This window comes from Acaryochloris marina MBIC11017 (assembly GCF_000018105.1).
GTDB classification, from domain to species: domain Bacteria; phylum Cyanobacteriota; class Cyanobacteriia; order Thermosynechococcales; family Thermosynechococcaceae; genus Acaryochloris; species Acaryochloris marina.
Genome location: NC_009925.1, coordinates 4613022 through 4670442 on the forward strand (window position 1 = coordinate 4613022; position 57421 = coordinate 4670442).

A 57421-nucleotide genomic window follows, 5' to 3' on the forward strand; every position below is an offset into this window, starting at 1 on the left:
GCTGCAGTGGGCAGAACATATTGAGCAAACCAAAACACCACTAAATCAAAGGTTTTACGGGGTCCTAAACGATTGCGAATAATTAAAGGCCAATAATCTAAATATCGTTGATACCCCCCTTCGGCCCAACGATTCCGTTGATGCCAAAGCGCTATAGCCCGTGTCACTCCTTCTTCCCGTACCGCAGGTACAGGCAATATGCCAATGTCCCAATGATTTAGATGTAAGCGGAAGGTCAAATCCAAATCATCAGTGATGGTCGCTTCATTCCAGCCCCCACAACTTGCCAACGCCTGGCGACGCACAAATTGGCCATTACCACGCAGCTCGCCAACCCCCCCCACTGCAATCCGCTGCTGTTGAAGATACAGGTCTAAACCCATTTCAGCAGACTGACCTCGAGTCCAAAAATTGGTATCAGCGTTCGCAATCTGTTTACGAACCTGGACGGCACCCATTTGCGGATCATCAAACAGGGGTAACACTCGACAGAGTAAATCGGCAGAGACCTGAGCATCAGCATCAAAAACCCCAATGATGTCGCCTTGAGTCATTGGCAAAACCTGATTTAAGGCCCCGGATTTGCCACCACCGTCTTCTTCCGATCGGCGCAGCACATGGAGTTGCGCATACTCTTCAGACAATTGAGCCAGTACGTCGGGGGTCTTATCCGTACTATTGTCATCTACAATCCAAACTTCATATCGTTCGGCAGGATAGTCTAGCTTGCAGAGGGTTTTAACCAAAGATCCTAGAACTGCTTCTTCATTTTTTGCCGATACTAAGAGGGATACAAAGGGATATTCAGTTTCAGGTTTATCTAGGTTTAATGGCTCTTCAGTGGGCAGTGCCGACGCCCGAATCATTCGCAACCAGTGCATACTAATAACGGTTGTCAGACCACAAACGGCCCAAAACCCAACCGAAAACAGATGCAACGCAATCGTACAGCTCCAAATTAAGGCCAGCATCAAAGCCGCTTTGCGTCGCCGACCTTCACCTTCGGGATAATCAATTTCTACCTCAGAAAGCTGTGGGAGTTCCGGGTCTTCTGGCCATGGAGATTTCACGTTAGACATGCTGCAAGAATCGTTTTCTGGCCAGGAATTCTCCGACATAACTGACTTGGTTCAAGACCCAATATTTATCAACACCTTGGAAAAAGCTGGGAATGAGATAGCACCAAACGGTACAACCTTCGCATACCTTAAGCTGCCCTTGGGATTGGCGGTATTCTTCAACGATTTCAGATTGTCGATATAGTTCGTACAATTTGCCTTCTATGGGTACGCCAGTTTGAGCGAAGTGATAGCAAGGAAGCAGCAACTCGTCATTCGGGGAAATGGCGATCACGGCATCGACCGCTTTACATCTTGGGTTTTGGGTATCATTCCCTCCAGCCCTGATGAACTCTAAAGCTGCTTTGTTGTACCCCAGATTTCGGTACTTTCTGCCACTAGACTCAATGGCCTCGACAATAGCAGGGGTTGGATTTTTCCGATTGTTATAGTTTGCGTAGGCGGTAAATGCTGGATTCAGCCATACTCTGACTCCTAGGCGTGCTCCTAATTCAGCTACCTCATGAATCCGCTCGTAGTTCTGTGCTGTCACCGTATGGTTCAGAACTGGATATTCTCCTAGGTCTAGGGCTAACTTGACCGACTCGACCAAATTATCAAAAATTTTGACTCCCCTTGATTGATCGTGGGTTTCTGCATCCGGACCATCCAGTGAGAAATTGAGGAAGTCGACTAGCCCTCTGACTTCATGGGCCTTTTTTAAATAGAGAATCGTATTGGTGGTCATGCTGGTGTAGAACCCAAGCTGCTTCGCAGTTTGGTAGATTCGGCCAACATCTGTTCTTAAAAGCGGCTCTCCTCCTGTAAAATCAACATATTTGACTCCCAGGCGCTTTAAATCTTCTAGATTATGCTCAATCGTATCGAAATCTGCTTCCTTACCTGGATCTAACGCCCAAATATCACAGAAATGACATCGAGCATTGCAACGGTAGGTCAGATAATAATTTGCAACTAGGGGAGCCATAATCTTCTGTTCCAGCTAAGCAACTTTACCGGCAGAGGTCCATTGGTTCTACCCACCACGTATACCATAAACTGTATATATATCTTTATATATTTGGTGTGCTTGACATTCTGACTGCTCAATAAAGGGGAAGCATTTTGAGAGAAAAGCAGAAAAATTCAGGTCAAACAGTAAAATTCGTCACGGACTTGCCCATACTTCATACATGAGGTTTATTGATTGATCGGTCAATGAGGACGTTGTTAGATGACCCAAGTTTTAGATGCTATTCAACCTGCTACCCCACGAGACGTTAATGTCTACCTGCCTTACTACCAAGGCGGCAAGAGAGATTTACTGCCCTTAGCGATAACGCTGTATCAAAATAGTAATTTGGAGGGGCAACGGGGTATTGAAGGGGGAAGCAACATCCCATTTGTAGCAACTTGGAACGTTTCTAAGTTACCTGCAGACCTCACCCGTTGCCGTATCCAGTTCGATAATGATGGAGATCTCAATTACGAACTCACGATCACCAATTTTGAATTTATTGGTTTTTTAATCGAAGTAATTACCAACTACCGACGCACAAAAGTTGCTGATTTTCCCAAGACTTTCTATCGTAAGCTGTTAAAACTAGATGATTAACACTTAATCCATGAGGAGTTCTCGGAGTGCAAAAGGCATCAAAGCACCTGCTGATTGGTTCCATTGAAGCCTTCAGTGGTAAGTCAGCTGCCATTTTGGGCCTTGCTCAATCTCTGATCAGTAAGGGATACCGATTAGCCTACGCCAAACCCATCGGGACCTATGCTGAAGGATTGGCTAATGACGGGCTAGATATTGATGTTAAGTTCATTGCTGAAACCCTTGGACTCACGTCAGAGCAGATTTACCCGACCCTGTTATCTATCAATCCTCATCACATTCAGCAACAACTTGAAGATAGGGATGCGACGAACTACGTAGAACAGCTACATCAGTTGGAAAAGAGAGATGATGTTGACCTCGTCCTCTTAGAAGGTCCTGGTTCCTTGTCGGAAGGGTATCTATTTGACGTATCTCTACCCCAAATGGCTCAGGCACTGGATGCAGAGGTTGTGTTAGTGAGCCGCTTTCACAATCTAGCCATGATAGATGCATTGCTTAATGCGAAAGCAATCCTTGGTAATCGTTTGGTGGGCGTTATTTTCAATGATGTCAACGTTGAACAGCAACAACTATTGCAATCAACAGTGCAATCCTTTCTAGAAACGAAAGAAATACCTGTTGTGGGGATACTACCCAGTAACGCCTTACTACGCAGTGTTAGCGTATCGGAATTGGTCCAACAGCTCCAGGCTGAGGTGTTGTGCGGCCATGAATTTCTCAACCTCATGGTGGAAGAGCTGACCATCGGAGCGATGAACGTTAATTCTGCCTTAAAGTATTTCCGCAAAGGGCGAAATATGGCTGTGGTGACAGGAGGCGACCGCACTGATCTACAACTTGCGGCTTTGGAGTCTTCTACCCATTGCTTGATTTTGACGGGGCATTTCCCTCCCAACGAACTTGTACTGAACCGGGCTAAAGATCTGGAGATTCCAGTCTTGCTAGTTGATTCGGACACCTTGACTACCGTTGACATCATAGAGAAAGCGTTTCAGCGTGCCCAAGTCCATGAACGCATTAAAGTTGAATGCATTCAGGACATGATTAGTCAGTACTGCGATATTGATCGACTCTTGAGCGCCCTGGGTTTACCCTCTCCTGTCGCTCTTTAAAATAATTGATTGTTAATCGCTCCATTCACTTGTCACCAAGTGTTCCGTTTGATTGTGAAAAAACAGAAACACCCTCATTTGATTGGTTCTAAATGGACCGCTCAGTCTTCAACCTTTGGTTGGCGACATTTTCGGGTTGTTAACCGCAAAAATGAAGGTTCCCTGGTTTTTGCTGAGTTAGTTGCGGCTTGTGATGAAACAGTGCGATTTTGGGTGAATGCCAAAGCTCTGAAAAATCGAGGGTTATGGAAGCCGGGTTGGCAATCTTTACTGGAACAGGCGCAATCGATTGAGTAAGTCAGGTATAACTAATGCCATGCCTTACATGTCTTTCCATTGGAACCGACGCATCAATACGACGGTTCTTAAGCATGGGGTGCGATACTATGCACTGGGGCTCAAACTCCTGATGAATCCATGCCTGTGTATTAACCATGTTCGTTAATTTGTTGCCATTGTACTGGGCCGTTTTTACCTCTCCTGGACCAGAAATCTTCAGGGTTGGTTCTGTCGTTATTCGATGGTACGGCGTCCTGATTGCAGCTGCGATCGTTTTGGGGCTACAGCTCTCTCGGCACTTAGCTACCTACCGTCGCATTAAGCCTGATGACATCAGTGATTTGGCCATTTGGTTGGTCATAGGAGCCATCCCCTGTGCTCGCCTTTACTATGTTCTGTTCCAGTGGGAGTATTACAGCCAACATTTAGACCAGGTTGCTACCATTTGGCGCGGGGGAATTGCCATTCATGGCGCTATCCTTGGCGGCATGTTGGCGGCCTTGATTTTTAGTCGTCTGAAAAAGGTGTCTTTTTGGCAGTTAGCAGATCTGGTTGCTCCATCATTGATCTTGGGGCAAGCCATCGGCCGCTGGGGCAATTTCTTTAATTCAGAAGCTTTTGGCGATCCGACCGATCTGCCTTGGAAGCTATTCATTCCGCCTGCGCGTCGTCCACTTGCCTATCGGAATTCAGCCTACTTTCACCCTACTTTTCTCTATGAATCAGTATGGAATCTGATGGTACTGGGAATCTTGCTGGCATTGTTTTTTAAGTTCCCAAAGGCTAAAAAAGGCACGATCTTTCTGGTCTATGCGGTGACCTATAGCTTGGGTCGGCTATGGATTGAGGGATTGCGGACGGATAGTTTAATGCTAGGGCCTTTGCGGATTGCTCAAGTCGTAAGCTTGATTGGCATTGGTATTGGCATGCTTGGGTTGACCTGGCTGTATTTGCTGAAGCGGAGCCTGCCTGATACAAAGCAGGCATCTTAATGCGATACTGCGGCTCTGTTTTTTTATTGATATTTAAGTTGAATTGAACTCCTATGACTCCCCCTTCTCCTGAGCTACTCGAACAGACAACTTTCAGCAAATCCCTATTGCCAGCGGTTTATATCGTAGGAGCGGGGCCAGGAGATCCTGATTTACTCACCGTTAAAGCTCAGCGTATTATCCAACAGGCAGATGTCGTCGTTTATGCCAATTCTCTGGTGCCGAAGGAAATGTTGAGTCTCTGCCATAATGGGGCAGAATTGATTCCGACTGCGACCAAGACCCTTGAAGATATCGTACCGATGATGATTGATAGGGTGCGATCGCATCTTTCAGTCGTGCGGCTACACTCTGGTGACCCCTGCCTGTATGGGGCTGTACATGAACAAATCCAGGCTTTGGCAGAAGCCGAAATCCCCTTCGAAATTATTCCTGGTATTAGTGCATTTCAGCTGGCTGCAGCTAAATTGCAGGTGGAACTAACGGTACCCGAACTAGTACAGACGATTATTTTGACGCGAATTAGCGGCCGAACACAGGTTCCAGAAGCAGAGGAACTCGCTAGCTTAGCAGCCCACAAGGCCAGCTTGTGTTTGTATCTCAGTGCGCGCCATGTCGATCAGGCCCAACAAAAATTACTCGCTCATTATGAGCCAGATACTCCTGTGGCCATCGGCTTTCGTTTAGGATGGCCGGATGAGCAAATGTGGGTTGTGCCGTTATCTGAGATGGCAAAGGCGACCGAAGACCATGAGTTAATTCGGACAACCCTCTACTTAATCAGTCCAGCTTTGAAGTCAACGCATTCTCAAGCGAGATCGCGTCTATATCACCCTGAACATCGACATTTATTTCGGCCAGGGAAACATTGAAATTCATGAGTTAACAGACCTTAGCAGTAACTAATATCTGGAACACTAGGAAACGCTTGCTAGATCGGTGTGCAGAGAGCATAACAGTATTATTTTGCTTGAAAATCCTGAGTTCGGGATAAGCTAAAACCCTTATTCTTGCGTAGGCTGAAACCTTCATTCGTCGCTAGAAGGGGGTTAAATAATGGGCTTAACCCGAACTGGGTTTGAAAACTTCAGGTGCTGGTTCCCAAAGATTGTATAAACTACACCAGTCAACAATTACAGCAGATTCAAAGAAGTTTCTTCACAAAAACTGAAGATTTGTGTTGACATCTCTTTACATAGCTGTTACATTAATTTACATAAGGTTACAACACACATGAGTTCCACGGAGTCTACACACATGAATACTTCCAACAATTTCTTCGGATTTAATCCCTTTGCTGAAGCTTGGAGTGGCCGCCTGGCTATGGTTGGTTTTTATGCTGCCATCATCATTGAGCTCGTTACAGGAAAAGGCGTTTTGCACTTCTGGGGCTTAATGTAAGCTGCCATTTTGTTATCGACCTTTTTTGAGATTACCAGCTGATTATTTAGGAGATTAAATCACAATGAATACACAACCTTCTTCTGGCTTCAGCGCCTTTTCTGAAACTTGGAATGGCCGCCTAGCTATGATTGGCTTTACTTTAGCCATCATCACTGAAGCCCTTACAGGGAAAGGAATTTTGGGCCAGCTAGTCGCTTGGTTCAGCTTCTAAAAAATTTCTGATCATCCACTAAAGTTTTCCTCTCCTCTCGCTTTAGTTGGGTCAGCAGTAAAAGATTTAGGTTACCGCTACCTTGATCTTGTAACGAAGAATTCTATCCGTAACTCGGTTATGAGTTCTCTAAATCGTATTTAATTATCACTCTCATCCAGACCCAGCCATTGCGCTGGGTTTTTTACTATCCACTTGAGCCCATGCCTTTCAGTATGGGCTTGCTTCACCCAGGTTGAGGGACCTGTTGAAAAAAATTAAATCAACGCTTGACAAAACGTTACAAGGACAGTTACATTTATTTACATAAGGTTATTTCGATTACGGAGTCAAACGACATGAGTACACAAAATCCAATTTGGGGCTTCACCGATTTTGCAGAGACTTTTGGTGGTCGTCTAGCAATGATGGGATTCTTCCTGGCCCTTGTAACTGAAGTCATGACTGGTCAAGGAATTGTCGGTCAAGTTGCCGCTTTACTACATTTCTAAATTAAAGCTGGGGTAGCTTGCGAAACATATAGCTACCCTCAATATTCTCTTCTTCCTTGTCTTTTAGCCCCAGCTTCTCGCTGGGGTCTTTTATATCCACTAATTCCAAGTTTCCGTAGACATGAAAAATTCATCTGTGAGCAAAGATTCTATTACGACCTATCTGCGAGAGATCGGCCGCTTCCCTCTGTTGAATCATGAAGAGGAAATTATCTTTGGTAAGCAGGTGCAACGGTTTGTAGCTTTGCAAGATCTCAAGCAAGATCTGCAAGAGCACCTAGATCGGGAACCGACCCAGGCCGAATGGGCAGATAAAGCTGAGATATCGGTCTCACAACTACAGAAAGAGCTGAAGTTAGGCCATAAAGCCAATCGCAAAATGGTGGAATCCAATTTGCGTCTAGTGGTCTCGATTGCCAAGAAGTACAACAAAGCGAAAGTTGAATTTTTGGATTTGATTCAAGAAGGCACGATTGGCTTGCAACGGGGTGTCGAAAAGTTTGACCCGATGAAAGGCTATCGCTTTTCTACCTATGCCTACTGGTGGATTCGTCAAGCCATGACCCGTGCGATCGCAGAACAAGAACGAACCATTCGCTTACCGATTCACATCAATGAAAAACTTAGTAAGCTGCGCAAGGTCAGACGCCAGCTGTCGCAAAAGCTCCATCGCGACCCCACTGTGCAAGAGCTAGCGGTAGAGATGGACCTTGCTCCTAAAAAGATTGAAGACTATCTCAACTACGCTCGTCGCTCGATCTCGTTAGATATTCAGATTGGTGATCAGCAAAATACAGAGCTATGGGAGTTACTCGAAGATCCCAATGAATCGCCCGACACCTATGTCACGGCCTCTTCTCTGCGATCTGATTTAGCCAAGCTGCTTCAAGATCTCAGCCCGCAACAGCGAGAAGTGATTACTTTACGATACGGCCTGATTGATCAAAATCCCTTGACCTTAGCGAAGGTGGGTGAGCGTCTGAACGTTAGCCGGGAGTGGGTCCGCCGGGTAGAGCGGGAAGCCTTTAAGATTTTGCGATCGCAAAAAGTGATGCTGCAAGAATATATGGCGATTTAGCTACGAGAATGCGGCCCGCCTCCCACCATTAGTTACTTTCAATTGTGTAGGGGTTGATTCCCTGCTGCTTGCAGCGAAGAAATGGGATACGGTTTGGTAGCAAATCGTATTTCATACCCCGTCTGCTTGCAGTGGGGTATTTGATTCATGCCGGGGGCTAGGTTACTCCAGCTCATCTTTATTCAGTTCACAATACTGTTACATTAACTGTGTTCTATGTAAAAGCTTTACAAAAGTAGACTATAAAAATACTTAAATCACCACATCAGTACATCTTATTAAACTATTTATGATGCTGATTATCAGGAAAATATAGATAAAAGTGGCTATTTATTTGCTTAAAAGCTCAAATAAAGTTCTTTTTGATGACTTGAATTCATCTTAATTAAATTTGAACTATTTTTTAGCTAAATAAGCTTTGACTCAGAGACCCTACAGAAAGTCAAGTTAAATCTTGACATTTTGTAACACTTTGATTAATATAGTTAACATAGCGTTACATTTACGGAGTCTGTTATGTTTGCACCTATCGTTGTTCTTACTCGCACTGCTGTTGGTACCCCCCGATTCACCAAACTCAGAGGCAAAGCGATCGCTCTGCATTCAAAAGCCATTACCAACTTCTGCAATCAAGTCGGTATTGAACGGACTCAGCGCCAAAATTGGATTCGTCTTGCCCGCGATAACGGCAAGCGCTTAGGTCTCCTTGCCTAAGCTGACTCAATCCCTCCCCACCCGAAACATTGATATATTGCTTGTCCTAGTTGAATCTTTTCCAAAATCGATAGGATGAAGACAATTGCTTTCAAGCCTTAGAGATTTAATCTCCGCCTTACTCCCCTGACGACTCTCAACCATGAACTATTCTGCTCAAACCAAGCTAATTCGTTACTTGCGGGAAGAGCTGCTGATCCCGTCTGATGCGATCGCACTTGCGATCCGCCAGCAACATAATCTTTCGAGTCAACTTCCCATTATTCTTTGGCAGTTCGGCTTTATCACCATTCAGCAGCTAGACCAAGTGTTTGAATGGCTAGAACAGACTAGAGTCTTTGAATGGGGTGGGAGCTTCTCCGGCCACCTGAACCAGCAATGTATCAAGCATTAGGGAACGAACCATGCCGATCAAAGATAAGCCTCAACGTCCCCGTCCAAACGTCGTTACAAGTCTACTGCTATTTTTACCAGCCATCTTGTTAATTGCGAATTTGGCTCTCCCCTTTGTCATGGGACCTAGAGTGCCCCGGGTACCTTACAGCTTCTTTATTGAACAAGTTCGTGACGAGCAGGTTGCCCGAGTTTCCGTGGGCCAAAAATTGATTCGCTACCAGCTTAAAGATGACACGGCTGAAGAGTCAAAAATCTTAGAAACTACCCCAATATTCGACCTAGAGCTGCCCAAGCTTCTGGAATCCAAAGGCGTCGAATTCGCTGCCACCCCACCCCCCAGCAACCGCTGGTTCACCACCTTACTGAGTTGGGTTATTCCCCCCGTCATCTTCGTCGCCATCTTCCAATTCTTTAGTCGAGGTGGCATCGGTGGTGGTGGTCCCCAAGGAGCCCTCTCCGTCACCAAAAACAAAGCCAAAGTCTACGTCGAAGGCGATGACAACAAAGTCACCTTTGATGACGTCGCAGGCGTTGAAGAATCCAAAACCGAACTTGAAGAAATCGTCGAATTCCTCAAATCTCCCCAACGCTTCACCGAAATTGGAGCCAAGATTCCCAAAGGTGTCCTTCTTGTAGGCCCTCCCGGAACTGGTAAAACCTTAATGGCCAAAGCCGTTGCTGGCGAAGCAGGCGTTCCCTTCTTCAGTATCTCTGGTTCAGAATTTGTGGAACTGTTTGTCGGTACCGGTGCTGCTCGAGTCCGTGACCTGTTCGAACAAGCTAAAAAGAAAGCTCCTTGCATCATCTTTATTGACGAACTTGATGCCATCGGTAAATCTCGAGCAGGTGGAAATGGCTTCGTTGGTGGTAATGACGAACGCGAGCAAACCCTCAATCAGCTGCTCACCGAAATGGATGGCTTTGGAGCCGGAGATGCCACCGTTATCGTCCTAGCTGCTACCAACCGTCCTGAAACCTTAGACCCCGCCCTTCTGCGTCCCGGTCGCTTTGACCGCCAAGTCCTCGTCGACCGTCCCGACCTCAGCGGTCGTCTGGCCATCCTGGAAATCTACGCCAAGAAAGTCAAACTGGGTGACAACGTCGACCTTAAAGCCATGGCTACCCGTACCCCAGGCTTTGCTGGAGCAGACCTCGCTAACTTAGTGAATGAAGCCGCCCTACTTGCTGCTCGTCGAGACAGCAAGGTCGTTGAGACTCAAGACTTTGCCGAAGCCATTGAGCGCGTCGTTGCTGGACTAGAGAAAAAGAGCCGTGTCCTCAACGACAAAGAGAAGAAGATTGTCGCTTATCACGAAGTTGGTCATGCCCTCGTTGGCGCCAAGATGTCTGGAACTGACCAAGTCGAGAAGATATCTATCGTTCCCCGCGGCATGGCAGCCCTAGGCTACACCCTCCAGGTGCCGACAGAAGATCGGTTCTTATTGAATGAGTCAGAACTCAAAGGTCAAATTGCCACACTCTTAGGTGGACGAGCTGCAGAAGAAGTCATCTTTGGCAGCATCACTACCGGAGCCTCCAATGACTTACAGCGAGCCACGGACTTAGCCGAGCAAATGGTCACCTCCTATGGCATGAGTGAAGTGTTAGGGCCCCTGGCTTATGACAAAGGTCAGCAGAATAACTTCCTCGGTGGCGGTATGAATGCGAGACGAATGGTGAGTGATGAAACGGCTAAGGCCATTGATAAGGAAGTCAAGGGCATTGTCGAAACCGCTCATCAGGAAGCTCTGAGTATTCTCAAGGAGAATAAGGAACTGTTGGAGACCATCTCTGAGCAGCTACTGGAGTCAGAGGTGATTGAAGGCGAAGGTCTGCGACAGATGCTGGCTAAGGTTCATCCTGAATCCCATGTCCAGGCTACTGAAGAGCCCGTCACGCTCTAGCCCTGGTTGAAATCCCTAAGCAAAAGCCCTCCACTGAAAATGTGGAGGGCTTTTGCTTTAGATGGATTATTAGCGGTTGACCAGTTCACGGAACCATTCATCCTCACGGAAATCAACGAATTGAGGATCACTACGGGCTTGTTCTCGGAAGCTGGGATTCAGTTTAATAGCCCGCTCGAGATTTTCTAAGCTTAAGGCTGTCTCCCCTTGGAGGACATAGCAGACTGCCTTGCCATAGTAGGCATTGGGGTAATCTGCATTTATTTCTAAGGCTTTATTCAAGCTGATCAGGGCTTCGCGATCCCGTTCTAGCTTGATCAGAGCATAGCCTCGATGACTCCAGGCTTTGTAGGCCTCGGGCTTATGAGTCACGGTATGTTCAAAGGACTCAAACGCATCTTCGTGGCGTTCGAGGACTTGTAAGGCTAACCCCCGGTTTAGCCAGGCTGCAGCATCCTCAGCCTCATGTTGAACCACATGATCAAATGAGGCAAAGGCGTCTTCATGGCGTTGGAGGGTGCCCATCACGAATCCACGATTCATCCAGGCATTGCGATGGTTCGGTTCAATCTCAATCACACGGTCATAGGCAGCAAGGGCTTCATCCCAGCGCTGAAGGCGCTCCAGCAGAGTGCCACAGTCCATCCAGTTTTGTGTCTCTTCTGGCTGCAGTTTTGTTGCTTCTTTGAAAGCCCCGAGCGCACCTTCATATCGCTGTAAATCTTTCAGAACTTGGCCTCGGCGCTGCCACAGCTGGGGGTCTTCAGGGGTTAGCTCAATCGCCTTATCTAGGGAGCCAACAGCCTCTTCAAACAGCTTTAGCCCTCTCTGTGCTTCGGCCCGCTGACACCATAGTTGAGGGTCATCGGCTTTTAACTCCAGGGCTTGATTATAGGCAGAGAGGGCCTGACGGAAATTGCTGTCTGCGAGGTGCTCATCTCCTTGACGGATATAGTCCGCAACATCCAGGAACAAATCAGGATGATTAGCCTGTAATCGCTCTAAAGGTCCCAATGCCGTCTGCAATTTCTGATCGATTTCTGCTACGGCATCTCCGGCGATCTGGGCTGGGGATAGGGCTGCGAGCTGTTGGAGAATCTGATCTTTGCGAGCTTGGGCATTTGTTGTAATGGCCGCCAGATCTTGTTCTGTTTTCGCTTCTATGGCCTGTAGGGACTGCTGGGTTTGATCTTGGGACCCTTGTAAATTCGTTTTTAGATCCGCTAACTGATTGGACACCTGTAAGGTCAGGGCTTCGAGATCTTGGACTGCTTGTTCTTGGGTGGTTTGAACCTCTGTCTTTAGATCTGCCAGCAGAGTCGAGGCATTGTCAGTCAGAGCCTGAACATCGGCTAGGGCATTGGTCTTTTCAGTCTCCAACTGAGTTCTGTAGTTGAACAGCTGAGTCGAGAATTCAGACTCTTGTACCTGAAGCCGTTGCAAGGTCTCACTGGCCTGGGTTTGAAAGGTCTCTTGGGCTTCAGTGAGCTGACGCGTAATCTCAGTGCCGACCTGTTTGAGGCGTACCAGGAAGGACTCTTTCTTTTCGTTCGCCTTCACCTGCAGCTGGCCTTCAATCTCCTCTAACTGGGGGGTGAAATCACTTTCTAGCTGTTTGAGGTTTTGTAAAATCAGTTCCCACTGTTTACGAGCTTCTTGCTGGAGGTCAGACAGTTGGGTGACATATTCGGCTTTAGAAGTGGCAAGATAGCCAATTAAGGTTTCTTTCTCCGTTTGGGCAACGGCTTGTAGAGCCGACATTTGCGGCCCAAAATCATTGCTCATCTTTTCAACCCGCGTCAGGATCTTGTCTCGTTCCTGCTCGCTTTTATCCAGAAGTTGGGACAATTGGGTTTTGAAATCCGTCTCAGACTGCTTCAGGCGGTTTAGAAATTCTGTTTTTTGCGATTGAGCATCCACCTCAACTGTAAACAGCTGGGGTTCAATCTCTTCGCCGAGGCGTTTGAGATGGGCCAGAATCGTTTCTTGTTCGGTTCTCAGTTCCGTATCTAAAGTGGCAAATTTAGTGGTTGAATCAGATTCAAAAGTTGCGATCGCAGCTTCCGTATCCGTCAAGGACCCTTCGATTTTATTGAGGATCTGCTGTTGCTTGGTGGAAAATTCCGCCAGCATATCTGACAACCGCTGGCGCTTACTGGTTAAGTCTTGATGAAACTGCTCCGACTCTTGATGTAAATCGGCATCCAGATCTTCTGCCTTTTGCAGAATCACTTCTACGGCATCCGCCGCATCCGCCAGATGTCCTTTTAAATCTCGCATCTCCCGCAGGTGCTTTTGCACCACCTCCGCGACTTCATGAACGACGGCGCGGCGAAGCAAAATCAAGCTGGCAATGGCCGTGGCTAGGATCAATCCCAGCACCACCAAAAACCAGTTAAATAAGGTGGTGGTTTGATTGACGGCTTGAGTCGCCTCCGCCTGGGCTTGTTTTTGGCCTTCCCGTTCTTTACGCAGCTCTTGCAGGAGCCGCTCAATCTCTTGCGGATCTGTACTAGGGGCAGTGGGTGATGAAGAAGTCTGGGCCAGGGCAGGACTCAAGAGCAACGTCGAGAGAACAACGCTAAACCAAATCGATGTGCTGAGAGTTTTGGATTTCATCAGATCTTCCTCACCTGGGTGGGGTTTGCGATCACCTTCATATATAAGGTAATCAAAATTGAGACGGGTGCTTGCTGTGTACCTAACATAGTAAGGGCCTAAGGAGCAAGTTCCTCTGCCCCTTCGATTCCCGTAAGCGCATGAATATCTTGAGAGTTAGCGGTGCATCATGGATCATGGGAGTGAACTCAATCTAGTCTTGGCAACCTGTCATTTTATTCTTTAACTCGGATAAAATTTGCCATAAAATAACACAGTGGCTAGACTTGGGCTTTACCGTTCATATCAGACTCAACGTCAACCTCAACTAGACTTCGAGTGTATCGTCTTTCTCAATAGCAGCCCGCACTGCTCAATTTAATGGATAGCGCCAGCAAATCTGTACTGCTCCTACAGCCCCTAAAGTTCCAGGCTCAGGTATGGACAACCGCCCTACAATCCCAACAAATCGAAGTCATTGAAGAGCCTGTCGGCATCAGTTTCTCGCAACTCGCAGGTCAGCGCGATGCCATTGAACGGGCCAATATTGGACTGCTGCTAGTGGATCTAGGGGCTCAACACCTGAACGCCTTTGATATCTGTCGGTGGTATCACGACAATTACCCCGACCTCAAGCTGATTCTGACCGCAGGATTACGAAAAAAGGTTCTATCCACGGAGCGACGCTTAGCCCTGGAACAAGGTGCGGAAGACTTATTCCCTGGATTTCAACAAGATAATATTTTACCTGCGGCTATTGGTCGGGTGAGGCGGATCCTGGAGATCTTGAGATATCACCCCTTAGAAGAACAAAATCTGATCGATGATCTGATGGCCTTCTATCGCCACGGTGCCGTTCCCGCCCACAAATTACCGACCCCCACGGAAATGGCGTTTTCGACCTCTCGCCAGAGCTGCCCCATCGACTTCGAAGAAAACCCGCAAACTACTATCATCCTGCCAGAGCGGGCCTATTCGGTGCAGCGGTTGTCGAGTCCAGACGAGTCCTCCACGCCCGTTTCACCCCCATCCGCCCCCAAACCCAAGCTCAGCAAGTTCTATCTCAAAGCGTCTTTAGTTGCCTTGCTCCTGCTGATTGCAGGCTTCTGGGGATGGTTGCGGTCGCCTCATCAATTCCAGATCAGCCCCATTCAGGGGGCTGCTAATTTGGCACTCACCCCTACGTTTTCAGAAGTCCCTGATGTTCCAGAAGGGCTGTATAACTATGGCGGTAGCGCCACTTGGGCGTTGATCCGTCCTCGGGTCGAAGATGCGATCGCAGAGGTTTATCCCAACCTGCAGTTGCGCTATGTAGAAACCGTCCAGGGCACACCCGGCTCGGGTCAAGGCATCAAAATGCTCCTAGACGGCAAAATTGACTTTACCCAATCCACCCGCCCCCTCAAGGATGAAGAATATGAGATCGCAACCCAAAGAGGGTTCAAAGTCACCCAGCATGCCATTGGCCTGGATGGTATCGCGGTCGTCGTTCATCCTTCCCTGAACGTACCAGGCCTAACCGTTGCCCAACTGCGACAAATCTATTTAGGCAATATCAATAACTGGAATCAGCTAGGGGGACCGGATCGAGATATTATTCCTTTTTCGCGCCAATCTGGGGATTCTGGCACCGCAGATTATTTCCAAGAATATGTGCTCCAAAATGAACCCTTTAGTTCAACCGTTGTTCCCATCTACTCCACCACAGATGCCCTGCGCCAACTCAATGGCGCTACTGGGGGAATTTATTATGCCTCTGCTGCAGAAGTGCTCTACCAATGTATTGGCAAACCCATTCCCTTAGGACTCAGTCAAGATAAACTCATCCCTCCTCAACAAGGCAAGCCCACCCAGAATTGTCCCCCTACCCGGAATCAGCCGAATTTGGAGGCATTCCGCGATGGCAGCTACCCTATCACCCGATCGCTTTACGTCATTGTCAAAGAAAATAAAGATCGGGAGCAGTTGATTGGGGAAGCCTATACGGACATGATGTTGAGCGAGCAGGGCCAGCAACTCATTGAAAAAGCAGGTTTTGTCAGAATCGAATAACCTGCCGGGCCTTGAGCAACCGCAACGTTTAGATATCATCAACATCCCGGTGGACCGTCTCTGGTGAAAAGGCGGGTAAGCAAACTGCAATATACTCTGCACCATCCGGCGTGCCATACCGAATCCATTCCCCCGGTTCTGTAACGATAGCTTGCCCTGCCTGCACGTCCAAAACACCCCCCTCATACTCAACTCGCAATAGTCCTTGCAGGACAACGGTCATTTCTTGGAATTCGGGCTTTTGTCCAGGTTCTTGCCAGCCTGCAGGCGATACCATGCGGGCAACGCTGATATGGTCATGCTTGGAATTGACCCGTCCAAAAAATTCTTCAATCCGTTTGGGTTTATTCCCTGCAGCAGTGATAATCGTCGGCTGGGCAATCAAAGTGGGCATAACAGTCTCCTTTAGAGCTTGAGGGAAAAATGATAGCTGTTGATTTGCAGGCCCTCCCGCTGGTAAAACCGATGGGCGTCCACACGCTGCAAACCAGAATCTAAATGCAACTGAGCACAATCCTGCTGACGAGCATACTGAACAAGCCAGTCTAATAGTTGGTGTCCGTAATGTTGCGATCGCATCTGGGCATCGGTGATCAAATCATCAACATACAAAAATCGTCCCCAAGATAGGCTTTCGCTAATTCGAAATCCAGCAACAGAACAGACACACTCTGAATTGGATGCATAGGCCAATTGGTACCTGGACTGCATCTGGCTTTGGACTTGAGTAACAAAGTCGTGGAGTGTTAGGTGCGCTCTTAACTGCACCATCACTGGGTAACAGGCTCGAATCTGATCATCCGTTGTTGCAATCTGAATAGCCACGGTTAATTTTTGACACTATCTACAGCATTCAGCAGGGTATCTATTTTCAAGATAGAACCAAACATTAGGTTCACAACCGGAGAAATTCGCCCATAGCTCAAGCGGCACTAAACAACTTTTGCATAGACCACTTGATCGACAAACTGCCCCTCTTTGTACACCCCTTTACGGAAATATCCTTCTTGTTCAAACCCATTCTTTGCCAACGCTCGGATAGAACCGAGGTTGGTGCTAAACACCTTGGCATAGATTCTGACTAAGTTGAGTTCTCCTAAGCCATAGTCACTAATCCCTGCAATCGCTGCTGTGGCGATACCTTGCCCCCAAAAAGGCTGACTAACCCAGTAACTTAATACTCCGGAATAGCGACGAATATCATCATGGATTTGCAGACTTATGGAACCGATGGCTTCTTGGTCAGTGGCAATTGCCAAATACAGTCCATCAGCTCTGTGAAGAGCTTGAATAATCCATCGTTCTGCATCCTGGTGCGTACAGGGACAAGGGAACTCATCCCGCATGTTCCGCCAGATCTCTAGATTTTCAGCATATTTCTGAAATGATTCTGTATCTTGGATGGCCCACGGTCGTAATCTGAGTCCAGGTATTGGCAGGGGTAGAGACAAAGTGTTCATGACCAAGATGGGATCAAGAATTTAAGGGGTTGGACTAATCAAGGTCATCAGTGTCGCCGTTGACTCTGTTCTGGCACGGTTTTGTGTGCCAGCTTTAACCACCAAACAATCATTTTGGACCAGGTTAAAACTGCCATTCTGCGTGTCAATGGCAACAGAGTCAGAGAGGACGACAAACATTTCATCTGTATCTGTGTGGGTGTGCCAATTTGCGATCGCACCTCGCATCACTCGAATTTCGACCTGATTGCCATTAAAGTTATCGACCCATTCGCTGGCCCAAGTGGACGTACCACCGGAAAGTTTTTGGACAATCTCTAATAAATTAGCCAATATTTCACCCTCTCGTTGGCTTGGCATCATCTATGGCCACGATAACAATGATTTTTCCTTCATTGGCAACTTAAAAAATGATTGAGCACTCCTACCCCTAATGTAGAGGTTGGGCCAATTTTGAATCGATGCTGATGGGAATGTTCGATAATTGAAGAGCGCTTGCCCATCAGCGGTCAACCCAGCCCATCCAGGTTTAGTTATACCTAAGAAATTATGAGTATTCGAGTAAGCAAGCCCTGATGTCTTTAATCGATCCAACACAAACCTCCATTTCAGATCTGCGCCGTGATTATCGACAGCAGGCCCTTTTAGAAACAGAGGTCAATGCCAATCCCATCCTTCAATTTCAGTCTTGGTTTGAGCAAGCGGTCCAAGCAGAATTACCCGAACCAAATGCCATGACCTTAGCGACTGTCTCTGCAGACAGTCAGCCCTCTGCCCGCATGGTGTTATTGAAAGGGTTCGATCAGCAGGGATTCATTTTTTATACCAATTATCTCAGTCGAAAAGGGCAAGATTTAGCCCAAAGACCTTGGGCTGCCTTAGTATTTTGGTGGGCAGAATTGGAACGTCAGGTCCGAATTGAAGGGAAAGTGGTGAAGGTCAGTGACTCAGAAACGAAGGCCTATTTTGAGAGTCGGCCTCGGGGCAGTCAACTTGGGGCATGGGCATCAGACCAAAGCCAAGTGATTGGTGATCGCGATATTCTAGACCAGCGCCTGCAAGCACTGGAACAAAAATATCAGAATCAACCGATTCCCCGGCCTCCCCATTGGGGGGGCTATCGGGTCACCCCTCATCTGATCGAATTTTGGCAAGGGCGTACTAGCCGTCTCCATGACCGTCTCTGTTATCGATATTCGGATCAGGAGTGGATCCTTGAGCGATTATCTCCCTAAAGTTGAATAGCCTATGACACTCATCCAAGTTTGGGGATGCTTACTCATTTTCGTTCTATGTCCCTTATTGGGGGGCATACCGGCATCAGAATGGTTGATTCAACGCCTGCCTGCGCGTTCAAGAATATCCTGGCGCTATGGAGCGACGTTCTTAGAGGTGGGGATAGAGGCCAGTAAAGGGATCGCCAGTGTTTGCTTAGCTCGATATTACTTTCCTCGCGATCCGACCTGGTGGCTCATTGCCCTTATTGCCTTGGTCTTTGGGCAGTTTTGGCTTCGGAAATCAAAACAACTACTAGGTATCGTTGCTGGGGGCATGGTGTATAGCTGGCAGATTGCATTTTTGCTGCTGCTCATCGGAGGCATCAGTATTACCCTGCTGCGAGAACGTCGCATTGGGCGATTGGGACTGTTGGTCTTATTCCCTCTACTGGTCGGTCTATACACCCAACAAAGCTCGCAGATTATGGCAGCTATGGGCCTGAGTTTTGTAATAGCTTGGGTCGATGAGCAAGTGCCCCAGCCACCGGCTTCCATGGGGAGCAGCCCTAGTGAGTTAATGACCCTAGACCCAGCTAATGACGCCCATTTATTTGGTTTCTTTCAACGCGATCGCAACATTCGTACCCTAGACCATTCCCTCAAAGTTGACCAAGTTGGGCCGTTGGCAGTAGCCCTCAGCCAGCTCAAAGCCGATGGCTATAATATTCCCCCAGGTTGGGTGCTCCCCCCAGGCGACGATGCGGCTCCCCTTATTCAACTTCTCAACCCTAGTGCGGGCCAACCCCTCATGATTCGGTCTAGTGTCATTGGGGCTGATCCAGTTGGCCCTCCCCCCGAACCCGTTTTTCAAATCACCTCTCGTCGAGCTTTAGCTCAGGTCATTCGAGCTTGCCGCTCAGCCTATAGCGCGACGCATTCCTCGCCTCATTCTCAAGATCAGGGGGTTGCCGTTATGGTTCAAGTCCAAGTTAAGGGTCAATATAGTGGCTTAGTCAGGAGTCGAGACCTCCCTAATAGCGATCCTGACACCATGATCATTATCGGGGGTCCAGGTCCAACGCCGACTGAAGCCCTGATGCATCCTCAAATGCAACAGATTCGAGTGTCTGATTTAAAAGAAGCTCATTCCCAGGCTCTGCAACCACCTCAATCGCTTCCCTCAGAGTTAGTACAAAAGATAACTACGATGGCCCGATTCTTGGAGGCTCATTATCATGGCATTCCCCAACAAATTGAGTGGAGTGATGATGGAGATACCCTTTGGATATTAGCCGTGAGCGCCATCCAAGAATAATCTTGCCTACAATACAAAAGGTATAAATCCTGGCCCGCGTCGCAAGCACCCTATTGAACCTTATGAACGAACATCAATCTGTTGAGCACCCTACTCGCGGGTTACTAGCCTTGCTCGTCGTCTGCATTGTGACTTCGATTTTGCACTATGCCGATAATGTTCTGTTCTTTGATCAATACCCTGAACCGACCTGGTTTAATCCTTCCCTAGTAGATTTTCTCTGGTTTGTGATGACCCCTATTGGTATCGCAGGCTATATCTGCTGGAAGCAAGAGCGTCGATCCCTGGCATTAGGATTGCTATATCTCTATGTTGCCATGGGTCAGTTAACCCTAGGGCACTATGTCTATGCCCCCATCTGGGATCTAACCTGGAAAATGAATAGTCTAATTCTCTTGGAATCTTTGACCGCACTGATCTTTGGAGCCTATGTCGGCTGGTTACAAGTCCGCACAGCACCTACATTACCCCCCACCCATTCAAAATAAAGCTCGCACCCACCAAGATTTAGTCAACGGAGGCCAGGTATCTATGCAGTATCGTCGATTTGGCAGGACAGAACTGCAAATACCTGTCTTTTCCTGTGGCGGAATGCGATATCAGCATTCTTGGAAGGATGAACCTGGCTGGAAAGTTCCCAAAGCAAGCCAAGACAACCTGGACGCCACGATTCGTCGATCGATTGAGCTAGGGATTAACCATATTGAAACAGCCAGAGGTTATGGCACTTCAGAACTGCAGCTGGGAAGAATCCTGCCTACTTTTCCTCGCCATCAGTTAATCATTCAAACCAAGGTCGCTCCCAAAGAAAATGCCAAGGAATTTCGCAAGACGTTTGAGCAATCGTTGCGCAATCTAAACCTCGATTATGTCGACTTACTGGGGATTCATGGCATTAATACCCCCGAACTACTGGAATTTACCCTTCGCCCGGGTGGATGTCTCGATATAGCTCGCCAACTTCAGGAACAAGGCAAAGTCAAGTTTGTGGGTTTCTCTACCCACGGTCCAACTGATTTGATTGTGGAAACCATTCAGACGGATCAGTTCGATTACGTCAATTTGCATTGGTATTACATCAACCAGTTCAATTGGCCCGCTATTGAAGCCGCAACCCACCATGATGTCGGGGTCTTTATTATCAGTCCGTCGGATAAGGGGGGCATGTTGTATAAACCTTCACCAAAGTTAGTGGAGCTATGCCAACCCCTCAGCCCCATGGTTTTTAACGATTTATTCTGCCTAAGTCACCCTCTAGTCCATACCCTCAGTTTGGGGGCCGCTCGACCCAGTGATTTTGATGAGCACCTGAAAACATTAGAGTTACTTGATCAAGCAGAGACTTTACTACCGTCGATTTTAGAGCGACTGCAAGCAGCAGCGATCGCAACCTTAGGCGAAGATTGGGTCAACACTTGGCATCAAGGCTTGCCAACCCATGAGCAAACTCCCGGCAATATCAATATCCCTATCATTCTGTGGTTACGCAATTTAGCCCTAGCCTATGACATGCAGGAATATGCCAAGATGCGCTACAACCTGCTAGGACAAGCCAGTCACTGGTTCCCCGGCCAAAAAGCCACCCATCTGTCTGATTTTGATTTGAGTGAGTGCTTACAGACTAGCCCTCATGCTGACAAGATACCTGCCCTCCTGTCACAAACACACTCACAGTTAGGTGGGCAGTCTATACAAAGATTATCTCAAAGCTAATTGAATGATGGTTTTCAGCTTCTTGTGACACAAGGGGAATGGCTTATTTCAAACCATTGCTTCTGCCTAAAGGTAGTAAAACGATGACGCCTGTCTTGCGCTAGTCACCCTTCTTGGTCCAATAGAGTGAAAGATAGAACGTTGAGAGGAAGAAGTAAATTTTTAATCAAAATTGTTGTAAACTTAAACTTTCTTTGTAAAGAAGTTTTGTTTTTGTCTGCTAGAACATCAAAAAAATGACTTCTAATCATCTCATACTCGTTACTTAAAAATGAAAACCCTTAACTTTTTCTCTAGGTGAGTGAATAATTTGTGAAAAACCACTAGGGGTAAAAAAATCCAGACTACAGTTTCCTTGTGAATTAAATTATTTATTGTTCAGAGCAAATCAGATGTTTGAAGTTGTACTTCATTAGATGTATGACTCAGCTGTTCTGTTCCACGGGATAATTTGAAACGCAAAAGACGAACGACATGTTGTGTTGTAACGTTAGTTATTAAATTCAAGCTGCCGAATCTAAGTGGTTTAGGCAAGTTAATCTAACAGCAAAAAACGTAAGAAAAGCACCGACAGGGGGATGTTCTTAGTGAACAGTTGGTGCTTTAAGGCATTGGATAAATTTCAGTGCAGTTTTTGTTGATTTTAATGCTAACTCTATTGCAAAATCTGTTTGTTTGGACTTATCTCTTGGGCGAGCTTTCATCACCAAAGCCCATTGCTACTAAACACTTTCAGCGGTAACTACTCATGAAATTCCAAAAAATCGCACCACTTGCGGTCCTAATCTCCCTTGGCGCTGCTGCATTACCTGCGGCAGCAGGTGAGTCCTATGTTGAAAATAGCTATAGACTCAAAAGTACTTTTAACGGCCATTCCACAACGAATGTGAATGTCCATGAAACTTATAACGCCAATACTTGGGCTGATTCTTCCGCTGTTAAGACTGAGTGGGGATCCACAACTGTCACTGAAGCCAAGGATGGGCGCACGTTCCACGAAACAGAATCCTTTGATATTGTCACAGAAAGTTCTGCCCGAGAAGATGGCCGGTTGTCCAGAACAGTTGATGTGAGTACTACAGAAAGCTATGATTTTTCTGGCTTTGATAAGGATCACAGAGTCACCAGTGGTTTCTCGTTCTAACTGAATTTAGTTAGTTCCTTGGGGCAACACATCGTTGCCCCTCTGTTATTCAGGAGAAAACACTCATGCACACTCGTCTAATACTTTGTGCATCAGTTGTGAGTTTGTGCGCAATTTCTTCCCAGTCTGCGCTTGCCCAAACCACCACAAACAATATCGATGCACCTAATAATGCAACTTCAACAGCTAATCCGGCGGTAGATTTGAACCAGCAAGGTTCATTAGTCAATACTCAAGTCAATACCCATCCATTAGGACGCAGCATTGTCGGTCGAGGGGTCGCAGATTGCACGAGTAATGGCATTGCTGTTTCTGCTTTTGGAAACGGGATTGGGCCTTTTGACACAGGTACGCTGGGCGGTTCGTTTACCTATACCCATTCTTTTGGGATGGCAACCTGTAACGAATATGCTCAAACTCAACTTTCCAAATCAAAACTGGAAAACTGCTTGTTGCTCATTAGCAACTATTCCAAGATGGTCAAAGCTGGCGTCAAAGTCAGTTACCAAGCATTAAAAGCTATTGGTGGTGTTGATTGTCCACCTGTAGTTGTTCAAAGTGCAGTGGCCCCAGCAAATGGTCCCCTAGGTCGTAATGCTGTTCCTCCGCATCAAAACCAATCCCAACCTGTTGTGAGTCAACAGAACCAGTTACAGCGCCAGCAGCAACAGATTACGCCGAATCGCCATCAGGTTCAGCAGCGGCAAAATATACCTCAACATCAACAAAAACCTCATCACTCAATTCCATCAACTCCAGTGGCTTCTTCGCAACCAGCACCTGCATATTAAAGATAGCAGCGGTGATTATTTTGCAATTGTCAATACTCTCATTGATGATGTAGCAAGCTAGCGATTGTTGCTGAATTTTGTATGTAAAAAATGTGAGCCCATTGACTGTTTGGCGTCAAGTCACAAAAGCAATATGAACAACAAATTTTATGTTTTGTTGTTATGGAGTTTGAGCTGATGTTTAAGAACTATCTAAGCAATTATCTGTGTGACTTAGAGAGATTTTGTTGGACGAATTGATAATTTTGAAATCGTGAAGTACTTATTGACCACTGGATTTCTGGTTTTCGCTGGAGTTGTGGCTAAGCCAGCTGTGGCCCAGAATGCTACAGCAACCACTGTGACAACGTTTGTGGTGTCACCCACTGGACATACCGTTATTGAACGCAATATTCATGACTCCGTCCAATCTCATCAAAATTCTGTCTCTCTAACCACGGATAGCCAGAGCGGTTCTTCCCAAACCTCGAATACGGAAGGGGGGAGGACGACACAAACGACTTATAACTATGGCAGTACTGCAACGAGTATTGCTGTAGAGAATATTGACATAACGCGAGAAGTAGAAGTTGAATTTCGTGAAGAATATGACTTTAACGAAGTCTTGATTATCAATAATTCCACGACAGGCTACAGCTTTTAACCTTATTTTTTTCAAATCAGTGCAAGTTCCAGCATCACTCTTAAGACGAATAGCCTCTGGTCCGAGGCAGGGAATAGTGATGCTTCTGATCGCTGCACAGATGGTGGTCATCCCGCTGCAAAGCATCGCGCAAACAACAAATTCGATTGATGCTGGCAATACAGCTGAGACAGATACTAGTCCAGAGCTAGAGCTGATTCAAGGGGGTGTCTTAACCAATTCACGACCGAGGCAGCGCCCCCTCGGTAAAGCAATTGTTGGCAAAAGTCTAAGTGACTGTACGACGAGTGGTTTAGCAGTGTCAGTCTTTGGAACTGGGATTGGCCCTTTTGATGATGGCTCAATCGGCGGCTCTTTTACTTATACTCAATCAGCAGGCATGGAAGCTTGTAAACGGCATGCACGTTCCCAGTTAACCCGCATCAAACTAGAAACATGTTTGCTGTTGATTAGTAACTATTCAAAAATGAAGAAGGCAGGCATTAAGGTGAGTTACCAAGCCTTACAAAAAGCGTCGGGCGTGGAGTGTCCTAACTTGACTCTAGAGCAGATTGCACCAGGTGCAGTCATTAACAATTAGCAGAATCCACGCCTTTCAGCTTATTCAGCAGAGACTTTAACCGATAGGATTTTGTCCCCCTGACGAATGGCATTCACTACATCCATATCTTGGGTTTGCCCGAAAGTCGTATGCACGCCATCCAAATGAGGTTGAGGGGCATGGCAAATAAAGAATTGGCTGCCGCCTGTATCCCGACCTGCATGGGCCATGGATAGAGTTCCAGCTTGGTGTTTGTTGTTATTAATTTCGCACTTAATGGTGTAGCCAGGGCCACCCGTTCCTGTTCCTTTTGGGCAACCCCCTTGGATCATAAAATTAGGAATGACACGATGAAAAGATAAGCCGTCATAAAACCCTTTATTGGCTAAGTCAACGAAATTTTTGACGGTGTTAGGGGCGTCCTGATCAAATAAATCAAGATTAATCGTACCTTTGTCTGTTTCCATTATGGCTTTGGTCATGGTAATCCTAACTTTTTGATATTGTCTGCAACTTTGGCATCCTATCTTGGGACCAAGGGGATTGCAATTCAATTTTTACGTTAATCCCTTTTTCATTACTCATGCACACCCATCCACTCTGGCGGACAAAACTTCGACAGTTTCGGGGCTTCCTCAAACGACGGCGTCGCTGCTTGGGTATTGTTCTATTGCTGAATGGTGGCTTGTGGGGAATACCTGCCCTCTATATGGTGATTCGAACACCACCCACACCAAAGGTCAGTCTACCGAACATAAATCAATTGCGACAGTCAAAATACGACCTTTACGTCGTCAATTGGGGGTTTCATACTGCTATTCTCATTGAGCAACCTCAGGGATGGAAGCTCGGCCCTCCCAACGCTCCGACTTCCCGTTATGTTGAGTATGGTTGGGGAGATAAGCAGTTTTTTATGATGTCTGATACCTCGCTCTTGACGACGCTTGCTGCTGGTATTTTTCCAACGGATTCTGTCATGTATCTGAGAGGTCGAGATACGCTACTTGAGGCCCAAAACTATGCACGGCAACTGTATTACCGACAAATCTCTGCCCAACAACTTTATGATTTGATTACGACGCTAGAGCAAAGCTTCCGACGTCAAGCGGGGGAACGGAGTATGCCCTATCCGCCAGTTTCTAATTTTAAGGGGCAGTTTTATCCAGGTCGTGAGTATTATGTGATTTGGTCTGATTGTAATGCCTGGACCATTCGCCATCTTCAAGAGATTGAGGTTGCCCACTCCTTGGTACCCGTGATCTTTGCAGAGCAAGTAGGCCCGAGTTTACAAGGCTTTCAACTGATTCGAGGGACGCATTAATTCAGCCCCTGTCCCTACCCCCCAATTATATAAGGAGCTGCCCTTTGAAATTGTTCAGGCAGGACACCCATGGCCCACAATAATATTCAAAATTACATTCTTAAAATATGGATCAACAGTTAAAAGCTGTTAGTAAGTTTCTCAGCTATATTCTTCGACATCGACCTGAGGCGATTAGTTTAGAACTGAATGCAGGTGGCTGGGCAGCTATTTCTGAATTAATTCAATGCGCTAGCAAGCATGACCATTTCTTATCTGAAGAAATTATCAAAGAAGTAGTTGTTTCTAATGACAAGAAGCGGTTTAAATTAAGTGAAGATGGCCAATATATTCGAGCTAACCAAGGACATTCCATTCGGGTTGACTTGGATTTATTGCCTTTGACACCTCCTGATGTTTTATTCCATGGAACAGCCACACGGTTTTTAGCGTCTATCATGGCGAAGGGCCTACTCCCTTCAGGACGTCAACATGTCCATCTTTCAGCGTCATACGAAACTGCGATCGCAGTGGGCAGACGGCATGGCAAACCCACGGTATTGGAAATTAATGCCCAAAAAATGCAAGGTGACGGCTATCTGTTTTATCGTTCTGAAAATGGTGTTTGGCTCACCGATCATGTGCCTGCTCAGTATTTCGTAGAAGTAGAATAAAATTAGCTCAATCTATAACCCCTAGGCTCTATTGCGACAGACAAATAAAAACCATACAATAGAGATGTTTGATAATAAAAAGTGAAAGGGAATAATTGGCTTAATACTGACACCGATTACCCTTTCAAATCTACATTTTATTCAATATTCAGGCTGTCCCCCTAACCTCATCATTAATTGCTATGAATTTCAAGACTCTATTGATATCGTTTAGCCTAGTCTTGATGAGCGGTTTCAGTGTCTCTGCTTACAGGAGCAACGTCCATTCAGAGATTGAAACTCCCCCACAGCAAACGAATCCTGACTGTAAGTATCCTCCCTGCGACTAATTAGGGGCACTGACAAATTATCCGGCCTTTAGTTAATCATTCTGTTCAATTCAATTAGCCACCCATAGTATTCCTCTCCTTTTTGGCTGCGGGGAAGATCAACTTGTGTGCAGATGAGAGTGACAAGTTCTTGCACTCGGGGGCGATCTGTTACGGAAATAATGGACCAATCAGGGTCTTGGGCGAACGCTTCGGTCAAAGACACAGACATATGTTTAGACTCAGACACTGAATGGTAATCGGATTCATGCCCCAAGAATGCCGATGAAAAAACGCTCAGTGGTTAGAGGAAATCTAACTACTGAGCAATATTTACACGGGTTTATTGGGGTACTAGGATACTTTCAAGAGATAAGGCTTAATCATCATCATCTCTGCCACGATTCAGCCAGCGATCAAGCTTGTCTTGGAAATCACCTCGTCGATCTCCTTTGCGCCAATTTTCATTTTCGTAGTCCCGGTCGCGACGACGAGAGCGCCAATAATCTTCCTCTCTACGACGACGACGATTTTCCCAACGGCGACGTCTCTCTAATCGACGGCGGCGTTCCTTCCAGCGACGTTCTCGCTCTTTTTCCCATTTACGACGATCTTCCCATCGTTGCCGACGCCAACGATAATCGCGATCGGACTCATATCTATCACGGCAATAGAGACGACCATATCGACGCCAACAGTAGCGCTTTTGACGTCGAAATCGATCTCTGCGTGCAATGAGTGAAGAGGCTTGCTCTTCTTGGACTTGTTGTGTGTTCTCTTGGCTTAGGATTACTGCTTGGACGGGGGAAATAAATGCCGTCGCACCCATTAGGGCGGCAGCCAACATCACGGCGGATTTAGCCATTGCTTTATTACTCAGCTTTATCGGTTACTCTCAAGTGTTAGATTAGTCTCAAAGCCTAGGCATGTCAGTCTAATGGCAGCCAAAATCGAAGCATAAATAAATAGAAACTCGTTAACCTGGAAGTGGAAAAAAGTAGAAACAAGTGGAATTCAAGACCTTCCAAGCAATTGATAAAAACCAGAGATGAAAACCCTTCCCAAAGGATTCTCTACTGTGACTTGAGTGGGTCATTAAATTAGATGAAACCTCACCAATGGGATGATTTTTTGAAGCATATTGCTCAAGAAGTAAACTTAACGGGCAAAGTCAAAAGTATTTTTCTGACTCGTTTCGCTTATGAGCATTGGCGCAAACCTGATAAAGAGGTTTGGCCCCTGGCGCAAGCAGCCAGTCATGAATCCTATAAAAAGCAAATGACGACGGTTTATTCTGCTTTTGCTAGTCACACAGATCATGGCTGTGCTGAACTCGATTTACTGAGTAAAGGGCCGGGAAAATTCAATATTTTGCGGGACTGGTTACAGGATATACAGTATCCCAAATGGCTGCAAATGCGAGCAGCGGTCTTGCCTCAAGATTTACCCATCTTGAATTATCGAACCCCCTTATCCGCAAACTCTCCGTTTTATATTGATAGACCTCCCACGGAAGCTGACTGTACTCAAGCCATTCAGCAATCTGGAGCCCTAGTTCGGATTAAGGCCCCTGCCCAAATGGGTAAAACTTCGTTGCTGCGCCAGCTTTTATTCCAGGCCCAGACTTTAGAATATCAGCCCATTTATCTGAATTTTCGCGAAGCTGAGACGTCTATTTTTACGACTTTAGATAAATTCCTACAATGGTTTTGTGCCAATATTTGTCGTGAATTAGGATTGCCCCCCAAACTTGATCAGTATTGGGCTGAAGACATATATGGCAGCTTAATGAGCTGCAAAACGTACTTTCAAACCTATTTGTTACCCAACGTTGATCTTGCCTTAGTCTTAGCCTTAGATAACGTCGATCGACTGTTTGAGTATCCTCATATTGCCCAAGACTTTTTACCCATGTTGCGTTCTTGGAATGAAGAGGCAAATACTCAGACCATCTGGCAGAAAATTCGCTTGGTGATTGCTCATTCCACTGAAATTTACATTGAGCTAGATGCGCATCAATCCCCCTTTAATGTGGGGTGGCCTATTAAACTCCTGGGTTTTACCCCTGAACAAATGCAGGATTTAGCCCGTCTGTATCATTTGGATAGCAAATTAGACGTTCAGTCTCCTGACATCTTTCAAGCCTTGAAGGCCCTAATCGGTGGTCACCCATACCTAGTCCATCTCACCTTTGATGCCCTACGCCGCCAGCAGCTTCAGCTTGATCACCTGTTACAACAAGCGCCTACCCAAAGTAGTATTTACAGCACCCATCTACGGGGACTGTGGAATACCTTACAGGGACAACCTCAGTTGGCCACCGCCATGTATCGAGTAGTGACCGAATCTCCTCAAGTCCGGTTGGAACCGATTCAGGCCTATCAACTTGAGAGTATGGGGTTAGTCAGTCTCTCGGGAGATTATGTCCAGCCCAGTTGTGACCTCTATCGTCAGTACTTTGCCAATATGCCGTTGAATAATCATGAATTCGACAGCCTATAAAGTGGGCGGTAGTTTAGGCTACGACCACCCTTCTTACGTCACCCGCCAAGCCGATCATGACCTGTTAGCAGCCCTCAATCAGGGAGATTTCTGCTATGTCTTCAACAGTCGCCAAATGGGAAAGTCAAGCCTGAAAGTCCGGGCGATGCATCATCTAGCAGATCAGCATCACTCCTGTGTCTCTATGGATATGACCTTGCCAGGCAGCCAAGTGCAGGAACAACAGTGGTATGCCAGTCTGATGGTTCAACTCTGGCAGGGATTAGCTCTGACGGACCAGCTTAACCTTAAGCAATGGCTACAAGCCCAAGATTATTTATCCCCTGTACAGCAACTGAAGCACTTTATCGATGAAGTGTTATATCAGCATGTTCCTGATCGTAAAATTTTTATCTTTATTGACGAAATCGATAAAATTCTCAGTCTTCCGTTTTCCGTCGATGATTTTTTTGCCTTAATCCGCTGGTTTTACAATCAACGGGCAGAGAATGCCAGTTATAACCGATTAACCTTTGCCCTATTTGGGGTTGCGACCCCTTCCGATCTGATTCAGGATAAAACCCAGACCCTGTTTAATATTGGCCATGCCATTGAACTGGCTGGCTTCACCCCTGAAGAAGCGAGACCGCTCCAGGGAGGATTGCAGCCTTATGTGTCCAATACCGAAGCGGCCTTACAAGCCATAGTGGCCTGGACAGGAGGACAACCTTTTTTATCGCAAAAGCTATGTCAATTGGTGATCCAGCAGCAGACTAATATCCCTGCGGGGCAAGAAGAAGCTAGCATTGCAGCATTGGTGCGATCGCACATCATCGATCATTGGTCTACCCAAGACGAGCCCGTCCATTTACGCACGATTCGAGATCGACTCCAGCATCATCCGGCCCGCACGGGACAGCTCCTAGGGCTGTATCGTCAGATCCTAGACCAAGACTCCGTAATTGCTGATGGCAGTACAGCCCACAGTGAACTCCAGCTATCAGGGTTAGTGGTCAATCGTCAGGGGCAACTCACCGTCTATAATCGCATCTATCGTCATATCTTTACCCCCGCCTGGATAGAACAGGAACTGGCCGCCCTTCGCCCTTATGCTGAAATGATGCAGGCCTGGGAACGATCAGACCGCCAAGATACCTCACGCCTTCTACGGGGTCAGGCCTTACAAGATGCCTTGGACTGGTCCCAAGAGCAGCAGCTCAGCAACCAGGATTACCAATTCCTAGCAGCGAGTCAGGCGCTAGATAAGCAAATCGCCATTGATAATGAGCGGAAAGCGAGAGACCTAGAGCGTCTGAGTACCCAACTTGATGCCGAAAAACAAGCCAAACAGACTCTAGCTGCTGCCTATGCGGATGCCAAACGGAAACTAAGACTAGGGACTGGCATTCTGACTTTGTCCTTAATCGGAGCCATTTCGACGTCTATTTGGGTCAACCATGCCTTGCAGCAGCAGCAAATCGCCCAAACCCAGTCCATTGAATGGGCTGGTAAAAGTGCACTCCAGCAATTTGACTTTGACCAGGTTTCGGCCCTGCTCACAGCCCTGGAAGCAGGGCAAAATCTCCGGCCTCTGGTGAGTCAACATCAGTCTTTACAGAACTATCCCACCACCACGCCCCTCATCGCCTTACAGGAGATTTTGCAGCATATTTGGGAGCGGAATCGGTTAGAAGGTCATGCTGCTACGGTCAATAGCATCAGCTTTAGTCCCGATGGCCAGTCAATGGCCACCGCCTCCCGGGATGGTACGGCCCGACTATGGAACCTACAGGGCCAAACCCAAACAATTCTCACGGGGCACCAAGGTGATGTCTACAATATTGCCTTTAGTCCTGATGGCCAGCGCCTTGCCACCGCCTCTCAGGATCGAACCATTCGTCTGTGGACTCGGTCGGGGCAAACGGTACGGATCTTGCAGGGACATCAAGGCGATATCTATGACTTGAGCTGGAGCGGAGACGGTAATTATATCGCCTCAGCCTCGAAGGATGGCACCGCTATTGTCTTCGATCGCCAAGGGAATCAACGGGTGCGATTTCAACAGCACCAAGACTCGATCTATGCCATTAGTATTAGTCCCGACAGCCAGAAGATTGCTACCACCTCTCGAGATGGGACCCTTCGTATCTGGACCCCTACGGGTAAGCAGCTCTTGGTGCTAAAAGGGCATCAAGGTGCAATCTATGATGTCAGCTTTAGCCCCGATGGTCAGCAACTTGTCACGGCGGGGGCAGATCAAACGGTACGATTGTGGAGCATCCAAGGCAACCCTATAAAAATCTTTAGAGGCCACCAGGGAGCGGTCTATGACGTCAGCTTTAGTGCAACGGGGCAGTGGCTAGCCTCTGCCTCCGGTGATAAAACCATTCGATTATGGGATCAATCGGGGCAGGCGTTACAGGTTTTAAGGGGGCACCAAGGCGCGGTCTATAGCGCTCAGTTTAGTCCCCAAGGGAACCTTCTCGCGACCACCTCCAATGACGAAGATAGTGCTCATATCTGGCAGGTTCGGTCTGCTTGGCTGGCCCAACAACAGCGGCAACTTCAGGGTAGAATCTCCAGTTTGAGTTTCAGTATAGACAGCCCGGATCTGATCACCGCTTGGGAAAAAGGTTCTTTGTCCATCGGGAACCCTACTCAATCCACCTTCAAACGCCTAAACAGTCAAGTCAAGGCCGTTACGAGTCTAAGCTTCCAGGCACACCAACAGCTCCTGGTCGCAGCCACCAAGCAAGGTACCGTTCACCTCTACAAAAAAGACCAGAGCCTCCAAACCTTCCCAGCCCACAAAGATACCATCTACAATATCCAACTCAACCCTCAGAAGAATCTGATTGCAACCGCCTCCAGGGATGAAACCGTCAAACTATGGAATTACAAGGGAGAGCAGCAAGCCTTACTAAAAGGCCATACTGGGGCGGTTTATACCGTTCGCTTTAGTCCCGACGGGCAGCTTCTCATGACCACATCTGAGGATGGTACGGCTCGCTTATGGACCCTAACCGGGAATTTGATAGCTCAACTGCCGGATCACCAAGGGGCGGTGTATGACGGTCGCTTTAGTCCTGATGGCCAGACCCTCGCGACTGCATCAGAAGATGGCCAAATTCGTCTGTGGACGCGTCAGGGTCAACAGATTTCTGCTTTTCGCAATTACCCCAGTTCCGTGTATCGCTTACGGTTTAGTCCCAATGGCCAACGCATCGCCACTGGCTCAACGGATGGCAATATCCAACTCTGGGACTTACAAGGCAACCTCCAAATGGAATTTGATGGTCACGCTACAGTCATCCAAGATCTTAGCTTTGACCTCCAGGGCCAGCAATTAACGTCCGTTGCCAATGACGGATCCATTCAGACTTGGCAGCTGTCTGAGACCCCTCAAGCCCATTTAGATGCTTTACTTCAGCGAGGTTGCGATTGGCTAGCTGACTATTTAGACCGTCATCCTCAGGAACAGTTATCTGTCTGCCAAGAGCCATAGCCTCTAAGCCATAGGCTATTATGGTGCGGTTTTCTTAGGCGCTTTCTTGAAAAACATGGTGGGGGGTAAATCTTCTTCAGCTGGGGGCATCGTATTATTCATGCCAGATTGAGCAACATGTTCCTTGGTCAGAGTGGCGTGAGGATTGAAAGTATGGGGAAGGGTACTGCGAATATCGATGCCTTCGACACTCACCTGGTTTAGCCCCGATGAAGACAAGGTTAGCAAACGATAGGACGCTTTAACATTCCCTAGCATGACAGCATCCCCCTCGATCAAAGTATGAGAGGTCGTCCGTTCACCATTAACGACGACACCATTGGTGCTCAGCTTACCCGTTGCATCTCCATCGACAATTCGGTAGCTATAACCAGAACTATTAGTCCCGGGGATACGCAATAGCATGGCATGAAAACGGGATACTGCTTTGGACGCAGGCAACACAATGGAATTTTTTTTATCTCGCCCTAGAGAATAGGTGGGGGACTCTAACAATACACAGCGAATCCCCTCTTCTTCTTCAATCATCAACACATGACAATCTTGGGTAACCACTGTCGGCAGTGCTGGAGCTTGTACATTCATAATGTCTGTTTTAGAAGAAGAACGGCGAATGGACGGCCATTATTGGCTTTAGTCTTAAGGTAAAAGCGCAATGCAGTCTGGTGCCACCGTAAAAACTCGTAAGTTTGGGTCCTTACTACCTAAAAGGAGAAAATCCTCTGTAGATATCAATACTCTACGCAGGGCGAAATCGTCACCACCTGCGTTCTACACCAGTTTAGAGCCCGAGTATAAAACTATCCCGTCGATGGAAATCAGCCTCAGATCCTGGATGACATAACGCCCAGTAAGTCAGGGACTGCTCATGCGATTGAATCACGGCACAAATCCCCACGCCTAAGGTCGGAGAAGCCACCATTATCTGGTTGAGATCAAAGGTTAAAGATAATGTGAGGGCGGTCTGCTGGTGATGGACATGGAACGGCAGTTCTGTGATCCCCTCAACCTCCTGTAAGCCTTGGCGGTAAGCCTCCAGGTGAAAGACATTCCAATGTCCCGCAGGGGAGAGATTAAACTCCCAATAATGAGGTTGGTGAGGCTGCCCTAGAAAAAATTCCAGACAGGTCGCCTCCCACAAATCAAATTGGCGAGTCGGTAATGACGGCGAGGGAATCATCACCTGATCTAAATGGCCAGAGACTGTGTATGCGATCGCAAGTTGATTCCCCTCTCGCTCTAAGGTACCGGTAATCGTGATATCGGGGTGGGGGTCGCCAAAGGGCTGCAGGGAAAAGGCAGTCATCGCAAAGATTGGATCAGGGCTTGAATCGCTTCGGATTGGGTTTCGATACTCTCTGTCAGCTTGAACTGGACTAAAGCTCGGTTGAGATTATGGTCTGGATGGTTGACTTTGAAATAGACATTGCCCGCCAGGTAGTCCGTAAAAAAGCGTAGCCCCAGTTCAAAGGCAATCAGACGAATCGCATCATAGAGGTAGTCATAATCATCTTCTGTGAGGAAGGACTGGGCCACCGCCAAATACCCTTGTAAAATCCGCTGGCACATTTTGAGGTCAAAGTGAACCATTTCCCACTGTTCCGTTTCTTCCCCCAAGGGGTTACAGCCTGACCGTAGACAGTCGCCAATATCGTAGTGAATGAGTCCAGGCTTGACCGTATCAAGATCGATGACACTCACTGCTTGCTGAGTATCTGTATCCATCAAGATGTTGTTAATCTTAGGATCGCCATGCATCAGGCGAAGACGAAGTTTGCCCTCCGCTTTCGCCGTTTCAAGGATATTGGTATCTTGTTTGCGATCGCACACAAATTGCAGGCAATACTCCACTTCAGGCGTCAACTCAACCCGGGTATCCTGCACCTGCTCAAACTGCTGTAAATATTGAGGGGTAATATGAAATCCCTCTAGGGTATCCGCCAGCTGCTCCGCTGGTAGATCGCTAATTAGATGGTGAAACATCCCCAAGGCATAGCCCACCTCTTCCGCCTGATCAGGAGTCGTGATTTCCTGAAGGGCGTGGGCCGTTTCCACAAAGCTCATGGCCCGCCAAAAGTCCCCATTCGGACTGACCCAATGATCTTGACGGTCGGAGGTCAGCAGGACTTGGGGCACTTCCCAACGGCGTTGGCATCCATCGGTTTGCAATCGCTGGCAGACATGCTCCGAATAGGTGCGAATATTCCGCATCACCAATTGAGGTTGCTGAAATACCTGGGTATTAATGCGCTGCAGAATGAACCGTTGGTCCGTTACCGTATCTAAGGTGACCAGAAACGTACTGTTGATATTGCCTTGACCAAATTCTTGGACATCAACAATGGTCCCGGCAGATTTGAATTGTTCGGCGACGAGCCAAGGGGACGAACCAGGGGGGAGAGGATCACTCATGGGGCTAAACAATCAAAGGAACTGAGATAAAACACCATAAATCAGTCGAAACACGAGGCTCAGGGTCATCAACACTAAACCAGACACCACCCCCAGCAACAGAATAGATTGAATCGGATTACCCCCCTGCAGCGCCGGCACAAAGAAGATAATCACCAAGGTCAGTCCGGCAATGATCACCAGATCAACCCGTTCAATCCATTGCTGCAATTGACAGTAGACCAAAACCGCCACTAGACCTAACCAAAAGCCACCGCTGATCAGAGTCGTGCCCAAAAAACTCGTCAGCGCTACCGCCAACAAGCCGCCTTCAAACCCCGTAAAAGCTGCTCCTCCTAACATTCGAACAATGGAAAAGGACGGCGGTGGCGATTTGACGCGAACAGGGGCCGGAGCGGCAGGATTGGCGGCCTGCGGGGGCGGCTTTTGCGGGGCAGGTGCTGAGGGGGCAGGTGCAGGAGCTGGTGGGGCCGGAGCTGGCGGAGATTGGGGGACAGGCTGACTATAGTTGAGGGGTTGGCCTAGATTAGAGTGGGGCTGACCCAAAGCAGCCAGAACTTCAGCGGCAGACTGAAAGCGTTTTTGGGGTGACGTTTCTAAGATTTGATCCAAAATCAGCGCTAGACGATCGCTGATCTGAACATAGGGTCGCCATTTCCACTGATTGTGAGACGTATCGAATAAGTCGTTGGGGGCTTTCCCCGTTAGCAAGACAATACAGGTGACGGCCAAGGCATATAAATCAGAGGAAGGGAACACCTGATTCCCGTGGGTTTGCTCTGGTGGCGCATAAAAGGGGGTGTAGATGCTGGTGGCCTTACTAGGAGTCGGCGCGGCCACATTCGCCACTTGCTTCACGGCCCCGAAATCCAGGAGATACAGCAAGCCATTGCCCGTTTGGGTCATATTGGTGTGGGTATGGCGCATGATATTCGACGGCTTGATATCCCGATGAATTGAGCCATTCTCATGGACAAACTGCAGCACAGGTAAAAGCTCTTGCAGCAGTTCGAGGATTTCTTTTTCCTGGAACTGAGTTTTGTCCTCTAACTCTTCCTCCAATGTTTTGCCGTTGATAAATTCTTGGACTAGATAGAAAAAATCTTCAGCAGGTTGTGAGCCTCGACCAGAGACCGGTAATTCAAAGAAGGCAAATAGATCTGGAATTTGCGGATGACGACCCAACTTTTCTAAAACTTCGGCTTCCCGCTGAAATAAACTTTGGGCCATTTGCATCTGGCTTGGCCCTAATCCTGTGGGTTGAAACTGCTTCACCACACATTCTCGTAAGCCCGGCGTGTAGCGATCGCAAGCTAGATACGCAGCGCCAAATCCGCCTTTGGCCAGCAGTCGCGATGGTAAATACCGGCCGATCAGGATCAACGGCATACCACAGCTTAAGCAAAACTTTTGCTGTACGGTTTTGAGGGTTTGGGGATCATCCAGGTCAGCGAAATAGTTATTCGGACGCTGACAATTTGGGCGGGTACAGTAAATCTCCATTGAAGAGTTGCAGCTACTCGCAAAAACTAGTTAGTGGCAGAGGTAACGAGTTCAGCATCGTCAGATGAGTTGGCAATCCTTTTTAGATCTGAGGATAAGGTACTAAACTTGGGCAAAATCTCTGAGATAAAAATCTCCGCCGCTTTGGACCGATATCGATTGGGATTGATAATCAGAGATAATATCCTCTTTATAGCAACGTTCTCAATTTTTACCCGCTTTAGACTACCCAGCTCCAGTTCTTTTTCAATGGCAGAGGTAGAGACAAAAGCAGCGCCTAGCCCTGACTGGACGGCATTCTTAATGGCTTCAATGGAATTCAGTTCCATTTCAATTTTTAACAAACGAGGATCAATATTGCCCCGGGTCAGAATTTGATCAATCACCTTACGAATCGTGGACTGGGCATCTAGGGTGATAAAGCTAAGCTTGTACAGATCTTCTCGTTGAATCACTGCAGACTCAGCAAGAGGATGGGACTCTGGCAAAATCAAGGCCAGCTCATCTTCAGCATAGGCCGTCATCGTCAAAGATTCTTGCAGCTCCAACGGAACTTCGCCGCCAATAATCGCTAAATCGACTTGCCCGTTGACAATACTCCAGCAAGTGCGGCGAGTGGAATGAACATGGAGCTGAACGGCTACATCTGGATAAGCTTGGCGGAATAATCCGATAAGACGGGGCATTAGGTAGGTTCCCGTCGTCTGACTCGCTCCAATCACGAGGGTGCCCCCCTGCAGGTTCTGCAAATCTTCGATGGCCCGGCAGGTTTCCTGGCAGAGCGCTAAAATTTTATCGCCATAGTCCAACAAGAGATGACCTGCTTCAGTCAACTGGGCTCGTCGTCCCCCTCGATCAAAAAGAGGGACAGCTAGCTGGCGCTCTAAGTTTTGGACTTGAAGGCTAACGGCAGGTTGAGAAACATATAGGCTATCAGCGGCACGCTTAAAACTCCCCTCCGCAGCAATCGCTTTGAGAATGCGGAGTTGATCCAGCGTAAACGGAAGGTCAGACATGGGGGATGACCTGCATGTAAGACAATAAAAATCGTCCAGTAATCAAGATATTCTAAGTTAACCGCAAAACGTAGCGGGTCGCACTGTTTGTTGATTCTTGCATACCCACCGAGCAGGGTTCAGATAACAAACCTCTGGCCCGGATAGCAAGATTAAAACCCCTGAAAACCTTTCTAAGACTACTCATGTTAGATATTTAGGGTTGGTGAAGCGCAATCTTTAAGTTTTGTTTCCTAACGGGTCACTCAACCCTGCAAAAGCCTGGAATTAGTCCCTAAACTTAAGGCTTAGATCCAACCAACTCGCTTGGGTAATCGTGGCGCTCGTAGAGATATAGTCCACGCCTGTTTCAGCAACAGCCCTAATGGTTTGCAAATTGATATTCCCCGACGCTTCAATTTTGACCGTGTTGGCACACTGAGATCGAATGAGTTTGACGGCAGATTGCATCTGCTCAACCGCCATATTGTCGAGCATAATGATATCGGCCTGATGGTCTACGGCCTGCTGAACCTGCTCCAGGGTCTCTGTTTCCACTTCAATGGCCAGGGGAAACGGAATGTGCTGACGCACGCGACGAATAGCCTCACCGATACCCCCAGCAGCAAAAATATGGTTGTCCTTTATCATCACCGCATCATCCAAGCCCATACGATGATTGACGGCCCCTCCGACCTGGGTGGCATATTTTTCTAAGATGCGTAAACCTGGGGTCGTTTTGCGGGTATCAACAAGCTGGGTGGGCAGATCCGCAATTTTCTCGGCATAGGTGCGAGTGAGAGATGCGATGCCACTTAACGGCATGATCAGGTTAAGGGCAACACGCTCTCCCATCAGTAAAGCTCCCATTGGCCCTTGGAGCTGAGCAACGACGGTTCCAGAGGGGCTGTTCTTTCCCTCTGGAACGAGAGGATTTATCGCTACCTGGGAGCTTAGGAGATGAAATACGCGCTGAAACAAAGGTAGACCGGCAACTACCCCCGACTGCTTTAAGCGAAGTTCAGCTTGCCCCCAATGGGCTTCTGATCCTTCAGGCCAGAGGGCTTGGGTGGTGCGATCGCCTCGGCCAATATCTTCAGCTAGCCAGGTCTGCAAAAGGGGGTCCAGAATCAGCCAAGGAGGTAAGGTTGCCACAGATTCTAGAGAAGATACAAAATCAGGAATAAAACAATCCAAATAACATCCACAAAGTGCCAATAAACTTCGGTAGCTTCAATCCCAAAATGGCTGGTTTCAGAATAATGCCCCGGCACCCGTGAGCGCCATAACACTGCCGACATCAACAGTAGCCCCACAAACACATGCAATCCATGGAAGCCGGTCAACAGATAGAAGGTGCTGGCAAACAGGTTGGTGGTTAAGCCGAAACCCAAATGGTTGTACTCGTACACCTGGCCTGCTAAGAAGGTCGCGCCCATGGCAATGGTGATCGCAAACCACAAGCGGGCGGCTTTAACATCACCACTCTGTTTAATGGCAGTGTCAGCCTTATGAATCACAAAACTACTGGAAATCAGAATGATGGTGTTGATGCCAGGGAGCATCAATTCCAGCTCTTCGGTGCCCTCGGGCGGCCACTCAGGGGTCACCACGCGAAAGGCAAAATAGGCCACAAAGAGTCCCAGGAATAACATGCTTTCTGAGACGAGGAACACAATAAACCCGAACAGTCGCAAATCGGGATGCTCACTATGGTGCTCAGCGGTTTCCACCGTTGCGGCATAGGCGATGTCGGCTTGATTTTGATCGGCTGTTGAACCTTGCATAGGTCTCCAATGTTGCTAACGTGTTCAGGTTTAAGAAAGGAACTACTCTAAGCTTTCAGCTGCAAGGGCGTGGGCAGGCGCTAGGGTGGCCGCCACAAAATCGAGGGCCTTGGGTGTCCCATAATCATAGGGACCAATCGCTAAAACGGGATCTTCCTCAAAGTTCTCTACAGGTGGGGGAGAAGGAACCGTCCACTCTAAAGTCAGTCCTTTCCAAGGATTACTGTTGGCTCTGGGGCCTGCCAACCAGCTCCATACCGCATTGACCACAAAGGGAATCGTTGATGTCGCCAAAATATAGGACCCAATCGTACATACGACATTCAGCGCTGCAAACTTCGGATCATATTCAGCAATTCGACGATTCATCCCTTGTAGTCCCAAGACATGCATGGGCAAAAAGCAAATATTGAAACCGACAAAGGTCATGGCAAAATGCACCTTGCCCCAGAATTCATTCAGCATCCGTCCGGTCATTTTAGGAAACCAGTGATAGAGACCAGCATAGATGCCAAATACGCTGCCGCCAAATAAGACGTAATGCAGGTGAGCAACAACAAAATAGGTATCGTGCACGTGAATATCAAAAGGCACTGAGGCCACCATCACCCCACTGAGGCCACCCACCACAAACATGGAGACAAAAGCCATCCCAAACAGCATGGCACTGCACAAGTTCAGCTTGCCACCCCAAACCGTTGCTACCCAGCTAAACACCTTAATCCCCGTGGGCACGGCGATCACCATCGTGGCAATCATAAAGAACATCCTTAACCAGTCGGGAGTGCCACTGGTAAACATATGGTGAGCCCAGACAATTAAACCCAAAAAGCTAATGGCAATACTGGAATAGGCAATCGCCTGGTAACCAAAAATAGGCTTACGAGCATGGACCGGCAGAATCTCTGAGATTAAGCCAAAGGCTGGCAGAATCATAATGTAAACCGCCGGATGGGAATAAAACCAGAACATATGCTGGTAGACAATTGGGTCGCCACCCCCTGCTGGGTTAAAGAAGTTGGTGCCTACCAATAAGTCGAAGCCCAACAAGACCATTGCACCACTTAAAACAGGGGTTGCCACTAGCTGCAGGGCCGAAGTCGCCAACATAGCCCAGCAAAACAGGGGCATATCATTCAAGGTCATGCTGGGAATGCGCATTTTAAGAATGGTGACCAAGAAATTAAGTCCCGCCATAATCGATGAGGTTCCCAGCAGAATGACCCCCAGAATCCAGATGGCTTCTCCTGCTTTGTTGGTCATTAAGCTCAAAGGCGGGTAGGAGGTCCAGCCTGCACTGGCGGGGCCGACAAAGAAGCTGCACAACAAGAGAATGCTAGTGGGAGGGATGATCCAGAATGCGATCGCATTCAGTTTCGGGAAGGCCATATCCCTAGCCCCAATCATCAACGGCACCAAAAAATTGCCAAAGCCGCCCGTGAGGGTGGGGATGATCCACAAAAAGATCATGATTGTGGCATGCATGGTGAACAGTTCGTTGTAGGTCTCTCGTGGCACAAAATCTGAAGCGGGAGTTGCCAACTCAGTCCGTACCAGTTCAGCCAGAAGTCCACCAATCAGATAGAACACAAAGCTTGTGACCAGATATTGAATGCCAATCACCTTATGGTCCGTACTGAAGCTGAAGTATTCGCGCCAAGGCGTCACCTCTACTTCTTCTAGATGGGGTGCTTGCGCTTCCGTCATAAATCAATCCTTTATCCCGGGGTGATCACAGAAATCGTTGTCTTAATTGTCAAAATAAATAGCCCTGTCAGGACGCTGAAGGGGAGTGGGCAGCCTGCGCTAAATCCGACTGATGGGAGTCAGGCAGGTGATGAGGCATACCCATCGCTGCAGCATGGTGTTCTAAAGGGGACTTGGTTACAGATTGAGCGACCGTCTCCCTCGACGTATTTGCTACGAGCTGACTATCCACCCAAGCTTGGTATTCAGCCCCAGAGTGGACAATGGAGCGGGTCTTCATTGCTCCGTGATACGCCCCACACAACTCTGCACAAATGACGGGATAAACCCCTTCTTTTGTAGGCTGAAAATTCAAGTGAGTGACTTGACCTGGCACTGCATCTTGCTTCAATCGAAATTCAGGTACCCAAAACGCATGAATCACATCCCTCGCCGAAATGTTGAGGGTTACGGGGCGATTGGCGGGTAGATGGAGTTCGCCGGAGATGATGCCCGTATCGGGATACGTAAATAGCCAAGCATATTGCAAACCATCTACATTGACCTGCAATGGTTCAACGGTTTCAGTTGCCACTGCTTGGCTAAGCGCGCCAGAAGGCATCTGACCTTGATCGGTGACCATGGTGGCGGCATCTGCATCGGCCACCCGTTCCATATCGCCATGCTGATGGGCCATATTATGAGATCCCATCGTACCGACGCTATCAATACTCTGATAGACATCGAAACTATAGATTCCCAACCACAGCACTAGCATTGCTGGAATGGCAGTCCAGACAATTTCTAAAGGCACATTGCCATGCACAGGTTCAGCATCCGTCTGATCATCTGACTTACGGCGAAACGCGAATAAGGAATATAGCAACGCCCCTTGAACAATTAGAAATAGGCCCGTGGCAATGGCCATCATCGATGCGAATAATCGATCGATTTCTGCCGCTTCAGAAGCTGCAGCGATGGGCAGTAATAAATCATTGTTTTGACTGACCCAAAGACTCGCAAGGGTAATTAAAATCCCAATAATTAAGGTGAGAATCGCCGTTGGAACTTTCACAGTGATTTTCCTGTAGTGATAGAGCGGATATCAGGCCAAACGATAAGAAGATTTAAACACCTATTTCAAGACCTTCAACATCACCTACTACGGTAGATCAGCTCCCTCGGTAAGGTGGAACTCTGATCAGCAGTCTTAGGCTTTTCTTTGGGATCCTGACAAGACAACAGACCCTTCTATCTTGGCAGTTGATTCTAGATTTGGAGATAACTGAACCTTAAAGTTTCCTTACAAAAGTCTATGTCTTTCTACCTTTTAGTAGAACCCTTAAAAAAAGGTAATATCCGCAATAGTGTTAAGCAAGCTGCGACACTTGTGTAGCAATATGTTTCAGGCCATTCCAGCGTCAGGAAAATAGTGGTTACAGTGTATCTATTCTGACCAAACTTCGATAGATCTCTACTAGTAGCGAACTATTAAAAGTTAATAACCACTGATGTGGTTACACTCCCCTTCCTATCGTTGTTGACACAATCTATGGCCGACATACTACAGAACCACTCCTCAGGTGCCAATTCAGCGAAAAGAACACCTTGTCAGCTCTTCAGCTATGCGTTTTTCGCCATGGCCCTATTGACACTCTTTCTAATGGCCTTAGGCAGTGCAACACGGGTAATGAATGCAGGATTATCCTGCCCAGATTGGCCCCTATGCTACGGGGAGCTGATTCCCAAGGAACAGATGAATCTCCAGGTTTTCCTAGAGTGGTTTCATCGTCTCATTGCCTCCTCCCTCGGTCTCTTGATGATGGTGTTAGTGGGAGCAACCTGGCGGTGGAAATCGCAATTACCCAAATGGGTACCCATCGTTACGACCCTGTGTCTTGGCTTAATTATCTTCCAAGGCGTCTTAGGCGGATTAACGGTCACCCAACTTTTGCGATTTGATATTGTGACCGCTCATCTAGCGACCGGATTGCTTTTTTTTAGCAGCATGTTAGTGCTAGGCAGTAGCTTAATGCCCTATCAGGGAACGGGGGTTGTGGCTCGACTTCCTTGGCTCAGCACCCTCGCTGGAGTCCTTATCTATTTCCAAAGTATCCTCGGCGGCTTAGTGGCTTCTCGCTGGGCTGCGCACCAATGTCTGGCAGGAGCACAGCTTTGTCGGATTATGTATAACCACTTTGTTGGGGTTGTTCCGCCCACCCTTGCAGTTCTCGCCTTGGTGTTTTTAGCTTGGCGAACTCCAGCCCTGCACCCGCGTTTAAGGGGATTGGGAAAACTGGCTTTAGGTTTGTTAAGCCTACAAATTTTAGTAGGGATATCGACCCTAAGATTACATCTACAAGTTGTCGGCTTAACCGTTGCCCACCAAGCCATTGGGGCCAGTTTATTAGGCACCCTAGTAATCTTCAGCGTGATCGCGATTCGAGATCGCCATCAGGCGGAATATGTGCAACCCTTACAAACCGTTCCCCTCGCAATGACAGGCTCTTTAGAACCGTCTTAAGTCTTCCCCTCGCTACGTTTTCATCGTCTTGCCCCATCTTGGAATTTATTCAGAGGCTTAAATATGCAAAAAACCATATGGGCTGAGGTTCCTTGGCTTCATCCTGGTTTTGCTCAGACCTGCATCGATTTCTATCAACTGACTAAACCCCGGCTGATTCTGTTGTTTTTGATTACAACGGCGGCTGCCATGTGGGTTGCTTCCTCTGGACAAGTCGGCCCGCGATTATTTCTAACGACTTTACTCGCAGGCGCTTGTGCTGCGGGGTCGGCCAATACCATCAACTGTATTTACGATCGCGACATCGACTACATCATGGAGCGAACCCGGCATCGTCCTCTCCCCTCTGGGCGAATCCAAGTCTGGCAGGCTAGTGTTTTTGCTGCATCATTAGCCCTCACCGCCTTTTTCCTGTTGGCCTTTGGGGCCAATCTTTTGAGTGCCTGTCTAGCGATGGCGGGTATAGCTGTTTATATTGGTGTCTATACTTACTGGCTGAAGCGCTCATCCACCCAAAATATCGTAATTGGTGGTGCTGCAGGGGCTATTCCCCCCCTAGTGGGTTGGGCTGCGGTCACTGGAGAATTGAGCTGGGCCGCTTGGGTACTGTTTGCCATCATCTTCATCTGGACGCCACCCCATTTTTGGCCCCTCGCCATGATGATTGAAGAAGATTATTCCAAAGTCGGCGTTCCCATGATGCCTGTGGTGAATGGTATGGCCACCACTGCCAATCAGACCTTTATCTACACGCTCCTGTTGTTACCCGTCACCCTGTTATTGGTTTATCCCTTAAAAGTGTCTGGTGCGTTATATGCGTCGATAGCCATTGTGCTCTGGGTGCAGTTTATTCACAAAGCCTGGCAACTGACTCAAACCCCAGATGATAAGCAGATGGCCCGGTCCGTCTTTAAGTTCTCGATTCTGTATATGATGCTGCTCTGTGCAGGGATGGGAGTCGATAGTCTTCCCTGGACTCAACAGATATGGCACCACTCCACTCATATCCTTCAAGCTTGGATACCCAGCATTGGTTGAAGTCATCAACTTCACCTTGAAGCTACCCCATCTGGAATTTTTTTATCCAGATTGATAGGTACCTCTGTTTTTATTGAAACTATGGCAATATTCGGCGGATGACAGGCTAAATTTACTTAAGGTGAAGTCTAGGTGTGCGAATCAATTGATCACAGTTGAATGACTGCTTTGAAGTTAAATGGCAGCAATATATGGCCTGATAACTGAAGAGCTTCTGTAACGTAATGCTCCAAAAACTACGATCTCAACTAGCAATTCCTAAGATTCATGCAATTGCATCGTAGACACAGTAATAAAATAAGAAAGACTGCCTGTTGAGATTTGTGATTATATGGCTCCTGCTGTTCTCATCCAAAACCTAAAAAAATCCTACGGCAAGGTTGAAGCAGTTAAAGATGTCTCCTTTCAAATTCAACCGGGAGAGATTTTTGGCTTGCTAGGACCCAACGGTGCTGGTAAAACCACAACCTTGCGTTGCCTATGCAGCTTAGCCACACCGGATGGTGGCACCATCGAGGTGAATGGGGTCTCTGTTCAAAAATATCCCAGAGCTGCCCGTCAATTGTTGGGATATATTGCCCAAGAAGTCGCTCTGGATAAAGTTCTTACCGGTCGTGAATTGCTGCAGCTACAAGCGGCCCTTTATCATCTACCGGCCAAAACGATTGCAGGTCAGGTGGAAAAAGTTTTAACGCTGCTAGATCTACAAAGTTGGGCCGATACCAAAACAGGCACCTATTCTGGCGGTATCCGTAAACGACTTGACCTTGCTGCAGGTTTATTGCATGAGCCTGCTGTATTGGTTCTAGATGAACCCACTGTTGGATTAGATATTGAAAGTCGGGTCGTGATATGGGACTTTCTACAAGGACTGCGCGAGCGAGGCACGACCATTCTGCTGACGAGTCATTATCTAGAAGAAATTGATGCCCTTGCCGATCGCGTTGCCATTATTGACCAAGGCACTGTCATTGCCGAAGGGGCACCCACGGACCTAAAAGACCAAGTGGGAGGGGATCGAGTTACCCTCAAGATTCGGGAATTTACTCCAGTTCAAGAGGCACAACAGGCCCAGGCCATGACAACTGCCCTACCCTTTGTGCAAGATGTGATTATCAATCCTGCCCAAGGCAACTCACTCAATATGGTGGTCTCTTCCCAAGGAGATGCCCTCTTAAGTATTCAAACTGCCCTGAAAGAGGCCGGGTTGCCTATTTTTAGCATTGCCCAAGCCCGTCCAAGTTTGGACGATGTTTATCTAGCTGCCACGGGTCGAACCTTGTTGGATGCTGAAATGGCAGCGGCAGGGACTCGCGATCGCAAAAAAGAACGCAAAGAAAATATGCGTTAACTTCCTATCGTTTAGGATCAACTTACCGTCGATGGATCCTCAATTTCTTCTGAACCTAGATACCAACTTTTAAAACTTTGTTATGACCATCACCTCTGCTAACACCAACTCAGTCGCTAACCCAGGTGTTCAAGCCGATTTATTAACGACCCCTGGGATTGTTTCTGGGGAATTCTTGCAAGAGACGGTCGCCCTAACCCGCCGTCTATTTATTCAACTGAAGCGACGCCCTACCACCTTAATTGCTGGTATTATTCAGCCTTTGATGTGGTTGGTTTTGTTTGGTGCGCTCTTTAAAAATGTACCGGAAGGCCTATTTGGCACCAGCCAAAGCTATGGCCAGTTCCTCAGTGCAGGCGTCATTGTGTTTACGGCTTTTAGTGGGGCCTTAAATGCAGGACTCCCGGTGATGTTTGACCGGGAATTTGGTTTTTTGAACCGGCTGCTGGTGGCTCCCTTGGCTTCCCGCTTTTCAATTGTGATGGCATCGGCGATTTTTATCACAACCTTGAGCTTGATCCAAACTCTAGCCATTATGGTTCTGAGCTTCTTTATGGGAGCGGGGTTGCCCAATACGGTGGGTTTGGCCATTGTTGCTCTCATTGTTTTACTGCTTGTTTTAGGGGTGACAGCCCTTAGCTTGGGACTTTCCTTTGCCTTGCCGGGTCATATTGAGCTAATTGCCGTTATTTTTGTCACAAATTTGCCCCTATTGTTCGCTAGCACCGCTTTAGTCCCCTTGGCCTTTATGCCAACTTGGCTACAGGTGATTGCTAGCTTAAATCCCCTAAGCTTTGCCATTGAGCCGATTCGGTACCTTTACCTCCATAACGACTGGAGCTTCACTGGCGTGGTTATGGAAGCACCTTGGGGATCGGTCAGCTTGGCGGGTTCCTTATTGCTGCTATTCGGATTTGATGCCCTAGCACTTTTGAGTATTCAGAAGCTGCTCTACCGCCGCCTCGGCTAATCTCACTTGATTCTTTGTTGGAGCTGGTATTGAGGACGCAAAGAATCCCAATTTTCCAGCTCTTTTTCATTGAGCTTCGTGTTGTCATCAACTTGGAGAATTTTTTCTGGCCGCTGACTTTGTCGCTGTTCTAGCTGCTTGATTTCGTGTTCCAGATGTTGGCGACCGGCCTTAAAAAAATCTTCTGCGGCATTTTGGGTGGCGAAAAAGCCTGGAGAAACCGTTGGCACAGCCCGTACCGGTATCGCAGTCAGACCAAGGGTTAAGCCCAGTACAACCGTTGGTATGGCGATCTTGCAAGGTTGCCTTTGATGTTTAAAGTTTAGGTCTACCATTGGCCTGCCTCTAATACCCTTACCCCTAATCTAGCCTGATCTCCCAGGAGACTGCCGGGGCTGTGAGGCGAGGATTCCCGAAGCAGTTGTTGGTTGGAACAGTGCCTGTCAACTGCCGATGCTCCAGCCAATTGGCAGCGTTGGTTCTGTTTCTGGAGTCTGCACCATGGGCTTTGGTCGGGTCTCCTGGTTCAGAATCTCAATCACCTGGTTGTAAATCGTATCAGCCTGTTCGGGTGAATTGGCGATGCTGGTCAAACCTACTTTGCCAAACTCTGATAAACAACCCATCAGATGAAAGACGGTCCCCATCTCACTTCCCGTCTCAAAATGGAGATGGTGGCGGGCGATAATATCCATCAAATCGTCGGGTAATAATCCCTGATAGGAGGATTCACACAAATTATCGGAGGCCACATAGTACTTCGGCAATCCTTGCTGACCAAAGAACAGGCCACTATGCATGTCATAAAAGCCGTTAGTTAGCAGTTTCAGGGTCATAAAGGGGTGGGTCGTGCCTCCTTTCCTCAGGTTGATTTCAATGGCTTGGACATCCCAATGGATACTGCCATCTGCCAAAAGGCGCTTAGAAACGACAAAATCTACTCCATATCGCTCTAGTACCCCTTTCTTAGCCAGATTCTGGCCGACTTTGAGGCCCAGCTGCTGAAGCTGGAGGCGATATTCTTCTGATGCTGGAAACCGACAACCTAAATAAATTTGTTGATTAGGCCCCCCTAAAATCTGATCATGGGTTGAGAGTATTTCGACCTCGCCATTGGGGGTAATTTGGCCCTGAACACTGGGAGAGGTCTTATACTCCCCTTCGATAAACGCTTCGACGATCGCACCGAGTTCAGGGATGCGATCGCAAAAATGAGACCAAGTCTCGGTAGGAGATTCAAAGGTGAGGTGGGGGATGCGATCGCAAATCACGTTTCGTCTTTTTTCGAGGGTATCAATATCCCCTACATTCCTTAGATCCAGCAGCGCATTTCCTTCTCCAGAGAAGCCTTCATTGAGCTTAATGACCATCCGTTGAAGCTGGGGCTGACGCTGCCAGAGGGCAACTGCTGCCTCTATTAGGGTTTCCGTATCCCACACCAACAGACTGCCATCGGGATGAGGAATACCACATTCTGCAAAGACCTGCCGACTCCCACTCTTCGTTCCTAAATGCAGGAGCGTTGGATCAGCGGCCAATAAAGGAATATTGAGTTTGACCGAAATTTCCCGTTCCAGATCGGTTGAGTTAAAGCAGATCATGTAGGAGCAGCCCGGCCGCATTGAATGGCGAATCCGCTCCATTAACCGGGGCCGTTCTAAAATTTTCTGACTCAGGGGCTTGAGAGACTGATCATAAATAGGCAGCAGCAACAGGCGATCGCGGGCATGGGAAAAGGGAATCCCCGGTAAAAGCTGTAGATAATAATCAATCACAATCGGTGGCAGCGGCTGTGAGGTTACATAAATTAAACGTGTTTTCGGATCACGGAGCCGGATCAGGGAAAACAACAGCCGTTCTTCATAGTGCAAAAAACCATCAATCTTTTGCAGTTCCTGCTGATCCACGCTAAACGAGGGGATCACTAAAATATCGGAATGTCCCGTATCTACCGTTTCAATCTCTTGCCAGCGATCACACAACTGAGCTTGAAGCCGTTTAAAGGCCTGTTCAACAGCCGCTAGATCTTGCATCCTACATGCCTTTGCATTCACTACCTGACATCTTAGCTGCCTAACCGACTTAGAAAGTGACTGGCATCAGCTTATGACGGTGACACTGGCTTCGATATACATTTCATCCAACCATTTGTCTTCTGCCCCTATCCGTATATCCCCGGAAATCATGAAGAATCATAAATCCCGCCTATTGTCAGGAAATCAGTAGTTTCTCAGTGGTTGTTCTCGGTCTAGATCGGACAGATTATATATATACTCTGCGAAAAGAAATCGATACCTTAAAGTTACGAAGTGAAGCGTTTTCTCCTGCGGGTTTGTATTTACCTAGAACCAACCCCTAAAGACCGTGTCTAACCATCCTGATCAAACCATGCCTCCGTCCTTGAGCTATATGTTGTCTCAATTGTCCTACATGGAACAAGTGCGACTGATCATGACCCATCCATTTTTTACAGGTCAGTGTCCAGAGTGCAAAACAAACATTCACATCACTGAGCGGGCGATTGGCAATTGCCACTGCCCAGTTTGTAATTGGACTGATCGCCGCGATAGCTAAGGGCAAAGATCAGTCAACTGCAGCAAAAACTGCTGCCTACAACACATGAAAAATGAACGGGTAGTTGTAGGGTTCATCTGGGTCTTGAAAACAATGGCGAATCGCCAAAATCGGCATCACCCACTGTCCGATAAACAATAAGAATAGGAGCGGCCACCCCAGGAGCACCCAACATAAAATGCCGAATACGATGCCATAGAACCAAACATTGACATGAAAGTTGATGGATTCTCTAGCATTTTCTTTAATCACTGGATCATCCGATACGAGCAAGATGACCAACGGAATGCCGATGGATAACACCAAGGCACTCAGAAAAATCGAACCATGACTCAAAGATGACAGGAGTTTGCGTTTATCTGGATCATAGATATTGGCAACCATGAACTAGCCTCTTTTCAAGCAACGGTGTTCAAGCCCTGTGGGTCTCAAACTGATTAGATCTTACTCAATCTTTCCAGGAAAGCGAACCCCAGAAACCCGATCCGAGCTATCTTTCCTTTCCCGTTCTTCTCCAATTTAAATGATCAAAAAAACTCCAGTTCATTGAGAACTGGAGTGCTTCAGAGAGTTAAATTTTCAAGAATGAGGCTCGTCAAAGAATGGTGGCTTAGTAGGTTTCTACATGCCAACGATGAGCTTTTTTCATTTCCCGTTGATAGTCGCTCCAGTTAACGCCATCTTTGCTGGCAACGGCGCTTAGGGCTTCATCAATGCCTTTTTCCATCCCTTTCAAACCACAAATATAGGTGTGGGTGTTTTCCTGCTGGATCATCTGCCAGAGTTCTTCCGCATGCTCCGCAACCCGGTGTTGGATATACATCCGTCCACCTTCAGGATTCTTCTGTTCGCGACTAATGGCTTTCGTTAAGCGGAAGTTGTCGGGATAGCGACGCTGTAGGTCTTCTAAATCCTTGTTGTACAGGATATTGGGGGTAGTAGCTACGCCGAAAATTAACCAGGTCTTACCGTTAAACTTGGGCTTATCGCTGGGCTTGACCCATCCCAATAACTTGGGTAGCCAGAAGGGATTGGCATTGGCATCTTCATTCTCTTTGAACAAGTGCCAGAGGAAAGAGCGGAAAGGAGCAATTCCAGTCCCGGTCCCCAGCATAATGATGTTGGCGTTGGGATCATCAGGTAAGAGCATTTCTTTACCCACAGGCCCTGTGATTTTGACATCATCTCCAGGCTTGAGGTTACACAGGAAGCTAGAGCAAACGCCATAGACCGTTTTACCCGTGTCTGGATCGGGATACTCTAATTGACGGACACAGAGAGAGACGGTTTTATCATCTAGATAATCACCACGGTGGGCTGACGCAATGGAGTAAAGACGAATCTTATGGGGTTTGCCTTTATCATCCGTGCCGTCTGCAATGATGCCAATACTCTGGCCTTCGACATATTTCAAATCACCAGCAGAAATATCGAAAATCAAATGGCGACAGGTACCGATACCGCCAGGCCCCACCAGCTCTTCATTGGAGATACACTTGCCCACAAAGGGTTTATTGGGACGGTAGATATTAATCGGAACATCCGACTTTTTCTTGGCTTTTTTCGCTGCAGGTGCAGCAGATTTGGTGGGAGCTGCCGCCGCTGCCGCTAAAAGCTTAGCCTTCTCAGCTTTTTTAGCAGTTGGTGTAGCGATAGCTGCCGGTTTCGCTCCAGTGGTGCCGGAAGCTTCAAATTCGCATTTGATACCACAGGTCAAATTGCTAGGGGATACCCAACAGGAAAAGTTGCAGGACAAACCTTCCATTTCCGGCATCTCTTGATCACTGAGGGTAAATTCAACCACCCTTGCATTTGAAACACCATACTTTTTCAGAGTCTGATTAAATTCAGCCAATATAGCCATTAACTTGGGTTCAACCTCTCCGGCTAACCCTTTCATGCTTTCATAATCCATTCTTAATGCTCACTCATCATTCAACTGGGGTATTGGCTGCTTTTGCGATAAACCAATGCACCACTTTGGTGACGCCATCACCTAAAATAAATCTTAAGCGGTGCATGTATATCGTACACCGCAAAAGCTTCAAAACCTTGTATTGAAAGGCAGTAGTTGCGCAAAAGCGTAACATTTCTTTTGCTGCTCTGAAATCGTCTTACCGCAGCTTGCTCATGGCTAGTTAGCCTTGCGCTCGCCATATTTACTTAGGCTTTTAGCACTTTCTTTCCGGCTAAGCCTCCAATATCTTGGCTCACAAGTTGTTGGACCTCAACCGTCACGCTCTTTGCAACTAAAGGGAGAATCTATTGATGGGGCCACGGTCTCCTTCCTTGTTGAAATGCTAGATTGAACGTTGCTGAAACTGATGATTATACGCTCAGTTCATTTCAACTGTTGTGGGGAAATCAATGCATAAATTTCATGGCGTCATCCGAAAAAATGTATCCCGGATTGCGGTCGTTATCCTATTGACTTTGGTCAGCGCTTGCGGTGATAAACCAACCCGCCCTTCTCCTGCCCCATCCCCCCAGTCTTCTCAAGCTCCTCAGCCCCAACAAACCTTTCTCTGGCAAGTCAAATCACCCCAGAATACGGTTTATCTCCTAGGGTCCATTCATTTGCTCAAAAAATCAGACTATCCGTTGGCAAAACAAATCAATGATGCCTATGAGGATGCCGAAAAATTGGTCTTTGAAGTCGATATGGGGGAACTCGAATCGAGTAAAACTCAATCCCTCGTCTTGGAGAAAGCGACGGCCCAAGACGGCAAAACTCTTAAGGATCGACTAACGCCAGAAACCTATCAGTTGGCAAAAACCACCGCATCAGAAATTGGTTTACCCATTGAGGCCTTTTCTGGTTTCAAGCCTTGGTTCTTTTCCCTCACCTTGATCACCTTAAAACTACAGCGCTTAGAGTTCAATCCTGAACATGGTGTGGATCAGTATTTTTTCAAGAAAGCGACCAAAGATGGCAAAGAGACCCTGGCATTAGAAACCATTGAGGATCAATTCAATCTGTTTGACAGTTTTTCCCAAGGCGATCAAGAGCAATATATTCGCCAAACAATTGATGAATTAGACACCTTAGAAACATCATTTCAGGAGATGGTATCAGCCTGGAAATCCGGCGATGATCAAACTTTAAAGAATTTATTGCTGAAAAGTTTTAAAGACTATCCCGAGTTGGAAGACCAAATATTTGGGGCTCGCAATCGCAAATGGATGACCACCATTGAACCCCTTTTGCAAAAAGAGGATGACTATCTGATTGTGGTGGGTGCGGGCCATTTAGTTGGCAAGGATAGCGTTTTAGAACTTTTACAAGCTAAAGGCCATACGCTAAAGCGCCTCTAACAACAGCGCTAAAATAACGGGTTTTTAAAAGCCCATGCCATCCATATTCTTGATACATTGGACTAGGAAAGCTAAACAGGTTTTCCCAAATACGATGGGCATTTGAGGTGCAGTGTGACCCTAACGGTGGCAGATATTGATATCACTCGTTATATCGATCACACCCTTCTCGATCCCTTGGCATCAGAGGATGAGATCGCAACCCTCTGCGACCAAGCAATCCGATTTGAATTTCCGGCGGTTTGTATTTACCCCACCCATATCAAAACTGCCGTTAACCGTCTCCACCAATATTCCCCCAAAGTTTGTACTGTAATCGGCTTCCCCAGTGGGGCCACCACGTCTGCCGTCAAACTCTATGAAGCTCAAGATGCTGTCGATCAAGGGGCAACAGAGCTAGATGTGGTGATTAATATCGGCTGGTTGAAGGCAGGAAAAGTCGATGCCGTTCACCAAGAACTCGCCAATATCTGTGCAACCACAGGCCAAACCGTTAAAGCAATTTTAGAAACGACCCTCCTCACAGATGCCGAAAAACGGTTAGGGGCAGAAGTGAGCCTGGATGCAGGGGTCGCCTTTCTCAAAACAAGTACGGGATGGCACGGCGGAGCCACCCCTGCTGATATAAAATTATTATCAAAGGTCGCACGCGATCGTGTGGGCGTTAAAGCCTCGGGTGGGATTCGGACCCTCGAGCAGGCCTTAGCACTTATCGCGGCAGGAGCCAACCGCTTGGGAACCTCCCGAGGGGTTGATCTTGTACGGATGGCTACAGCTGAGATTGAATCGCCTGAGCCATCAGGCCCTGGATAGTTCCGTTCTCGAAATATCCACCTCAAGATGTTTGGATCAAGGCAAGCGGGTGTCCACGCTATCCTGCTTCCCCCAACTCGGTTTTCTCGATCCAGGTAGACCCCAATGAGTCGAACCTACAAAGCGACAGGAATTAATCTCAAAAGTATGCCCTTCGGAGAGGCCGATCGCCTGCTGACGATCTTGACCCGCGAGCAGGGGCTGGTCAGAGCTGTTGCCCCTGGATGCCGGAAGCCAAAGTCCAAGTTAGGCGGCCGTAGTGCTCTGTTTGTGGTGAATGACTTGATGCTAGTACAGGGTCGGTCCCTGGATAAAATTGCCCAGGCCGAAACCTTAGAATCCTATCCCGGTTTAAGTCAAAATTTAGCTAAGTTGACTACCAGTCAATACCTTGCAGAGCTGACCCTTTATCAAGCCCTAAGCGGCCAACCCCAGACAGAGCTGTGGGATTTATTTTGTCAACAGCTTACTCAACTTCAAAACGCGACCCTGGCCCAAGTCCCTTGTTGTTTAATCCACGGCACCTTGAAATTATTGGCCGGGGCGGGCATTGCTCCCCAGGTTCATGCCTGCTGCGTCACCCACCAGCCTTTGGACCCGCCCACCAGCAACCCGACCTGGCGTGTGGGTTTCAGTGCGGGGGCAGGTGGTACTGTGACCCTCACAGGTCCCCCTCGACCACGCACCGCGATTCAGCAGGCAGCAGAACAAGCAATTGCCTATCCCCTGGGGGCAGATTATCGGGTGCAAGGCAAATTATCTGCCCAGGAACTCGCATTACTGCAAGATCTCAACCCTGCGGAGATTCAGCCTGCTTCCCCCTTACCATTGCCGTTAATCGCAACCTATCCGTTGGTGATCTGGCAAGGGGTGGAGTCTGCTCTACGTCACTATGCCGAAGCCTATTTTGATCGCCCGATTCGATCCGCTGCCCTGATTGACACCTGTTTTACCCCCCTGCCCGACCTCACTTCCGTGCCTTCATGACCCAAGTACATGATCCCAAACGCAATCTGACCTCCTCTCCCCGTTCGACGGGTAAACCCAGTTCATCCAATACTGCGGGTCCATCTTCATCCGCAAAATCTCCAGTCACCTCGGCAGCGCCTCCGTCTGAACCTGCCGTGGCTCCAGTCCTTGAAGAACCGGTAGAACAAGGCTATTGGCCTGTCCTCCGCAATCAGAATTTTATGCTGATGTGGTTGGGGCAAGTCTTCTCCCAAATGGCCGACAAGGTGTATTTGGTGCTGATTATTGCCCTAATCACCAGTCAATTTAAGGCTCCAGATCAATCTGTCAGCGTCTGGGTGTCATCGATCATGATTGCCTTCACTATTCCGGCGGTGCTATTTGGCTCAATTGCCGGGGTCTATGTGGATCGGTGGTCCAAGAAGTGGGTTTTAGTCCTCACCAATGGCCTTCGTGGGGCCTTGGTACTGAGCCTTCCACCTTTGTTGTGGCTCTGTGGTCAACAACCCGGCTGGTTTCAGATTCCGTTAGGATTTTGGGTGTTACTCGGGGTGACGTTCCTCGTTTCGACCCTCACTCAGTTCTTTGCCCCTGCTGAGCAGTCTACGATTCCCTTAATTGTAGAGAAGCCTCACCTGTTAAGCGCCAACTCCCTTTATACCCTGACCATGCTGCTGGCGCTGATTGGCGGGTTTGCGGCGGGAGAACCGCTCCTGGAGATTGTCGGGGGCTATTTCTCCCAGCTAGGGTGGGATGCAGGACGGGAGTTGGTTGTTGGAGGCAGCTATGCGATCGCAGGTCTGCTACTGCTTTTTCTGAGAACGGGAGAAACCGCAGCCAATCGCTCCACGGGCGATAGCCATGTCTGGGCAGATATCAAAGAAGGTCTGCAATATCTTAACGAGCATCGACGGGTGCGCACGGCCCTCATTCAGCTGGTTATTTTATTCTCTGTATTTGCTGCCCTCGCCGTTTTAGTGGTGCGGTTAGCCGAGGTCCTGCCGGGAATTAAAACCTCCCAGTTTGGGTTTTTGCTGGCGACTGGCGGGATTGGCATGGCGATTAGCGCTACCATCCTGGGCTCCATTGGTCAGAACCTACCCCGACATCGCCTCAGTTTTTACGGGTCTATGGGTATGGCGGTCATGTTAGGTGGCTTAGCCTTTAGTACGCAATCCCTCTGGATTTCTTTAGGGCTCATGGTAGGCTTAGGGGCCGCCGCTGCTTTGATTGGCGTTCCCATGCAAACGACCATTCAAGAGAAAACCCCAGAAGAGATGCGGGGTAAGGTTTTTGGCCTGCAAAACAATGCCAGCAATATCGCCTTAAGTCTGCCCCTAGCCCTGGCTGGATTGGCGGAAACCTTCTTCGGATTACAGACGGTTTTACTAGGGCTTGCTGGGATTGTTGTGATCGGGGGGCTCTTATCCTGGTATATTGCCGATACCAGCTCATCTGTATCAGATGATGCAAACCCCTCACGACTGTCGTCTCCCTAGTCCATATGCACATCGCTTGGATTGGCAAAAAATCCCCGCCCTGTGGCAATGTCACCTACAGCCGCGAAATTACGAATGCCCTGCTAGATCGTGGCTATCAGGTCAGCTTTCTGCATTTTGCCCAAGATGCTTTTGATGAAGAAATCGGTAAGCCGTTGCCCATTCACGAGCCACCGGTTCCTCAGGAATGCCAAGAAGTTCCGCTCCCCTTCCTGTACAAATCCCAGGTCTATACGATACCGACCCTGAAATCAAGCAAGGTCTTAGCCGAGTCTTTGCGGAATCTGAAGCCTGATCTGGTCCATGCGTCTCTCACCCTCTCGCCCTTGGATTTTGTCCTGCCGGAAATTTGTCAGGAATTACAGGTCCCCCTCGTGGCGACCTTCCACCCGCCCTTTAGCCATAAACATCGCAATTTATCCTCTGGTACCCAACACTTCATGTACCAGCTTTATGCCCCTTCCCTGGCGAATTATGACGCGGTGATCATCTTTTCCCAGGCCCAGCGGGACTTGCTGATGCGCTTAGGGGTGCCTGAAGCCAAAATTGTGATTATCCCCAACGGAGTGGATACCGACAAGTATTCTCCAGGTCCTTCAACCTTCAAAGCAGAACTCCAGACCGAACGCATTTTCGTCTATCAAGGTCGAATTGCCATCGAGAAAAACGTCGAGTCCTTGCTGAAAGCTTGGAAGCAGGTTCAGAGGCAGATGCCCTTCCACTCCAAGCTGGTGATGGTGGGGGATGGTCCACTGCTCAATGCCCATATGACCAATTACGGCCCTGAACAAAACGTGCTGTGGTTAGGGGCGATTTATGATGAGCATCGCCGGATTGAAATCTTGCGCGGGGCAGACGTTTTTATCCTGCCATCGTTTGTCGAAGGTTTATCCCTCTCCCTCCTGGAAGCCATGTCCTGCGGTGTGGCTTGCTTAGCCACCGATGCCGGGGCCGATGGCGAAGTGCTGGCGGGTGGTGCGGGCATT

The 57421-nt window shown here is 47.9% G+C and carries 58 protein-coding genes (2 of these 58 only partly in view); 35 read left to right on the forward strand and 23 right to left on the reverse strand.

Features of this window, described 5'->3' with window-relative positions:
* Both AM1_RS20735 and AM1_RS20740 read right to left on the reverse strand, forming a co-directional pair.
* Nucleotides 1-1079, reverse strand: the 5' portion of a protein-coding gene (locus tag AM1_RS20735; RefSeq protein ID WP_238549028.1) for a glycosyltransferase. The gene continues 304 nt to the left of window position 1, outside the view; only the first 1079 of its 1383 coding nucleotides appear in the window; it begins with the start codon at nt 1077-1079; the stop codon falls past the left edge of the window.
* The gene (locus AM1_RS20740; protein ID WP_012164858.1) at nt 1072-2046 is read right to left on the reverse strand and encodes a radical SAM protein; all 975 of its coding nucleotides are present in this window, start codon (nt 2044-2046) and stop codon (nt 1072-1074) included. The genes AM1_RS20735 and AM1_RS20740 overlap by 8 nt, the downstream gene beginning before the upstream one ends.
* 246 nt (nt 2047-2292) lie before the next feature.
* Here AM1_RS20740 and ebsA point away from each other — a divergent pair, with 246 nt between their 5' ends.
* From ebsA to ftsH4, 12 genes are all read left to right on the forward strand, one after another.
* A complete protein-coding gene (gene ebsA / locus AM1_RS20745; protein ID WP_010470152.1) occupies nt 2293-2673 on the forward strand; it encodes a type IV pilus biogenesis protein EbsA in 381 nt (126 codons plus the stop codon).
* 26 nt (nt 2674-2699) lie between these two features.
* A complete protein-coding gene (locus AM1_RS20750; protein ID WP_012164859.1) occupies nt 2700-3788 on the forward strand; it encodes a phosphotransacetylase family protein in 1089 nt (362 codons plus the stop codon).
* A gap of 51 nt (nt 3789-3839) precedes the next feature.
* Nucleotides 3840-4085: a TIGR02450 family Trp-rich protein gene (locus AM1_RS20755; RefSeq protein WP_041660982.1), complete on the forward strand. Its 246-nt coding sequence runs from the start codon at nt 3840-3842 to the stop codon at nt 4083-4085.
* Nucleotides 4086-4222: 137 nt separating this feature from the next.
* Nucleotides 4223-5059 (forward strand): prolipoprotein diacylglyceryl transferase, encoded by an 837-nt coding sequence (gene lgt / locus AM1_RS20760; protein WP_041660084.1) that lies wholly within the window; start codon nt 4223-4225, stop codon nt 5057-5059.
* 53 nt (nt 5060-5112) lie between these two features.
* Nucleotides 5113-5931, forward strand: coding sequence for a precorrin-4 C(11)-methyltransferase (gene cobM / locus AM1_RS20765; protein ID WP_012164862.1), 819 nt, complete (start codon nt 5113-5115; stop codon nt 5929-5931).
* 385 nt (nt 5932-6316) lie between these two features.
* The gene (locus tag AM1_RS20770) at nt 6317-6460 is read left to right on the forward strand and encodes a hypothetical protein (RefSeq protein ID WP_012164863.1); all 144 of its coding nucleotides are present in this window, start codon (nt 6317-6319) and stop codon (nt 6458-6460) included.
* Between the two features lie 64 nt (nt 6461-6524).
* Nucleotides 6525-6674 carry a chlorophyll a/b-binding protein gene (locus tag AM1_RS20775; RefSeq protein ID WP_012164864.1) on the forward strand — a complete coding sequence of 50 codons (150 nt, stop codon included), beginning with the start codon at nt 6525-6527 and terminating at the stop codon, nt 6672-6674.
* A gap of 338 nt (nt 6675-7012) precedes the next feature.
* On the forward strand, nt 7013-7165 hold the full coding sequence (locus AM1_RS20780; RefSeq protein WP_010470169.1) for a high light inducible protein: 153 nt from the start codon (nt 7013-7015) through the stop codon (nt 7163-7165).
* Nucleotides 7166-7286: 121 nt separating this feature from the next.
* On the forward strand, nt 7287-8243 hold the full coding sequence (locus tag AM1_RS20785) for an RNA polymerase sigma factor, RpoD/SigA family (RefSeq protein WP_012164865.1): 957 nt from the start codon (nt 7287-7289) through the stop codon (nt 8241-8243).
* A 516-nt stretch (nt 8244-8759) separates the two neighbouring features.
* Nucleotides 8760-8957 carry a cyclic electron transport protein PGR5 gene (gene pgr5, locus AM1_RS20790; protein ID WP_010470172.1) on the forward strand — a complete coding sequence of 66 codons (198 nt, stop codon included), beginning with the start codon at nt 8760-8762 and terminating at the stop codon, nt 8955-8957.
* 142 nt (nt 8958-9099) lie between these two features.
* The gene (locus AM1_RS20795; RefSeq protein ID WP_012164867.1) at nt 9100-9351 is read left to right on the forward strand and encodes a DUF2949 domain-containing protein; all 252 of its coding nucleotides are present in this window, start codon (nt 9100-9102) and stop codon (nt 9349-9351) included.
* Nucleotides 9352-9361: 10 nt separating this feature from the next.
* Nucleotides 9362-11257 carry an ATP-dependent zinc metalloprotease FtsH gene (gene ftsH4 / locus AM1_RS20800; protein WP_012164868.1) on the forward strand — a complete coding sequence of 632 codons (1896 nt, stop codon included), beginning with the start codon at nt 9362-9364 and terminating at the stop codon, nt 11255-11257.
* A gap of 69 nt (nt 11258-11326) precedes the next feature.
* Here ftsH4 and AM1_RS20805 read toward each other — a convergent pair whose 3' ends face one another.
* On the reverse strand, nt 11327-13876 hold the full coding sequence (locus AM1_RS20805; protein WP_012164869.1) for a TPR end-of-group domain-containing protein: 2550 nt from the start codon (nt 13874-13876) through the stop codon (nt 11327-11329).
* 360 nt (nt 13877-14236) lie between these two features.
* Here AM1_RS20805 and AM1_RS41120 point away from each other — a divergent pair, with 360 nt between their 5' ends.
* The gene (locus tag AM1_RS41120; RefSeq protein ID WP_148215787.1) at nt 14237-15907 is read left to right on the forward strand and encodes a PstS family phosphate ABC transporter substrate-binding protein; all 1671 of its coding nucleotides are present in this window, start codon (nt 14237-14239) and stop codon (nt 15905-15907) included.
* 28 nt (nt 15908-15935) lie between these two features.
* Here AM1_RS41120 and AM1_RS20815 read toward each other — a convergent pair whose 3' ends face one another.
* The 4 genes from AM1_RS20815 to AM1_RS20830 all read right to left on the reverse strand — a co-directional run bounded on the left by AM1_RS20815 (nt 15936) and on the right by AM1_RS20830 (nt 17730).
* The gene (locus AM1_RS20815; protein ID WP_012164871.1) at nt 15936-16301 is read right to left on the reverse strand and encodes a cupin domain-containing protein; all 366 of its coding nucleotides are present in this window, start codon (nt 16299-16301) and stop codon (nt 15936-15938) included.
* 11 nt (nt 16302-16312) lie between these two features.
* Nucleotides 16313-16732, reverse strand: a complete 420-nt coding sequence (locus tag AM1_RS20820) for a GNAT family N-acetyltransferase (RefSeq protein ID WP_012164872.1) — start codon at nt 16730-16732, stop codon at nt 16313-16315.
* Nucleotides 16733-16839: 107 nt separating this feature from the next.
* Nucleotides 16840-17367, reverse strand: a complete 528-nt coding sequence (locus tag AM1_RS20825; RefSeq protein WP_012164873.1) for a GNAT family N-acetyltransferase — start codon at nt 17365-17367, stop codon at nt 16840-16842.
* A 21-nt stretch (nt 17368-17388) separates the two neighbouring features.
* Complete coding sequence (locus AM1_RS20830) at nt 17389-17730, reverse strand: cupin domain-containing protein (protein WP_041660085.1); 342 nt, start codon at nt 17728-17730, stop codon at nt 17389-17391.
* Between the two features lie 212 nt (nt 17731-17942).
* On the opposite strand from AM1_RS20830, the gene pdxH reads away from it, so the two are divergent.
* The 8 genes from pdxH to AM1_RS20870 all read left to right on the forward strand — a co-directional run bounded on the left by pdxH (nt 17943) and on the right by AM1_RS20870 (nt 24770).
* Complete coding sequence (gene pdxH, locus AM1_RS20835) at nt 17943-18602, forward strand: pyridoxamine 5'-phosphate oxidase (protein WP_012164875.1); 660 nt, start codon at nt 17943-17945, stop codon at nt 18600-18602.
* A 13-nt stretch (nt 18603-18615) separates the two neighbouring features.
* Nucleotides 18616-19899: a PEP/pyruvate-binding domain-containing protein gene (locus AM1_RS20840; protein WP_012164876.1), complete on the forward strand. Its 1284-nt coding sequence runs from the start codon at nt 18616-18618 to the stop codon at nt 19897-19899.
* 62 nt (nt 19900-19961) lie between these two features.
* Complete coding sequence (locus AM1_RS20845; protein WP_012164877.1) at nt 19962-20387, forward strand: hypothetical protein; 426 nt, start codon at nt 19962-19964, stop codon at nt 20385-20387.
* Between the two features lie 43 nt (nt 20388-20430).
* Complete coding sequence (locus tag AM1_RS20850; protein WP_012164878.1) at nt 20431-21612, forward strand: aldo/keto reductase; 1182 nt, start codon at nt 20431-20433, stop codon at nt 21610-21612.
* Nucleotides 21613-22360: 748 nt separating this feature from the next.
* Nucleotides 22361-22756 (forward strand): hypothetical protein, encoded by a 396-nt coding sequence (locus AM1_RS20855; protein WP_012164880.1) that lies wholly within the window; start codon nt 22361-22363, stop codon nt 22754-22756.
* Nucleotides 22757-22821: 65 nt separating this feature from the next.
* Nucleotides 22822-23547 carry a hypothetical protein gene (locus AM1_RS20860; protein ID WP_012164881.1) on the forward strand — a complete coding sequence of 242 codons (726 nt, stop codon included), beginning with the start codon at nt 22822-22824 and terminating at the stop codon, nt 23545-23547.
* A 298-nt stretch (nt 23548-23845) separates the two neighbouring features.
* On the forward strand, nt 23846-24190 hold the full coding sequence (locus tag AM1_RS20865; protein ID WP_238549029.1) for a hypothetical protein: 345 nt from the start codon (nt 23846-23848) through the stop codon (nt 24188-24190).
* A 79-nt stretch (nt 24191-24269) separates the two neighbouring features.
* The gene (locus tag AM1_RS20870) at nt 24270-24770 is read left to right on the forward strand and encodes a hypothetical protein (RefSeq protein ID WP_012164883.1); all 501 of its coding nucleotides are present in this window, start codon (nt 24270-24272) and stop codon (nt 24768-24770) included.
* A gap of 20 nt (nt 24771-24790) precedes the next feature.
* On the opposite strand, the gene AM1_RS20875 is transcribed toward AM1_RS20870, so the two are convergent.
* Nucleotides 24791-25213 (reverse strand): peptidylprolyl isomerase, encoded by a 423-nt coding sequence (locus tag AM1_RS20875; RefSeq protein WP_010469848.1) that lies wholly within the window; start codon nt 25211-25213, stop codon nt 24791-24793.
* 101 nt (nt 25214-25314) lie between these two features.
* Here AM1_RS20875 and AM1_RS20880 point away from each other — a divergent pair, with 101 nt between their 5' ends.
* Both AM1_RS20880 and AM1_RS20885 read left to right on the forward strand, forming a co-directional pair.
* Nucleotides 25315-26052, forward strand: a complete 738-nt coding sequence (locus tag AM1_RS20880; RefSeq protein ID WP_012164884.1) for a DUF2459 domain-containing protein — start codon at nt 25315-25317, stop codon at nt 26050-26052.
* A gap of 107 nt (nt 26053-26159) precedes the next feature.
* A complete protein-coding gene (locus tag AM1_RS20885) occupies nt 26160-26705 on the forward strand; it encodes an RNA 2'-phosphotransferase (protein ID WP_012164885.1) in 546 nt (181 codons plus the stop codon).
* 357 nt (nt 26706-27062) lie between these two features.
* Here AM1_RS20885 and AM1_RS20890 read toward each other — a convergent pair whose 3' ends face one another.
* Together AM1_RS20890 and AM1_RS20895 are read right to left on the reverse strand one after the other, a co-directional pair.
* On the reverse strand, nt 27063-27245 hold the full coding sequence (locus AM1_RS20890) for a hypothetical protein (protein ID WP_012164886.1): 183 nt from the start codon (nt 27243-27245) through the stop codon (nt 27063-27065).
* Between the two features lie 147 nt (nt 27246-27392).
* A complete protein-coding gene (locus AM1_RS20895; protein ID WP_012164887.1) occupies nt 27393-27878 on the reverse strand; it encodes a hypothetical protein in 486 nt (161 codons plus the stop codon).
* A 239-nt stretch (nt 27879-28117) separates the two neighbouring features.
* On the opposite strand from AM1_RS20895, the gene AM1_RS20900 reads away from it, so the two are divergent.
* Both AM1_RS20900 and AM1_RS20905 read left to right on the forward strand, forming a co-directional pair.
* Nucleotides 28118-29515, forward strand: a complete 1398-nt coding sequence (locus AM1_RS20900; protein WP_012164888.1) for an AAA-like domain-containing protein — start codon at nt 28118-28120, stop codon at nt 29513-29515.
* Nucleotides 29496-32999 (forward strand): WD40 domain-containing protein, encoded by a 3504-nt coding sequence (locus AM1_RS20905; RefSeq protein ID WP_012164889.1) that lies wholly within the window; start codon nt 29496-29498, stop codon nt 32997-32999. Before AM1_RS20900 ends, AM1_RS20905 begins: the two co-directional genes overlap by 20 nt.
* An 18-nt stretch (nt 33000-33017) precedes the next feature.
* On the opposite strand, the gene AM1_RS20910 is transcribed toward AM1_RS20905, so the two are convergent.
* The 9 genes from AM1_RS20910 to AM1_RS20950 form a co-directional block, all read right to left on the reverse strand.
* The gene (locus tag AM1_RS20910; protein WP_012164890.1) at nt 33018-33584 is read right to left on the reverse strand and encodes an FHA domain-containing protein; all 567 of its coding nucleotides are present in this window, start codon (nt 33582-33584) and stop codon (nt 33018-33020) included.
* Between the two features lie 196 nt (nt 33585-33780).
* The gene (locus tag AM1_RS20915; RefSeq protein WP_012164891.1) at nt 33781-34305 is read right to left on the reverse strand and encodes a DOMON-like domain-containing protein; all 525 of its coding nucleotides are present in this window, start codon (nt 34303-34305) and stop codon (nt 33781-33783) included.
* Nucleotides 34302-35411, reverse strand: a complete 1110-nt coding sequence (locus tag AM1_RS20920; RefSeq protein ID WP_012164892.1) for a phosphotransferase enzyme family protein — start codon at nt 35409-35411, stop codon at nt 34302-34304. Before AM1_RS20920 ends, AM1_RS20915 begins: the two co-directional genes overlap by 4 nt.
* A gap of 12 nt (nt 35412-35423) precedes the next feature.
* Nucleotides 35424-36914: a serine/threonine-protein kinase gene (locus AM1_RS20925; RefSeq protein WP_012164893.1), complete on the reverse strand. Its 1491-nt coding sequence runs from the start codon at nt 36912-36914 to the stop codon at nt 35424-35426.
* 26 nt (nt 36915-36940) lie between these two features.
* The gene (locus tag AM1_RS20930) at nt 36941-37930 is read right to left on the reverse strand and encodes a LysR family transcriptional regulator (RefSeq protein ID WP_012164894.1); all 990 of its coding nucleotides are present in this window, start codon (nt 37928-37930) and stop codon (nt 36941-36943) included.
* 267 nt (nt 37931-38197) lie between these two features.
* The gene (gene nadC / locus AM1_RS20935) at nt 38198-39064 is read right to left on the reverse strand and encodes a carboxylating nicotinate-nucleotide diphosphorylase (protein ID WP_012164895.1); all 867 of its coding nucleotides are present in this window, start codon (nt 39062-39064) and stop codon (nt 38198-38200) included.
* Between the two features lie 5 nt (nt 39065-39069).
* On the reverse strand, nt 39070-39696 hold the full coding sequence (locus AM1_RS20940) for a cytochrome c oxidase subunit 3 (RefSeq protein ID WP_012164896.1): 627 nt from the start codon (nt 39694-39696) through the stop codon (nt 39070-39072).
* 42 nt (nt 39697-39738) lie between these two features.
* On the reverse strand, nt 39739-41403 hold the full coding sequence (gene ctaD / locus AM1_RS20945) for a cytochrome c oxidase subunit I (protein WP_012164897.1): 1665 nt from the start codon (nt 41401-41403) through the stop codon (nt 39739-39741).
* A 67-nt stretch (nt 41404-41470) separates the two neighbouring features.
* A complete protein-coding gene (locus AM1_RS20950) occupies nt 41471-42457 on the reverse strand; it encodes a cytochrome c oxidase subunit II (RefSeq protein ID WP_012164898.1) in 987 nt (328 codons plus the stop codon).
* Nucleotides 42458-43021: 564 nt separating this feature from the next.
* On the opposite strand from AM1_RS20950, the gene AM1_RS20955 reads away from it, so the two are divergent.
* The 4 genes from AM1_RS20955 to AM1_RS20970 all read left to right on the forward strand — a co-directional run bounded on the left by AM1_RS20955 (nt 43022) and on the right by AM1_RS20970 (nt 47265).
* Nucleotides 43022-43906, forward strand: a complete 885-nt coding sequence (locus tag AM1_RS20955; RefSeq protein WP_012164899.1) for a COX15/CtaA family protein — start codon at nt 43022-43024, stop codon at nt 43904-43906.
* A gap of 63 nt (nt 43907-43969) precedes the next feature.
* The gene (locus tag AM1_RS20960; protein ID WP_012164900.1) at nt 43970-44944 is read left to right on the forward strand and encodes a heme o synthase; all 975 of its coding nucleotides are present in this window, start codon (nt 43970-43972) and stop codon (nt 44942-44944) included.
* Between the two features lie 331 nt (nt 44945-45275).
* On the forward strand, nt 45276-46295 hold the full coding sequence (locus tag AM1_RS20965) for an ABC transporter ATP-binding protein (protein ID WP_012164901.1): 1020 nt from the start codon (nt 45276-45278) through the stop codon (nt 46293-46295).
* An 82-nt stretch (nt 46296-46377) separates the two neighbouring features.
* Complete coding sequence (locus AM1_RS20970; RefSeq protein WP_012164902.1) at nt 46378-47265, forward strand: ABC transporter permease; 888 nt, start codon at nt 46378-46380, stop codon at nt 47263-47265.
* A 2-nt stretch (nt 47266-47267) separates the two neighbouring features.
* On the opposite strand, the gene AM1_RS20975 is transcribed toward AM1_RS20970, so the two are convergent.
* Both AM1_RS20975 and AM1_RS20980 read right to left on the reverse strand, forming a co-directional pair.
* Nucleotides 47268-47600: a hypothetical protein gene (locus AM1_RS20975; RefSeq protein ID WP_063710531.1), complete on the reverse strand. Its 333-nt coding sequence runs from the start codon at nt 47598-47600 to the stop codon at nt 47268-47270.
* Nucleotides 47601-47708: 108 nt separating this feature from the next.
* Nucleotides 47709-49298: a peptide ligase PGM1-related protein gene (locus tag AM1_RS20980; RefSeq protein ID WP_012164904.1), complete on the reverse strand. Its 1590-nt coding sequence runs from the start codon at nt 49296-49298 to the stop codon at nt 47709-47711.
* Nucleotides 49299-49629: 331 nt separating this feature from the next.
* Between AM1_RS20980 and AM1_RS41125 the strand changes: the two genes are divergently transcribed.
* The gene (locus tag AM1_RS41125) at nt 49630-49839 is read left to right on the forward strand and encodes a hypothetical protein (protein WP_148215788.1); all 210 of its coding nucleotides are present in this window, start codon (nt 49630-49632) and stop codon (nt 49837-49839) included.
* 36 nt (nt 49840-49875) lie between these two features.
* Here AM1_RS41125 and AM1_RS20985 read toward each other — a convergent pair whose 3' ends face one another.
* Nucleotides 49876-50223, reverse strand: a complete 348-nt coding sequence (locus AM1_RS20985) for a DUF4870 domain-containing protein (RefSeq protein ID WP_012164906.1) — start codon at nt 50221-50223, stop codon at nt 49876-49878.
* A gap of 226 nt (nt 50224-50449) precedes the next feature.
* Nucleotides 50450-51754: a ferredoxin reductase domain-containing protein gene (locus AM1_RS20990; protein ID WP_041660086.1), complete on the reverse strand. Its 1305-nt coding sequence runs from the start codon at nt 51752-51754 to the stop codon at nt 50450-50452.
* Between the two features lie 452 nt (nt 51755-52206).
* On the opposite strand from AM1_RS20990, the gene AM1_RS20995 reads away from it, so the two are divergent.
* From AM1_RS20995 to AM1_RS21015, 5 genes are all read left to right on the forward strand, one after another.
* Nucleotides 52207-53154 (forward strand): TraB/GumN family protein, encoded by a 948-nt coding sequence (locus AM1_RS20995; protein ID WP_012164909.1) that lies wholly within the window; start codon nt 52207-52209, stop codon nt 53152-53154.
* Nucleotides 53155-53268: 114 nt separating this feature from the next.
* Nucleotides 53269-53967 carry a deoxyribose-phosphate aldolase gene (gene deoC / locus AM1_RS21000; RefSeq protein ID WP_041660087.1) on the forward strand — a complete coding sequence of 233 codons (699 nt, stop codon included), beginning with the start codon at nt 53269-53271 and terminating at the stop codon, nt 53965-53967.
* Between the two features lie 105 nt (nt 53968-54072).
* Nucleotides 54073-54954 carry a DNA repair protein RecO gene (gene recO, locus AM1_RS21005; RefSeq protein ID WP_012164911.1) on the forward strand — a complete coding sequence of 294 codons (882 nt, stop codon included), beginning with the start codon at nt 54073-54075 and terminating at the stop codon, nt 54952-54954.
* Nucleotides 54951-56435, forward strand: a complete 1485-nt coding sequence (locus tag AM1_RS21010) for an MFS transporter (protein ID WP_012164912.1) — start codon at nt 54951-54953, stop codon at nt 56433-56435. The genes recO and AM1_RS21010 overlap by 4 nt, the downstream gene beginning before the upstream one ends.
* Nucleotides 56436-56440: 5 nt before the next feature.
* Nucleotides 56441-57421, forward strand: partial view of a glycosyltransferase family 4 protein gene (locus AM1_RS21015; RefSeq protein WP_012164913.1) — the 5' portion only. Its footprint extends 201 nt past the window's final position; only the first 981 of its 1182 coding nucleotides appear in the window; its start codon is at nt 56441-56443; its stop codon lies off the right edge, out of view.

What these genes read in the sequence shown, in the direction of transcription:
- AM1_RS20740 (WP_012164858.1), bottom strand. Translation starts at nt 2,046, where the DNA reads ATGGCTCCCCTAGTTGCAAATTATTATCTGACCTACCGTTGCAATGCT.
- ebsA (WP_010470152.1), top strand. Translation starts at nt 2,293, where the DNA reads ATGACCCAAGTTTTAGATGCTATTCAACCTGCTACCCCACGAGACGTT.
- lgt (WP_041660084.1), top strand. Translation starts at nt 4,223, where the DNA reads ATGTTCGTTAATTTGTTGCCATTGTACTGGGCCGTTTTTACCTCTCCT.
- cobM (WP_012164862.1), top strand. Translation starts at nt 5,113, where the DNA reads ATGACTCCCCCTTCTCCTGAGCTACTCGAACAGACAACTTTCAGCAAA.
- AM1_RS20770 (WP_012164863.1), top strand. Translation starts at nt 6,317, where the DNA reads ATGAATACTTCCAACAATTTCTTCGGATTTAATCCCTTTGCTGAAGCT.
- AM1_RS20775 (WP_012164864.1), top strand. Translation starts at nt 6,525, where the DNA reads ATGAATACACAACCTTCTTCTGGCTTCAGCGCCTTTTCTGAAACTTGG.
- AM1_RS20780 (WP_010470169.1), top strand. Translation starts at nt 7,013, where the DNA reads ATGAGTACACAAAATCCAATTTGGGGCTTCACCGATTTTGCAGAGACT.
- AM1_RS20785 (WP_012164865.1), top strand. Translation starts at nt 7,287, where the DNA reads ATGAAAAATTCATCTGTGAGCAAAGATTCTATTACGACCTATCTGCGA.
- pgr5 (WP_010470172.1), top strand. Translation starts at nt 8,760, where the DNA reads ATGTTTGCACCTATCGTTGTTCTTACTCGCACTGCTGTTGGTACCCCC.
- AM1_RS20795 (WP_012164867.1), top strand. Translation starts at nt 9,100, where the DNA reads ATGAACTATTCTGCTCAAACCAAGCTAATTCGTTACTTGCGGGAAGAG.
- ftsH4 (WP_012164868.1), top strand. Translation starts at nt 9,362, where the DNA reads ATGCCGATCAAAGATAAGCCTCAACGTCCCCGTCCAAACGTCGTTACA.
- AM1_RS20805 (WP_012164869.1), bottom strand. Translation starts at nt 13,876, where the DNA reads ATGAAATCCAAAACTCTCAGCACATCGATTTGGTTTAGCGTTGTTCTC.
- AM1_RS41120 (WP_148215787.1), top strand. Translation starts at nt 14,237, where the DNA reads ATGGATAGCGCCAGCAAATCTGTACTGCTCCTACAGCCCCTAAAGTTC.
- AM1_RS20815 (WP_012164871.1), bottom strand. Translation starts at nt 16,301, where the DNA reads ATGCCCACTTTGATTGCCCAGCCGACGATTATCACTGCTGCAGGGAAT.
- AM1_RS20825 (WP_012164873.1), bottom strand. Translation starts at nt 17,367, where the DNA reads ATGAACACTTTGTCTCTACCCCTGCCAATACCTGGACTCAGATTACGA.
- AM1_RS20830 (WP_041660085.1), bottom strand. Translation starts at nt 17,730, where the DNA reads ATGATGCCAAGCCAACGAGAGGGTGAAATATTGGCTAATTTATTAGAG.
- pdxH (WP_012164875.1), top strand. Translation starts at nt 17,943, where the DNA reads ATGTCTTTAATCGATCCAACACAAACCTCCATTTCAGATCTGCGCCGT.
- AM1_RS20840 (WP_012164876.1), top strand. Translation starts at nt 18,616, where the DNA reads ATGACACTCATCCAAGTTTGGGGATGCTTACTCATTTTCGTTCTATGT.
- AM1_RS20845 (WP_012164877.1), top strand. Translation starts at nt 19,962, where the DNA reads ATGAACGAACATCAATCTGTTGAGCACCCTACTCGCGGGTTACTAGCC.
- AM1_RS20850 (WP_012164878.1), top strand. Translation starts at nt 20,431, where the DNA reads ATGCAGTATCGTCGATTTGGCAGGACAGAACTGCAAATACCTGTCTTT.
- AM1_RS20855 (WP_012164880.1), top strand. Translation starts at nt 22,361, where the DNA reads ATGAAATTCCAAAAAATCGCACCACTTGCGGTCCTAATCTCCCTTGGC.
- AM1_RS20860 (WP_012164881.1), top strand. Translation starts at nt 22,822, where the DNA reads ATGCACACTCGTCTAATACTTTGTGCATCAGTTGTGAGTTTGTGCGCA.
- AM1_RS20870 (WP_012164883.1), top strand. Translation starts at nt 24,270, where the DNA reads ATGCTTCTGATCGCTGCACAGATGGTGGTCATCCCGCTGCAAAGCATC.
- AM1_RS20875 (WP_010469848.1), bottom strand. Translation starts at nt 25,213, where the DNA reads ATGACCAAAGCCATAATGGAAACAGACAAAGGTACGATTAATCTTGAT.
- AM1_RS20880 (WP_012164884.1), top strand. Translation starts at nt 25,315, where the DNA reads ATGCACACCCATCCACTCTGGCGGACAAAACTTCGACAGTTTCGGGGC.
- AM1_RS20885 (WP_012164885.1), top strand. Translation starts at nt 26,160, where the DNA reads ATGGATCAACAGTTAAAAGCTGTTAGTAAGTTTCTCAGCTATATTCTT.
- AM1_RS20890 (WP_012164886.1), bottom strand. Translation starts at nt 27,245, where the DNA reads ATGTCTGTGTCTTTGACCGAAGCGTTCGCCCAAGACCCTGATTGGTCC.
- AM1_RS20895 (WP_012164887.1), bottom strand. Translation starts at nt 27,878, where the DNA reads ATGGCTAAATCCGCCGTGATGTTGGCTGCCGCCCTAATGGGTGCGACG.
- AM1_RS20900 (WP_012164888.1), top strand. Translation starts at nt 28,118, where the DNA reads ATGAAACCTCACCAATGGGATGATTTTTTGAAGCATATTGCTCAAGAA.
- AM1_RS20905 (WP_012164889.1), top strand. Translation starts at nt 29,496, where the DNA reads ATGAATTCGACAGCCTATAAAGTGGGCGGTAGTTTAGGCTACGACCAC.
- AM1_RS20910 (WP_012164890.1), bottom strand. Translation starts at nt 33,584, where the DNA reads ATGAATGTACAAGCTCCAGCACTGCCGACAGTGGTTACCCAAGATTGT.
- AM1_RS20915 (WP_012164891.1), bottom strand. Translation starts at nt 34,305, where the DNA reads ATGACTGCCTTTTCCCTGCAGCCCTTTGGCGACCCCCACCCCGATATC.
- AM1_RS20920 (WP_012164892.1), bottom strand. Translation starts at nt 35,411, where the DNA reads ATGAGTGATCCTCTCCCCCCTGGTTCGTCCCCTTGGCTCGTCGCCGAA.
- AM1_RS20925 (WP_012164893.1), bottom strand. Translation starts at nt 36,914, where the DNA reads ATGGAGATTTACTGTACCCGCCCAAATTGTCAGCGTCCGAATAACTAT.
- AM1_RS20930 (WP_012164894.1), bottom strand. Translation starts at nt 37,930, where the DNA reads ATGTCTGACCTTCCGTTTACGCTGGATCAACTCCGCATTCTCAAAGCG.
- AM1_RS20940 (WP_012164896.1), bottom strand. Translation starts at nt 39,696, where the DNA reads ATGCAAGGTTCAACAGCCGATCAAAATCAAGCCGACATCGCCTATGCC.
- ctaD (WP_012164897.1), bottom strand. Translation starts at nt 41,403, where the DNA reads ATGACGGAAGCGCAAGCACCCCATCTAGAAGAAGTAGAGGTGACGCCT.
- AM1_RS20955 (WP_012164899.1), top strand. Translation starts at nt 43,022, where the DNA reads ATGGCCCTATTGACACTCTTTCTAATGGCCTTAGGCAGTGCAACACGG.
- AM1_RS20960 (WP_012164900.1), top strand. Translation starts at nt 43,970, where the DNA reads ATGCAAAAAACCATATGGGCTGAGGTTCCTTGGCTTCATCCTGGTTTT.
- AM1_RS20965 (WP_012164901.1), top strand. Translation starts at nt 45,276, where the DNA reads ATGGCTCCTGCTGTTCTCATCCAAAACCTAAAAAAATCCTACGGCAAG.
- AM1_RS20970 (WP_012164902.1), top strand. Translation starts at nt 46,378, where the DNA reads ATGACCATCACCTCTGCTAACACCAACTCAGTCGCTAACCCAGGTGTT.
- AM1_RS20975 (WP_063710531.1), bottom strand. Translation starts at nt 47,600, where the DNA reads ATGGTAGACCTAAACTTTAAACATCAAAGGCAACCTTGCAAGATCGCC.
- AM1_RS20980 (WP_012164904.1), bottom strand. Translation starts at nt 49,298, where the DNA reads ATGCAAGATCTAGCGGCTGTTGAACAGGCCTTTAAACGGCTTCAAGCT.
- AM1_RS20985 (WP_012164906.1), bottom strand. Translation starts at nt 50,223, where the DNA reads ATGGTTGCCAATATCTATGATCCAGATAAACGCAAACTCCTGTCATCT.
- AM1_RS20990 (WP_041660086.1), bottom strand. Translation starts at nt 51,754, where the DNA reads ATGGATTATGAAAGCATGAAAGGGTTAGCCGGAGAGGTTGAACCCAAG.
- AM1_RS20995 (WP_012164909.1), top strand. Translation starts at nt 52,207, where the DNA reads ATGCATAAATTTCATGGCGTCATCCGAAAAAATGTATCCCGGATTGCG.
- recO (WP_012164911.1), top strand. Translation starts at nt 54,073, where the DNA reads ATGAGTCGAACCTACAAAGCGACAGGAATTAATCTCAAAAGTATGCCC.
- AM1_RS21010 (WP_012164912.1), top strand. Translation starts at nt 54,951, where the DNA reads ATGACCCAAGTACATGATCCCAAACGCAATCTGACCTCCTCTCCCCGT.